Origin of the sequence: Clostridium sp. (assembly GCF_036646415.1) — a bacterium.
GTDB lineage: Bacteria > Bacillota > Clostridia > Clostridiales > Clostridiaceae > Clostridium_J.
Genome location: NZ_JAVXMF010000001.1, coordinates 115,343 through 173,013, shown reverse-complemented (window position 1 = coordinate 173,013; position 57,671 = coordinate 115,343). Strand labels below are relative to the sequence as shown.

Genomic DNA, 57,671 nt, shown 5'->3' with positions numbered 1-57,671 from the left:
GTATAAATTTTTCGGAGATTTTTGAAAGTACCACCAATACCAACTAAAGAAGTTGCGGTAAAGTCTTTAATCCACGGTATGGATGCAAATAACCCATTAAAATAATTTTCATTATAATCGCAACTAACATATTTTCCGCATTTATTTACGCTTATTTTTTCAGTAATGTTAATAGCCCCTAAGGGTAGGCTTGTGTAGTTTTTAAACTTATTATTTTCCACAGAGATTATTTCAGTGCTATTTCCTCCTACATCCATGATTATGCCTTTTTCGATGTTGCAAGCTGTAACCACTCCTAAATATGAAAAGTAAGCTTCTTCCTTTTGTGAAAGTATCTTAATAGTTAGCCCGGTATGTTTTTTTATCAAATCTAAAATGTATACACTATTTTCAGCAACCCTTAGAGCTTCTGTAGCTACTGCTATGATGTCAGAAACTTTATTTATAATACAAGAGCGTAAATATCGCTTTAAGATAGTTATGGTTTCTATAATTTTTTCAGGACTTATATTTTTATTAAAATGCAAGGAGGCACCTAATCGTAGATGTTCCTTATCCTCCTCTAAAATTTTAGTATTATATCTATTATCTATATTAACAATTAATAAATGAATTGTATTTGAGCCTATATCTATTATACCAATATTGTTCATAATACCTCCAATCAAAAATGTCTTTTGTTATTTATACGATGTAAATATTAAAATATAACATATATATATAGATAAATTAACACATATATATAAGACATATATTATAAGAAAATGGGTAATCTAAAATTATGTAAATATGATTAAGATTTATGGGGTGCAAAAGATGAAAAAGAGAGTCGGGACAGAGGTTGATAAATTTTCAAAATACTTCAGCTGGCTAAGTTTCAATGAAAGAATTTTAGAAGAGGCAATGAAAAAAAATAATCCATTATTAGAAAAAGGAAAGTTTTTAGCTATAGTAAGTTCTAATTTAGATGAGTTCTTTGAGGTGAAAATGGATAGGATATTTTCTGAGGAGAAAGTAACTATGAGTGAAACGTATTATGATGAGGAAAAGAAACATAAAAAACAAAGTAAAGTTATAGAAAAGATAGATTGTGAAATTAGAAAGCAAATTGACTATGAATATACATATTACAATAAAGTAATTTTGAACTCATACGAAAATAATAAAATTCAAATTTTGGATTCAAAGCATATCGAAGTTAGAGATATAGATTATGTAAATAAATATTTCAAGAGAAATATTTTTGCCGTATTAACACCTATAGTTATAGATGGAACTAAACCTTTTCCTAATCTAGAAAGTAAAGGGATTAATATAGGTATAATAATCGAAGAGGATAACAGAGAAAGTTTATGTGTTATAACTATTCCTAAAGCTTTAGATAGAATAGTTAAATTACCATCAGTTAATGGAATTTGTAAGTATGTGTTAATTGAAGAGGTTATTAAATTAAATATAAGAAGATTACTTCCTAATTCAAAAATATTATCTATAGCATCTTTTAGAATAACTCAGAGATGTGATATTAATATTAAAAATAAGAGGAATGACAATATTATAAAGTTAATTAATGAATCTCTTAATAGAAAAAATGCAAATCCAATTGTAAGATTAGAAATTGAGGAACAAGGAAAGGGCAAGTTATTAAACTTAATTATGAGTAGTTTAAATTTAAAAAAGAAAAAGGTATATAAGATTAATGGACCACTTGATTTAACCTTTTTAAATAATATATATAAGATTACAGATATGCAAAATTTGAAATTTAAATATCAGAATGGCGTAATTCCGATAACTAGTAATAAAGATATTTTTAAAGCTATATTAGAAAAGGATATATTGCTTCACCTTCCATTTGATTCCTTCTATACAGTGATTAGATTATTAAGATTAGCTGCAAATGATCCTAAAGTAGTAGCTATAAAGCAAACAATATATAGAGTAAGTGAAAATTCACCTATAGTAGAAGCTCTAAAGAGTGCAGCTCAAAACAATAAGGAAGTAACTGTGGTAATAGAAGTGAAAGCAAGGTTTAATGAAGAAAGGAATATACAACTAGTGGATGAACTGAAAAGAGCTGGTTGCAAAGTTATATATGGAGTTTGTGGTCTTAAAACTCATTGTAAATTATTAATGATAGTAAGGAAGGAAGGGGGGAGGCTTAGACGGTACGTAAATATGAGTACAGGAAATTATCATGAGATTACTGCACAAATGTATACCGACTTAAGTATTTTTACTTGTGATCCTTACCTAGTTGAAGATGTGAGCAGAATATTTAACCTTATAACAGGGGTAAATAAAAACATAGATTTATATAAGGTGTCTATTTCTCCATATAATTTTAGAAAGAAAATTATAGAACTTATTGATGAAGAAATAAGGAGTGTAGAGAATAATGGAGAGGGCAAGATTACTTTAAAGGTAAATGGATTTACTGATGAGGAAATAATAAATAAATTATATGAGGCAGGGAAAAAAGGTGTAGAAGTTAATCTAATAGTTAGAGGAATATGCACTTTGAATGAAAAATTGTGTTTTGATGAGAAGTATAATATTAAGATCCGAAGTATAGTAGGAAAATTTTTAGAACATAGTAGAATAATGTATTTCTATGGTGGAGGGAATGAAAAAATTTTCTTATCTAGTGCAGATCTTATGAAAAGAAATTTAGATAGAAGAATTGAAGTAATGTTCCCTGTAGAAGAGTATGAAAATAAAGAGAGAGTAAAAGAAATTTTGAAATTCTATATGGAGGATGAGGTAAATAGTAGGATACTTTTACAAAGTGGAATATATGAAAAGAGTAATGGATTAAAGGAGACTAATGCTTATAATAGATTTATTATGCAAAGTGAGAAGAAAAAAATGCAAATTGATGAAATGGAAGATTCTTATATGTAAAATGATTTGTTTTTTAGTTAAAATAAATTAACAGTAATGATACTTTTTAATTTGTTTTCCGTATTATAGTTTGTAGTTACTATAAATATTAAATTGAAAAGTAAGGGGAGGAACAATTGTGAAAAAGATAGTTAGTATTTTATTAAGTGGAATCATGATTTTAGGATTAGTGGGGTGTTCATCTAGTGGAAGTAAAGATGAAGATGTGAAAAATGTACTAACTGCTGACATAGTTGGCAACATAAAAGAGGGATTAGAGATGAGAGCTACTGGACCAGTAGAGGGAGAACTTGCTGAGACTCAGTATTACTTAAATCTTAATAATATTGAAGAATATTCTATTGAAAATGGTATGATAAACACCGGATTAGAGGCAATAGCTGTTATTAAAGCGAAAGATGGAAAAGTAGATTCAGTTAAAGAGTCACTGAAGAAGGTTATAGAGGATAAGAAAGTTGCAGCATTTTATCCAGGAGAACTAGAAGCAGTTGAATCAGCTAAAATTGAAGTTGTTGGAAATTATGTAGCTTTATTATTAATTCCAGACTATGAAGAAGGTCAAAAGAACACAGAAAAAGCAGTTGAGATTTTTAAAGAAGCTTTAAAATAGTAAATTTTAAAATGCCTTGAGAATGTACAAAAGTATATTTTTAAGGTTCTTTTAATAATAGGCTACTTTTAAGTATATTGTTGAAATTGTGTTCAATATTATATGACGTAATAGTAGATCATAACCAACACTTACTTTAAATAGAGATTGATAATGAAAAATTAAAGAGGAGTTATTATGGTTTTTAGTAGTATTTTATTTATATTGAGATTTTTACCAATATCTCTAGGAATATATTTTCTAACTCCTAAAAAATATAAGAATTTAGCAATCTTAATATTAAGTTTAATTTTCTATTCATGGGGAGAAGGGAAGTATTTTCTTATTATGATTGCTTCTATTGGAATAGATTATTCCGTTGGTAGAGGCATAGAGAAGTATAGGGAAAGTAAAAAGGCACGTGTAGGTCTTTTGTGTGTGTCCATAGTAGGTAATCTAGGAATATTGTTTTTCTTTAAGTATTTTAACTTTTTTATAGATAATATAAATAGGTTATTTAACTTAGCATTAAATCATGTAAATATAACACTTCCTCTAGGAATAAGTTTCTATACATTTCAAACTATGTCTTACAGTATAGATGTGTTTAGAGGTAAAGTTGAATCGGAGAAAAATATAATTGATTTTGGAGCCTTTGTATGTTTATTTCCACAGCTTATTGCAGGTCCTATAGTAAAGTATACGGATATTAGTAAAGAGATTAAGGAGCGAAAGGTAGATAAAAATCAAATTGAAGAGGGTATAGAATTATTTATACTAGGAATTGGGATGAAGGTTCTTATTGCAAATAATATAGGAATGCTTTGGAGTGAAGTGGAAACTTTGGGTTTTGCTAATATTTCTACACCTTTAGCTTGGATGGGGGTTTTAGCCTATGGGTTTCAGATATATTTTGATTTTAGTGGTTATTCTCTAATGGCTATAGGACTTGGTAAAATTTTGGGATTTAATTTCCCGAGAAATTTTAATTACCCGTATATATCAAGAAGTATTACAGAGTTCTGGAGAAGATGGCATATTACATTAGGTTCTTGGTTTAGAGAATATGTATATATACCCTTAGGTGGTAATAGATTGAGTAAACTAAGGGTGACTTTAAATTTATTTGTGGTATGGTTTTTAACAGGATTTTGGCATGGAGCAAGCTACAATTTTATTATATGGGGACTTTTCTTCTTTATCCTTTTATACATTGAAAAGGCAGGACTTTTAAAGTTCTTAGATAGAAATAGAATCCTATCCCATATATATGTGCTTTTCTTTTTACTTATTGGATGGGCACTCTTTGCAGTAACAGACTTAGTTCAGCTAAAAGAGCTTATCATAAGATTATTTGATTTCAAGGGTGGGATAGATTATCTATACTATATAAGGAATTACGGTATTACCTTAATTATTGCAGCAGTATTCTCAACTCCTTTAATAGTAAATCTATACAAGAAAATGATTAAAAATAACACTGTTAACACTGTAATACTACTACTTATTTTCTTTATATCTGTGGCATATTTAGTGGATGCTACCTATAATCCATTTTTATATTTTAGATTTTAGGAGGGATGAAGATGAAAAAGAATCCCTTATTATATAGTTTTTTTATTATAATATTTAGTTTAGCTATTATAGATATGGTGAACACAGACAAAAAGTTTTCAGAACTTGAAAATAAAAAGCTTAAGACTGAGGTGGAGTTTACCCTAAAAGGTTTTTTAGATGGAAGTTTTTCTGGAAATTACGAAGCGTATGTAAATGATCAGTTTGTTTTCAGAGATCAATGGATTAACTTAAAATCAAGAAGTGAATGCATTCTAGGAAAAATAGAAAATAATAATATTATATACGGAGAAGAAAATTATTTATTTGATAAACTTACTATAATTGATGAAGAAAGAATGGTAGGCAATGTTAAAGCAGTAAATAAGTTTATGGAGAATACAGAGAAAGATGTTTCTTTTATGATAGTTCCAAATTCCTATGAAATATATAGGGAAAAGTTACCTACAGGTGCACCTTTAATTAATCAACAGGTTGAGATTAATAAAATTTATGAAAGTACAGAATCTAGTAATAACATTGATTTATTAAAAGTCATGAGTTCAAATAAGGAAGATTATATCTATTATAAAACAGACCATCACTGGACCACTTATGGTGCTTATATAGCCTATAAAGAATTTGTAGAAAGCATAGGAGAAACATCGGTGAATCTTGAGGATTTAGAAGAAGTGAGAGTGAATAATTTTTATGGAACTTATTTTTCAAAAGCAAAGCCATTTAATGCTATTTCTGATGTATTAACTTACTATAAGTTTGAAAACATTGAAATGGATATACAAGGAGACAAGTATAATGATTTATATAATTATTCTTATTTGGATTCTAGAGATAAGTATTCTATGTTTCTAAGGGGAAATAATGCTATAACAATTATAAGAAATAAGAATTTAACTAATGGGAAAAGACTATTGGTGTTCAAAGATTCCTTTGGAAATTCCATGATTCCATTTTTAACACAAAACTTTGAAGAGATTCATGTTGTAGATTTAAGATCATTTATGTTGAAGGTAAATGATTATGTTAAAGAAAATGATTTTGATAACATATTAATAATTTATAATCTAACAAACTTTTCTCGAGATATAAACATTATAAAATTAAAGTACTAATTATAGAAAAATAAGAGACTATCTCAAGTTGAAAATGTTTCAATGGTTAGGTAAAACATAAGTCGGCTTTCGAGATGTCTCTTTTTCTTTTGAAATAACAATGATAAAAAATAGGTAAAATGGTAAAATTAGTACATGGCGATAAATAAACGTTATTTATATTATCTATGGGAGGTATCTATGTTAATTAATGACGAAATTGTTATGAAATATTTTGATAAAGTTGATTATAAGGGGGCGAAAATAGATATTTATAAAAAGTGTCCAGTGTACACTGAAGATATTCTTACATTAAAATTGACAGCTTCAGAAGATGCATCAGAACTATTAAAATGTTATTCTGATGAAAAGTCAGTACCCCTATTTAATTCTGATAATTGTAATGGAGATGACTTCCACTATACAACTATTGATAGAATGAAGAAGGCTATTGATTTTTGGCAATTTTCCTATAAAAATAGATATTTTATAAGATTTACAGTTGTTTTAAATAAAACCGGAGAGAAAATTGGTACAGTAGAAATGTTTAAACGTGAAGCAAATGACGAATTTAACCACTTTGGTGTATTGAGGATAGATTTGCAAAGTAAATATGAAGAGCAAAAGTATATTGATGAAATACTAGAAATAGCTAATAAAAATTTTTATAAAGATTTTGATGTTGAATTTATTCTTACAAAAGCTATTCAAGCTGCATCAGAACGGATTATATCATTAGGAAAGAAAGGTTACAAACCAATAGATGAAAAATTTGTCATATATGATGATTATTTTATAAATGGTAATAAATAATTGTTGGAAATTAAGAAGTAAAAATAATTTATATAATTGGGGGTAGATAATTTGAAATATTCTTATGTAACGAATTATAAGAACAATGATGCACTACGTCATAGTTTCAATGAATTGACTGAAAAAACATTTTATTTTAATTTTGTAGAATGGTTTAATAATGGCTTTTGGAGTGAAAAATACATTCCTTGTTCTTTGGTTGATGGGGAAAAAGTTATAGCAAATATATCTATTAATTTAATGGACTTTAATATGGATGGAACAGAGAAACATTACATTCAAATTGGAACTGTTATGACAGATGAAGAATATCGTGGGCAGGGATTAAGTCGGTATCTTATGGAAAGAGTAATTGCAGAATACAAAGAAAAAGTTGATGGTATCTATTTGTTTGCTAATGATAGTGTTGTTAACTTTTATACTAAATTTGGCTTTATAAGAGGTATGGAATATCAGTATAGCAAAGCGGTAAATGTAGCAAATAATAAAATGCAAATTGAACATGTTAATATGGCTGATAAGACAAAAAGACAAAATTTCCTTGATACAGTAAAAAAAAGTGTTAGTAATGGAAGATTTTCAATGGACAATTTTGGTTTGACTGCATTTTGGACAACAGGACCTATGAGTGACTTAGTTTATTATTGTGCCGATGAATATGCATACGTAATTGCTTATAAAGAGAGGGAAAATCTTTGGATTTATCAGATTATATCTACACACAAAGTTAATCTAGAAAAAATAATAAGTTCATTTGACGGTACCATAAAGAAAGTATCACTCGGATTTACACCATATGATACTAATGGATATGATGTCAGGCAATTTCACAAAGAAGATTGTACACTTTTTTATTTGGGAAAAGATTTAGAAAATATAGAAAAGGAAAAACTAATATTTCAAACTTTATCGCATGCATAAAAAAATAATAGCAATGTAATAATCAAATTAAACCTTGTTTAAAGTAGGTTCACAATCTTCTTATATTTAATACTAAAAACTCAGTAACATCATTTTGTAGCTATTACTGAGTTTTGGTTATAAGTTGTAAGAATTCATATCACTTATAGCTATTTTATATTATGCAGGTTTCAATTAGAAGTAAGTCGCTGGGAATATAAGCCAATATTTCAAAGTTTTCATTAGTTATGTGTAAGGTATCAACTCCCGTTAAAGTAACCTTATTTTCTAAATTATTTGTAGTAAATATGCTTTGGCCATAGCTTTGAAATAGAAATCCTTGTCTATTTTTACCAATAGTAAAGTCTACTTTTTCATCTGATAGTAAAGATAATGAATATATATTTATATCGTAGATGGATTTAATAAGAGCAAGTCCATTGGTTGAGCTTATACGATAATTCCATTGATTTACTGGAATGTTATCAAAATGTGAATAAGCTACAGTGGTTTTGCTAATATTAGTAGGACTACGAGAAGAAGAACTTAGGTGGCTAGAATCAATAAATAAGTTTATTTCAACTATATCTAGAAGATCCAGACCATTGTTAAATATATCATAAGTAATTCCATTTCCTGAAGGAATATAAATAATATTACCTTTATAAAAATTTTCATTATTGCCTAGACTATCACTATAAAGTAGTTCACCATTGATTACGTAGATAATAACTTCCTCTTTAACTTTGAAATTGTTATGTGTTCCACTTCTAGGAACTAAGGTAATATTTTTAATTTCTTTTATACAACTATCATAGTTAGAATTATAGTTAGCCAGATTATAAGTGGTTTTAAGAAAAGATAAATTTTCTTCAAAATCATCTGAAATAAATCTTCTATTAATCAAAACATTACCTCCTATACTTTAAGTGATACTCCAAATTTCAATTTGGTTAAGTAGAACTTACTCCTTAGAATGAATATGAAAAGGAGTTACTTTATATATGATTTCCTATGCCATAAAAATATAAAATTACAATATAAAGTAGCAAGTATGATATTAGTATACACAGTTTTTATAAAAAAATAGTAGGTATGTTTTTCAGAGTTTATGAAATACATAGATAAATTTCAATTAATACTAATTATAAAGAAAATAAGATAATATGGAATTTATTAATTTAAATATGTTAATATAAGAATAGTAAACTTGATAATCAAACATATTAGGGGGAATAAATGGTGATAAAATTTCTTAAAGAATGGGCTGCACCAGTTGTAATAGCAGTGGTTTTAGCTATGGTGATAAATAAATTTCTTTTTTTCAATGTGGATGTTCCTACAAAATCAATGTATCCTGCAATTAAACCTGGAGATAAAATATTTTCATTGAGAATATATAATCAATCCTCTATTGAGAGAGGAGATATACTTGTATTTCATTCAAGTGAACTTGGAAAAGATTTAATAAAAAGAGTTATAGGCTTACCGGGAGAGAGCGTTGAAGTTCAATCTGATGGAAGTGTATATGTGAATGGAGAATATTTAAAGGAAGAGTATGTAAAAAATTCGAGTGATATTACTGGAACTTTTAACATACCAGAAGATTGTTACTTGTTTTTTGGCGATAATCGTAATGATTCTGTAGATGCCAGGATATGGGAAAATCCTTATATATCTTTTGAAGACATAAAAGGGGAGGGTAAATTCACCATATATCCATTCAACAGATTTGGAAAGTTAGAATAATAAATTAAAAACAAATTATTATATCTAGATAACTAATAAAATAATTATTAGTTATCTAGATATTTTTTTGAAATAAAATATTTTAATAATTATTCTAAATTAAGGGCAATATAACTTTAGAGTTTTGGTGCAAATATATTTAAATTTAAAAAAAATAAAAATAATGGTATAATTTTAATTTAAAACAGTGGAAAAATTAATTATCAATGTATAAAATTTCATATATTCATAATATGTCGAAATATGCTACAATGGCAAAGAGATTTTTAAATTTTAATTTTTACGAAGGAGGAAGTTTACATGGATAATAGCAAAAAGTTATCGCATACAGCTTATGGTGGAGTTGCAGGGGAAGATTATGTTCCATTTATTGCAACCACAACAGCTATGCCAGAATTAAGTATTTATTCTATTCTAATGGGAGTGCTATTTTCAATGATATTTGCAGCTGCCAACACTTATCTTGGATTAAAAGTTGGTCTTACAATTGCAGCAGGTATTCCCGGAGCTATACTTGCCACTGGTATTTTAAAAGGGGCATTTAAGAGAAATAATATATTAGAGGCTAATATGGTGGCTTCAATTGCTGCTGTAGGAGAATCTATAGCAGGTGGAATTATATATATTCTTCCAGCAATTATTTTATGGGGTTTCGATTTAAAGGTTTCAACTATAGTTATAGTTACATTACTAGGTGGACTTGTGGGTATATTCTTTGTTACACCACTTAGAAAGTTCTTAATAGTTGAAGAACATGGAAATTTAGTTTATCCTGAATCAATGGCTGCAGCAGAAGTTTTGGTTAACGGAAGCGAAGGCGGAAGTGGATTTAGGATGGTATTAATGGGTCTTGGAATTGGAGGAGGATATAAATTAGCTTCTGGTGGATTTGCTCTTTGGAGTGAAAGACCAGAGTGGGTTATAACTCAATATCAAGGCGCTGTATTTGGTATAGATACATTAGCATCACTTTTAGGAGTTGGATTTATAGTAGGTACAAAAGCATCAGCCTTCATGTTTGGTGGAGCAGTTGTAGCATGGCTTGGATTAATTCCACTTATAAAATATATAGGTAGTGGTCTTACTCAGCCTCTATTCCCATCAACTGAATTAATTTCAGAAATGGGAGCTTCAGCTATTTGGAGTAAATATATAAGATATATAGGTGCTGGAGCAGTTGCGGCAGGTGGATTTATTTCATTAGGTAAATCTGCACCAACTATAATTAAATCATTTAAATCAGCTATGGCTGGTATTGGTAAAAAAGATGGTGGAACAGTAACTAGAATAAATGAAGAACCACCGATAACTTGGGTAATTGCATCAGCAATTATAGTATTTATTCTTTCATGGATATTACCACAAATAAGAGCTGGAGTTATAGGATCACTAATGGCTGTAGTATTCTCATTCTTCTTTGGTGTTGTTTCTGCGAGAATGGTTGGAATAATTGGAGCATCAAATAACCCAGTTTCAGGTATGACCATTGCAACATTATTATTTGTTACTGCAACTTTAAAGGTAACAGGACAAATTGGCGATAGTGGTATGATTCTTGCTGTTATGATAGGGGGAATTGTATGTGTAGCTATAGCTGTTGCTGGTGGTACAGCACAAAGTCTAAAAACTACATTTGTAATAGGTGGATCACCAAAGAAAGTACAGATAGGAATGTATATAGGACTCGTATTTGGAGCAGTAGTTTCTGGATATGTATTATTAATGCTTCACAATACTTATGGAATAGGTTCAGAGGCAGTTCCTGCACCACAAGCGACTCTTATGTCAATGGTTATTCAAGGAGTTATGACAGGTGAGTTACCATGGGCGCTTGTATTTGTAGGAGTTTCAATAGCAGTATTTACAGAGATATGTGGACTTCCAGTACTTCCAGTTGCTCTTGGATTATATCTTCCAATACACTTAAGTGCAGGTATACTATCGGGTGGTATAATTAGAATATTCGTTGAGAAAAGATTCAAGAAAGATGAATCAGTTATGAAAGATAAAGTTGAGAGAGGAATACTTATATCTTCTGGTTTAGTTGCTGGAGATGCTTTAATGGGTATAGTAGTTGCTGGATTTGCAACATTCGGACTTGATGTTGCTTTCGGACTTAACTTTGCTGGATTAACTCAAAACTCTATATTCTCCACAGCAATATTTATAGCCCTTGGAGTTGTTATTTACTTACTTGCTTGTGGCGGAGATAAACAGAGTTCTTAGAATCAATGATGATTAGAAATCCTTATAGTAAAAAGGCATGCGTTCAGGGGTGTAGCTACAGTTATCTCTCGATTTAGTAAAAAACGGGAGATAACGGTAGGTAGCCATGAGATAAAGAAAAAGATTAGTTAAAAATATTTTAATAAGTAGTTCGTTATATCACAGTGTTATATGGGTATAATAAAAACTAAAATCAATGTTAAGAGCCTTTAGGGCTCTTAACTAATTTGTAGGTGATTTATATGAAAAAAAATAATAATAATGACGAGAAAAATTTTCTTCTTTATGTTCCTGAAATAAAACATAAAGATTATAAAGTGGATGAAAAGAATATAGTTACAATGTATTTCCAACATAATAAGGTTAGCGAAAAATTTGCTAGATGGCTTGTGAAAAAAAGTAATATAAGTGCTACAACATTAGATGAAAAATGTTCAGCAGTGTGGCTTCTTATAGATGGAAAAAGAAATATATATGAGATTGCCCTTGAAATGGCAGATGAGTTTGACGATACTAAGGAAATTGCTATAGAGAGACTGGTTACCTATATGAGATATGTATCTAAAAAAGGATGGATAAAGTTTACAGAGGTAAAAACTTTGGAAAAATAATATTAGGACATCATATCCTTTGTAAGGTATATAAAAACTTATGAATTTTATGGCTATACATAATTGATAGTAAAAATCTATGATTTTGCACCTAGAATTTACTCATTAGAATGAATATGAGAATGAGTTTTCATTAAATATAAAAACAAGGTACATTAATAGCTTGACTCATTTACTCATTGGTGTATAATTATTAATTAGACTATATAGGATTTTTTGTGGAGATTTCATGGAAATATATAATATTCTGGAATAAATCAAGAGAAGTCTTAGTAGTATTAAAATAATAAATTTATAATAGTAGAGGTATGAAGATGATTATAGAAGATATTAAAGTTGGTAGAATTACGGTGCCTTTGAAAAAACCATTTAGAACTAAAAATGGTATATATAATTATTCTAATGAAGTGGTTGTAAAAATATTTACAGATAGTGGCATTATAGGTATTGGAAGTGCAGCTCCAGCCCCAAGGGTTACAGGTGAAACTGAAAGTTCTATTGTGGGAGCTATTAAACATATATCGGATTTTATTAAGGGTATGGATCTTAGCTGTATTCAATGCATATTTAAAGTTATGGAAGAATGCATTAAAGAAAACAACAGTGCAAAGGCTGCTGTAGAGATGGCTATATACGACTTATGGAGTAAAGGGGTAAATACACCATTATACAAACTTTTAGGTGGATTTAACTCTACAATACTTACAGATATAACTATACAAGATGATGAAAAAATGGAAAATATGGTAAATGCGGCTTATGAGGCTATTAGAGAAGGATATACTAATATTAAGATAAAGCTAGGTAACAATGTAGATACAGACTTTGAAAAAGTAAAATTTATAAGACGAGCTATTCGTAAGGGGATTAAGGTGAGGGTTGATGGAAATCAAGGATGGACCCCTAAAGAAGCAATAAAGATAATTAAAAAGATAGAACAATTAGATCTTGATATAGAATTTATAGAACAACCTGTTAAAGCATGGGATATTGAAGGTTTAAAGTTCATAAAGGATAATGTGGAGACCATGATTTTAGCAGATGAATCTATTATTGGTTCACCGGAAGCCTTTAAGGTAATTCAAAATAGAGCATGTGATTTAATTAATATAAAGCTTATGAAGAGTGGTGGTATACAAAATGCCACAAAAATATATAGTATGGCAGACACAATGGGAATTAAGTGTATGGTTGGATGTATGTTAGAAAGCAAGATTGGCATTACTGCAGCAGCTAGCTTTGCAGCATCTAGAGGCAATATGATAACTTCCGATTTAGATACAATGATATATTTTGCAGAAGATCCTATTGTAGGTGGAGCTATTTTTGAAGGAAATAAAATTATATTATCTGATGAACCAGGCCTTGGAATAACTGATATAAAAGGATGGGAAGAAATCCACTAAGTAACAGCGCAAAACAGTGATTTGTTGGCTGTAACTTATTCATAGGAATGAAAATAAGAATGAGTTTTCATAATTCACAGTGAAGGATCTTAGTTTTATTACTGAAGATTATTGATTGTAATTCATATGAGAATATGAAGTGGAATACCTAATAAAGGAAGTGGTTTTATGTCTAATAACCTTAAGGATGAACTAGAAAAGGAACTTGAATTTGCAATAGAAGAAGAAAGATTAAAAAACACTATTGAAACTATTAATGAAGAAATTCTTAAATGCATTGATAAAAGAAAAGATATAACCAATGCCATATTAGATTATAGAAAAAACATTTTAGAAGAATTTAAAGATGATGAAGATAAGATAATTGAGTATTTTGACCATGAGAACTATGTAAAAGAGGAAAGCTTTAAAAATACTGATAAGAAACTAAGAGAGTTAACAGTGTTAAAGTCATCTCCTTATTTTGGAAAAGTTACATTTAGAGAAGAGGACTATGGTATAGAAGATATTTATATTGGCAGATTTGGAGTTACCTTAGAAGATACCTTTGAACCTTTAATTGTAGATTGGAGAGCACCAATATCAGGCTTATTCTATAATAGCACAGGAGATAATGGTCATTATACTTCACCTATGGGAGAAGTAAAAGCATCCATCCTTGGGAGAGTACAGTATATAATTAAAAAGGGTAAACTTGAAGGTGTATTTAATTCTAAGGTTGATATTAAGGATGACATACTTCAAATGGTCCTTAGTAAGAATGCTTCAGATAAACTTAAAGATATAGTTATGACCATTCAACAAGAACAGGACAATATCATAAGACAAGATAAGAATAAAATTATAGTTGTAGATGGAATAGCAGGAAGTGGAAAAACCACAATTGCTCTGCACAGAGTTGCATATCTTATCTATAATTACAGAAAACTTTTGGATGATAAAGTTTTAATATTGGGGCCAAATAGAATATTTATTGACTATATTTCCAATGTGCTTCCAACATTGGGAGAAACAGGGATATTCCAAACTACATTTTTAGATTTAGCTTTTGATCTTGTAGATATTGATGATGTTATAGATATTAAAGATGTTATGGAAAGAATCCTTAATAATGATAGCGACTTTGAATCAAAGATTATTTATAAAAGGTCTATGGAATTTAAAGAAGATTTAGATCAGTTAATTAAAACAATGGAAAATGAAAGTTATAGTTGTGCTGATTTAACCTTTAATAATAAAGTCATTGTAACTAAAGAAGCAATAAAAAAGATGTTTACAGAAGAACTTACCTCATTACCTCTTTTTAGAAGAAGTAAGAAGATAAAAAGAATCTTATTTTCTAAAATAAATGACGCAAGAGATGAAGCATTTAGAAACATTGAAAAATTATTTAAGGAAGAAAAAGAATCCTATGATCCGGATGAAGTAATATTCCATATAAATGATATGGACTTTAAGAGAAAGTTAAAGATTAGAGAGTTAATAAATCATGTAATGGAAGTAAGAGCTACTCTTACTTATTTAGATGAGAAAAATATAGAAGAGATTTATTCTGAATTTAATGGAAGTAAAGAGTATACAGAAGAAGACTTAGTTGGAATCTTATACTTAAAAATTAAGCTTCAAGGATTAAAACTAGGTAAAGAAGTAAAGCATCTAGTAATTGATGAGGCTCAAGATTATTCACCACTTCAATTTATGGTATTAAAAGAGTTAATTAATACAAAGTCTATGACAATAGTTGGAGACAGTAATCAACAGCTTATATCTAATGGGGGAGATTCTTCATTAACCACTCTTGAAGGAATTTTCAGTGATGATTTAGTTGAAGTATTTAACTTAAATAAAAGCTACCGTTCAACTAAAGAAATAATGGAATATAGTAATAAATATATTAATGATGTATCTATAGTTCCAATGGTTAGAACAGGTGCAGCTGTAAGAGAAACTGAGTCATTAAATGATGCACAGCTTAGAGATAAAATAGTTGAAGCTGTAAATTCTTTGAAAGAAAAAGAACTTAATAACATAGCGATTATAACAAAGAATTTAGCATCTTCAAAAGAAATATGGAACCTTATAAATAGCCAGATTTCTTCAAGGTTTATCGAAAAAGAAAATCTTCATATTGGTGAAGGTGTTATGGTAATGCCTAGTTATTATGCTAAAGGTCTAGAATTCGATGGTGCTATAGTGATAGAAGAATCCATGGAAGAAGATTATAAAGATAACTTAATGTATATAATGTGCACTAGAGCACTTCATAATTTGGAAGTTATTAAAAGAAAATAAAATGTAATGGGAAAAACACAATATGTGCAAACCTATTGGTTGTTTAATTAATTTAAAGGGACTATCTTAAAATGAAAATTTTGAGATAGTCCCTTTTTCATTGGTTTAATTTACTTATCTAAATATTGGAATTCATAGCCATTTATTTTAGCTAGAACTTCTTCATAAATTTCATCAGCTTTAGTGAAATTCATATTAGGAACATAGAAACGTTCTAAATTATCGTGAAGATGCTTAGCATCAGTTATACAGTCCAGTCCTTTTTGAAGAAGGATATAGAATATAGAGCTAACATCATCTATTGAAGTCTGTTTTGAATTAATATAATCCTGATTTAATAAGCTATCCATATTGTATTGTTTACCTTCAAAGGTCATCTTGTTTATTTCATTTGAAGTAACTATGGCAATGTTTAGTTCAGGAATTATTACATGCTCTATTTTTTCAGGAGTTAGAGGAGTGTGTAAAATTTCTACATCAAGGCCTCTACGGATAGCTTCATCTGCAATGTATTGAAGTACACGAGTCTTACCAGTCCCAGGTGCACCATTAAGTACATAAACATTCGATATATCTTTTATAATATTACTAATATAAGTTACAACACCTATAGGAGTAAAGGCTGTAGAAAATAAGTGACGCTGTTTTCCAAGAGCAGCAAAGGTGTCAGGTAAAATTTCGTTTTTAAGATTCTCTTTTAGAATATTAAGTTCATATAAGTTAAGAGCATTATTATTAAATGTATACCAATCATCATATATAGATTTAGCAGCTCCAAAGAATCTATAGGCTCTTCTAAAGGAATCACCAATTTCTTTATTTACAGCTAAAACATTTGATTTTGTACTCCTAAAGTTTTCTTCAATTAGACATACGCCCATATTTACTATGTCATCTACAGCCCCAGGATTTACTGGGTCTATCATATGAGGTGCTGTACCATCAAGCATAGCTACATTTAGTTCTTTAATTAAAATTCCATCTAGGGAATCGCTATCAGAAGAACAGTGATGAAATTCCACATTATATCCTTTGTCTACATAATATTTACCCACTTTTTTCATAAGAGAAGATTTTCCAGTTCCAGGGCCACCTTTTAAGCAAATAATTCTGGTTGCATCTTGTTGAGAAATAATATAATTAAAGTGAGAATAAAATCCTTTTCCAGTGTTGCCTCCTAGGAAATAATGAGTAGATTTTCCAGTCATAATTAAACCCTCCAATGATTTTTATACTATACTATATTATTTAACCAATGAAAAAGTGTTACAGAAATAGTGAAAATTTAATTGAAAGATGCGTCTACAGTAATAATAGCATTATGATTTGGAGAAACTTTCTTAATCTCCTGGTTTATTAGCTTTTGAAGTTTAAGTTCAGATTCTTTATTTATTGCAAAATCTTGGGTTACTACTACATCAAATATAAGATTCTTATAATCTCCTTCTCCTATAACTCTAAAGTCGTGGAAAGAATCTACAGTAGGAATATTTTTAAGAATTTCTTCAACCTCTCTCTTAGCACTAAGGATTTCTTCATCGTTAGTGGTTACGGGGTCCATGTGTATAAGTAGAAAAATATCAAGTTTTGATGAGATTTCTTTTTCTGCTCTATCTATGACTTCATGGGCAGCTACAACGGATATATCTAATGGTATTTCAGCATGAATAGATGCAATTATCCTTCCAGGACCATAGTTGTGAACCAATAAGTCATGAGTGCCATCTATATAATCATAGGAAAGTAAAAGCCTATGAATGTCTGAGACTAACTCTTCATCAGGAACCATACCAAGCAGTGGGTCCAAGGTATCTTTAATTAGATTATAGCCTGCGTAAAGAATTACTAAGGATACAGCTACACCGATATATCCATCAATAGGAAAGTCAGTGAATCTTGATATTAAAAGAGATACAACTACAGTTGAGGATGATACCACATCACTTAATGAATCCACCGAAGATGCTTTAAGTGCAGAGGAATTTATTTTAGTTCCCACTATTTTATAAAATCTACTAAGCCATACTTTAAATAGAATGGATACAAGTAGTAATATAAATGGAATTAAAGCAAATTCAACAGTTGCTGGATTTTTAATTCTATCGAAGGAACTTTTAATAAATTCAACTCCTACAATTAACACTAGGAAAGCTACTATAAGCCCAGATATGTATTCAATCCTACCATGTCCAAAAGGATGTTCCTTATCCGCAGGCTTACTTGAAAGTTTAAAACCAAATATAGTCACTAAAGAAGCACCCACATCTGAAAGGTTATTAAAGGCATCAGCAATGACAGCAATACTATTTACTAAAATCCCTGCAGAAAGCTTTACTCCAAATAAAATAAAGTTTACCAGAATACCTACAATTCCACCGAGGTAACCGTATCCTTCTCTTACATTTTTATTTTTAATATCTTCGTTGTTTTTTATGAATTTTTTAATAAGAAATTCAGAAATCAATTATTACACCCTCAATCAAAATATTTTTTAATTATAATAATATTATATCATGTTATATAGTGTGGATTAATGAATATAATAAAATTCATAGGAAATATAGTAAAAGTTTGGTATAATAATTATATTATTTTGTTTTAAGGAGGGGTTTAATTATGTCTAGGGAATTAGAATTTGCAAATGAACTTATTGATTTTCTATATGATAGTCCAACTGCTTTTCATGCGGTAAAAAATGTTGAAGAGTCACTTAAAAGTAGCGATTTTAAGGAATTAAAAGAAGAAGATAAATGGAACTTAGAAAAGGGTGGAAAATATTATACGACTAAAAATGGTTCTGCGCTAATAGCATTTACAGTGGGTGAAGGTGAAGTTGAAGAGCATGGTTTTAAAATTGTTGGAGCTCACACAGATTCTCCTACATTTAGAATAAAGCCAAACTCTGAGATAATATCAGAAAATAATTATGTAAAATTGAATACAGAGGTATATGGTGGATTAATAAGAAGCACATGGATGGATAGACCGTTATCAGTTGCTGGTAGAGTTGTTTTAAAAGGGGAAAATCCACTAAATCCAGTATCAAGATTAGTTAATATTAAAAAACCAATATTAATAATACCTAGCCTTGCAATACATATGAATAGAGAAGCTAATACAGGTGGGGAATTAAATCTTCAAAAGGATACTCTTCCACTATTAGCTATGGTTAGTGAAGAACTTGAAAAAGGAAATGCTCTATTAAATGCTGTAGCTAAGGAATTAAATGTTTCTAAAGAAGAGATTGTAGATTTTGATTTATTTCTTTATGAATTTGAAAAAGGATGTATAGTAGGACTAAATGATGAATTTATATCATCAGGAAGACTAGATGATCTTCAAATGGTTCATGCAGGTATTGTAGCTATTAAAGAGGCTCCAATTACTAAAGGTGTCAATGTGATGGTATGCTTTGATAATGAAGAAGTTGGAAGTTCTACAAAGCAAGGTGCTGACTCAGACATGTTAGCAAATGTATTGGAGCGAATAGTCCTTTGCCTTGGAAAAGGAAGAGAAGATTTCTTTAGAGCCCTTGGAAAATCATTTGTAATATCAGGAGATAATGCACATGCAGTACATCCGAATAGCCCAGAAAAGGCTGATCCTACTAACAGACCTATAATAAATAAGGGACCTGTTATAAAGATTAATGCTAACTGTGCATATACAAGTGATGCAGATTCATCAGCTGTTTATAAGAGTATTTGTGAAAATGCAGGAGTGCCAGTGCAAGAGTTTGTTAACCGTTCTGATACAAAAGGTGGTTCAACAATAGGACCTATATCTTCTACACATTTAAACATAAGATCTGTAGATATTGGAAATCCAACCCTTGCTATGCACTCTATAAGAGAGTTTGCAGGAGTTATGGATCATACTTATGTAACTAAATCATTTTTAGAGTTCTTCAAATTATAGGTTTAAGTGTAAAGTTTACATTGTAAATCTGAAAGTATAAATTTGAGCTTTAAATTAATAAACAAATGGGGATGTCTCAAAGGTTAGTATGTTTTAGATCAGTGTTAAAATTGGATTTATATTATTTTCAATTTTATTATCTAGGTAAAACATAACTAAATTATTTTGAGGCATCTCCCTTTGTAGTTTTAAGGGGTTTGGAAAATATATCTAGATACTAATGACATAATTTTAAGGAGACAGTAAACTAATGAGTATTAAGAAAAGACCAAGTAACAAGTTGATTGAAGTAATAATAATCCTTTCTATAATATTTATGATAGGAGGATTTATTGGAAGTATAGTAGAAGATAGAGTAAATGGTGATAAAAGTAATATACCATCATCACAGGTCATAACTTCTGATAAAGAAAATTCAACTGAAGGTAATAAAGATAAGATATCTGAAATTAATAATAAAGCAGAAGAAATTGGAGAAGTACCTAAACTCAATGAAGAAGTATCTAAGGAAACTAAGGTAACATCAGGGGAACTAAAGATTCACTTCATTGATGTTGGACAGGCTGATAGTATTTTAATTGAAAATAATGGGGAAGCCATGTTAATAGATGCAGGGAATAATGCTGATAGTGATTTAGTAGTAAATTATATTAAAGATAATAATATAAAGAATATTAAGTATGCCATCGGAACTCACCCTCATGAGGACCATATTGGAGGACTTGATAAGGTGATAGATAACTTTCATATAGAAACTCTATATATGCCTAAAGCTACAGCTACAACAAAAACCTTTAAGGATGTAGTAACTTCAGCTAAAAATAAAGGCTTAAGTTTTACAGTACCAAAGATAGGAGAAATGTTTAACCTAGGGGGAACAACTTGTACAATATTAGCTCCTAACAGTGAATCTTATGAAGAGGTAAATGATAATTCTATAGTTATAAGACTTCAGTATGGTGATACATCATTTCTATTTACTGGAGATGCTGAGGAGTTATCAGAAGATGAAATTTTAAATCGAGGATTTGACGTGAAGTCAACAGTATTAAAGGTAGGTCATCATGGAAGTGACAGCTCTACCAGTGACAAATTCTTAGCGGCTGTAAATCCAGATTATGCAGTAATTGAAGTAGGTAAAGATAATGACTATGGACATCCAAGGCAAAGTATAATGGACAAACTTAAAAGTAAGGGTATTAAAGTTTATAGAACTGATGAGCAGGGAAGTATTATAGCTACAAGTGATGGAACTACAGTTAAGTTTAATGTGGAGCCTGGTAGTTATAAGGGGTTAACAAAAGGAAAATAGAAGAATTTAACAAAGAATAATATTGCAATAAGATATACATTGTAGAAACTAACTGATACTAGTTGGTGGTGGATGTATATCTTTTTTATTTGAGTTCATTTCAATATGTTTTGGATAAACACTATAAATTTGGCAATAATAAAAGCTGAGTATGTTTGAAAGGAGAGGACTTTATGGATTACTTATTCATCTTAGTAAACTTAATGCTTATACTCAGTATTGTTATTCTTATGTTTTTTATTAAAAATAGAAATAAAATTGCAAATGTTAAGTTGAAGGATATGGATTTTTTAGAAGGAAGTAAAGAAGATATAGATGACATCATTCAGAGTATAGCTAGAGATCACAAAGAGGTTAGGAAGAAGAAAAATAAAGAAAATATAATTTCTAGTTTAGATAAATATTATGATGATATTATATACTGTCATAATTTATTCAAATCTGATGACAGAGGTGACTACAATAAAGTTAAGGGAGTTCAGTGGATATTAGATAACATTTATGTGGTGGAAAAAGAGTATAAGCACGTAAAAAAATGTTTACCTAAAAAATATCTAAAGGCACTTCCAATATTGAAAAGTGGAGTATTAAAGGGTTATCCAAGAATTTATGCATTAGCAAGAGAAATTTTAAAGATTTATAGAGAGTCAATTTCAGAAGAAGAGATAAATAGGTTTTTATCAATATATCAAGGAACTACAACATTGACTATGGGAGAGTTATGGGCATTACCATTAATGATTAAAGTAGCTTATATAGAGGTGATTTGTAAAAGTTCCTTAAGTGTAGTAAGCAAAGCTAAGGAAGGATTTAATGGGGAAAAATTAGCGGATAGAATTATAATGTACTACAATAATGACAATATGGATGAAGCCATGAATTTTATAAGAGAAAATCGCATTGAATTTACAACTTATTTTGCAGATGCTTTAGTGAAAACTTTGAAGGATAATGGTGTTAATTACAATGAACTTAATTTATGGATAGAGAATAAGCTGTATGAAAATGAAATTAACTTAGAAAAGCTTTCTATGAATTCACACAAAATGGATGGAATATACTCATCAAGTATAAGTAATAGTATTAATGGAATAAGAAATGTGGAGGGTATAAACTGGCAAAGTATCTTTACGGACAGTAGCAAGGTAGAGGAAATTTTAAATAATGATCCCTTGGGAATTTATGAATCCATGGATTTTTATTCTAAGGACTATTATAGGCATACACTAGAGCGAATTGCCAAAGAGAATAATCTTTCAGAGACTTTTTTAGCAAGAAAAGTCCTTCAATGTGCTCAAGGTGAAAAAGAGTATGATTTTGAAAGTCATATAGGATATTACATTATAGATAAAGGTAGAAAAGATCTTAACTCTATTCTTAATATTAATTTCAAAGGCTTTGATAAATTTAAGAATAGAGTTAAGGGAAGAGCCGTTGGCATATATATTAGCACAATAATAATTCTTACATTGGCGTTAGTGGGCATATTTGTATCATGGAGTTATTTTAATGATACTGATATATCTATTATAAAATATATATTAGCAGGTATTGTTACAATAATACCCCTTAGTGAAGTAACTATAGCTATACTAAACTGGAGTATTACTCATCTAAGTATACCTAATTTGCTTCCTAAAATTAATCTATCAACAGGAATTACAAAGGATGATTTGACTTGTGTAGTGGTTCCTACTATGGTGGAAAGTATTGACAGAGCTGAACAATTAATCAATAATCTAGAAAAATACTATTTAGGAAATAAAGATGATAACTTATATTTTATATTACTAGGCGATTTTAAAGATAGTGATAGCGAAATAGATGAAAATGATGAATGTATTTCAAAATTTTGTATAGATAAGATTAAAAATTTAAATGAGAAATATCATAAGGCTGAATCAATATTTTTCTTTTTATGTAGGGAGAGAACATTTAATGACAAGGAAAATAGATGGATAGGATGGGAAAGAAAACGAGGAAAGCTAGAAGAATTTAATAGATTAATTAAAGGGGATAAGAATACATCGTATACTAGATTCAGCAGCGACATAACAAGGCTTCAGGAAGTGAAATACGTAATAACCTTAGATGGAGATACAATATTACCTAGAGACACTGCAAGGGTACTCGTAGGAACTATGGTTCACCCATTAAATAAAGCTTATCTAAAAGATGATTGCACAATTTGGCGTGGATATGGAGTTATGCAGCCTAGAATTTCCATAGACTTAGAAAGCGCAAATAAAACATATTTTTCTAAGGTTTTCTCAGGAGAAGTAGGAACGGATATGTATACTACAGCGGTTTCAGATGTGTATCAGGATTTATTTGGTGAAGGTATTTTTACAGGTAAGGCTATATATAATGTAGATATTTTTAATAAAGTATTAGGTAACGTTATTGAAGAAAATACTGTATTAAGTCATGATTTACTAGAGGGGTCCCTAGGTCGAACTGCCCTTCTTACTGATGTTGAATTAATTGACGGATATCCATCTAACTTTATTTCAAGCTGCAAGAGGCTTCATAGATGGGTGAGGGGTGATTGGCAACTATTACCTTATATATTTAAGAAAAATAATTTGAACAGATTATCAAAATGGAAGATGATAGATAACCTAAGAAGAAGCTTGCTTGCGCCTTCTATGGTAATTCTTTTAGTTTGCTCACTTTTAGGGATTCTTCCAGATGGAATTAATAAGTGGTACATGGCAGCTTTTATAGCAATTGCAACACCTATATTATTCGATATATCTGAAAATGCAGTTAGTCCAATGTCAAATATTAGTCTTAGTGGTAAGATTCAAAACTTTGAAATGGCGCTAAAACAAGTATTTTTTATTTATGCATTCCTTCCATTTAAAGCTTATTTAATGATTGATGCTATTTTTAGAACTTTATATAGATTAGTTATTAGTAAAAAAAATCTATTACAATGGCAAACTTCAGAGGAAGTTGAGAGATCTTCAGGAAAAAATATTCTTAGCTATTGGAGATATATGTGGATTGAAACTCTAATTTCCATAGTCATATCAATTATTTCTTTATACAACGGAATAGAAACTTTTTATGTAATGATTCCAAGTTGTATTATTTGGGGAATTAGTCCTTTAATAGCTCACATTATAGGGAGTCCAATTCATAACGAAGAAGTGAAATTAAATGAATCACAGACTCATATTTTAAGAGGATTATCTAGAAAAACATGGGCTTATTTTGAAGATTTTGTTTGTGAGGAAACTAATTATTTAGGTGGAGATAATTATCAAGAAGAGCCATATAGGGGCCTTGCCATGAGAACATCTCCAACGAATATAGGAATGACTTTGATATCTAATATTGTTGCAGTAGATATGGGATATATTGGAGTAATAAAAGCTATAGAAAATTTAGAAGAAACAATAAAAACTTTAGATAAATTAGAAACATACCAAGGACATTTTTATAATTGGTACGATGTTAAAACTTTGAATCCTCTTCCACCTAGATATGTATCTACTGTAGATAGTGGGAATTTGATTTCATACTTATACACAATAAATGAGGCTATAGAAGATTTTGTGGAAATACCATATTATAACCATAGAATTAATGGAATTGAAGACACTATAAATCTTGCTATGGATGAACTTAGTGATGATAGAAAAAAATATATGTATTTAGCTATGGGAGAAAGGATTAAAGGTGAAGTGAAAAATCTTCTAGAGTTCTATAACATGTTAAATAATTTCAAACCAATGATTGTAGAAACTATAAAAGAGATAAATGACACGAAAAATGAAAAAAATACAAAACATATTAAAATAGATTATTGGAATGAAAAGTTATTAAATAATGTTATTGACTATATTAGCGAGATAGAGTTTTTATTTCCATTCATATCAAAATTAAAGCTTTTACCTAGAGAGGTATCAAGGGAAGTAGCTGAAACAATAAGTACAAATAGCATAAATAATTTGTTTGAAATGGATGGAAAATTTAATGTTAATCTAGAAACCTTAGATGAAGTTCAAGCTAAGACTATTTGTGAAGATATAAAGGAATCTGAAGAGAATATACAAGTATTATTACAAAGAGCTGCCTTTATTAAAATAAAATTAAACACAATAATAGATAGAACAGATTTTCAGTGTTTATACAGTAAAGATAGAAATTTATTCCATATAGGTTATGATGTGGATAGTAACACTAAGAGTGGTAATTATTATGATCTACTTGCATCAGAAGCTAGAACTACTAGCTTTTTAGCTATTGCTAAGGGAACTGTACCTACATCTCACTGGTTTAAATTAAATAGAGGGTTAACTTTAATGGATGGGAATAAGGGGTTAGTCAGCTGGAGTGGAACTATGTTTGAGTACTTTATGCCAAGGTTGCTTATGAAAAACTTTAGGAATTCTCTTTTAGATGAAGCTTATAGATCTGTTATAGAAGCACAGATAAAGTATGGAAAGAAAAAATCCGTGCCTTTTGGTATTTCAGAAAGTGCATATTTTAAGTTCGATATAGATTTAAATTATCAATATAAAGCATTTGGAGTACCAAAGGTAGGACTTAAAAGAGGATTAGATGAAGACCTAGTAATTTCACCTTACTCAACAATTATGGGTCTCATGGAAAATATACCAAAATCCATGGATAATATAATTAAATTAAAGAAGCTTAACATAGAAGGTCAATACGGATTCTATGAAGCTATTGATTATACAGGGAAAAGAATGAAAAATAAGGATTTTGAAATAGTAAAATGTTATATGATTCACCATTTAGGTATGAGTTTTTTAGCCCTTGATAATGTAATTAATAAAAATATTATACAAGAGAGATTTCATAGAATACCAATGGTAAAGGCTACTGAATTATTACTTCAAGAAAAAATAAGTAAAAATGTAGTTTACGATAGAAAAGAAGATGCAGAAGGTGACAGCAAAGTATTAGATAGAGAATTTTCTATAAAAAGAGACTTTACAACGGGGTGTTTTAAGTATCCAGAAACCCTTCTATTGGGAAACAAATCATATAACTTATTAATTGAAAATGGTGGAGGAGGATATTCAAAATTAAATAATGTAATGGTATATAGATGGAGAGAGGATTTACTTCATAGAAACTTTGGTATGTTTTTTTATATTAAAGATATAGAAGAAAATAAATATACTTCATCTACCTACGAGCCTTGCAAGGATAATGGTAGTAAGTATGAGGCAAATTTCTATTTGTATAAAGGTGAATTTATAAAACTTTGGAATGAACTAGATATTACTACTAGAGTTCATGTAATTCCAAGTGAAAATTGTGAAATAAGAAAGGTTACAATTAAGAATAATAGTGATAGAGATAAAACAATTGAGGTTACTAGTTATTGTGAGGCTGTACTACAAAGATATGATGGAGATATAGCACATCCTGCCTTTGGAAACTTATTTATTACTACAGAGTATGTAGAATCACTAAGAGGCGTAATAGCTAAAAGGCGAGTAAGGAGTGAAAAGGATAAGGATGCATTTGTAATACAGACTAGTTTCTGTGATAAAGAGGTTTTAGGTGAACCACAGTATGAAACAGCACGGTTAAATTTTATAGGTAGAAATCATTCAAAAGCAAATCCTATAGCCTTGGAAAATAATGAGAACCTAGGGAATTTTGTTGGAAATGTACTTGACCCTATAATAGCAATAAGAAACCAAGTAAATGTGAAAAAAGGGGACACTATATCTCTAACCTATGTTACTGTTACAGGAAATTCTAAGGAGGAAATTTTGACGGTGGCTTCAAATTATCAAGATACACTTCTGGTTGAAGAAAGTCTTGATAAAGAGGCTTTTAAAATAGAAGAATCTCTAATAGCTAGAGGAATAAAACCTACTCAAGTTAATATTTATGAAAAAGTAGCAAGTAGTTTAATATTCTCAAATGCTAGTTATGGCCAAAGGAATGGAGAAATTAAAGAATTAAAGAGAAGTCAAAGAAACCTATGGGCTTATGGAATTTCAGGTGATTTGCCAATAGTTTTGATAACTATACAAGAAGAAAAAGAGAGTGATATCCTAAGGCAAGTTATAGATTGCCACAGTTACTTAGAAGATAAAGGTGTTAACTTTGATATAGTTGTAATTAATGGAGAAGGGGCAAGTTATGATAAGCCTACAGATAATGCTATAAGACAAATAATATTAAACAGTGAGTTAAATGGTAGAGAAAATACATCTGGGGGAATATTTGTCCTAAGTGCTTTAAATGTACCTTTAGAAGATATTAATCTATTTAAGGCTATAGCTTCTTTGATTATACACGGAAAAGATAGTTCACTATGGGAACAAATAGATAAGGCTATGGATAATAAATATTATAATTTACTTTTAAATAGTGTAAATGTAGCTAAAAAACCAAATAAGTATTTAAAAGACGTAACATCTAAAGAAAAGTATAAAAGCTTAAGTGCAGAAAATCAGGATTTAAATAAATCATTGAATTTGAATTTCTTTAATGGTTACGGAGGCTTTAATGAAGATGGAGAGTATACCATAGTATTAAACAGTGGTGAAGTTACTCCAGCACCGTGGATAAATGTCATATCAAATGGTAACTTTGGTTTTAATGTTAGTGAATCAGGTAGTAGTTACACTTGGTATAAAAACAGTAGAGAGTTTAAAATAACACCTTGGAACAATGACTTCATTGAAGATACTTTAAATGAAGCTCTATATATTCAAGATGAAAGAAGTAAGAGTCTTTGGTCTATAACTCCACAGCCAATAAGAGATAAGGGTCAGTATTTAATAAATCATGGTTTTGGTTACTCTAAGTTTATACATGAGAGTAATGGTGTTTTAGGTGAAGTTACTATGTTTGCTACCATAGAAGATAATGTAAAGCTACTTAAAATTAAGTTGAAGAATCTTGAGAATGAGCCAAGGAAGCTAAGCTTAGCATATCTTACAAGATTATGCTTAGGAGCTTCTAGGGAACATACTTATAAAAAGATTTATACAGAAATAAATAAAGAAACAAAATATATTTATGGAAGAAATCCTTATAGTAGTGAGTTCTCATCTAGCTATGCTTATCTAAAAATATTTGGAGGAGAAGATGAAAGTTTTAGTGGTGATGGTACTGAGTTCCTTGTAAATGGAAGAAGTATAGATAACTTAGAAAAATTAAATACATTATCCAATATATCGGGAGAAGGATTAGAACCAATACTTAGTGAAAAAGTTTGTTTTGACATAGATTCACTGGAAGAAAAAACTATAGTCATAGCTTTAGGGGTAGAAGAGAGTATTGAGGCTGTAGAAAATATCCTTAACAAATTCAATGATATAGACATTGTAGAAAAAGAATTTATTAAGGTGAAGGAATATTGGAGGAATCTTTTAGGGTCAGTTAAGATAACCACTGAAGATAAGGCTTTAGATTTAATGGTTAATGGTTGGCTACCTTATGAAACTATAAGTTGCAGATTGTTTTCTAGAACTGCTTTTTATCAATGTGGTGGAGCCTATGGATTTAGAGATCAACTTCAAGATTCAATTCCAATGATTTATCTAAATCCCGCAGTTACTAGAGATCAAATTCTTTATAGTGCTTCAAGACAATTTGAAGAAGGGGATGTTCAGCATTGGTGGCATCCAGTAGTTGATAGTGGAATCAGAACTAGATTCAGTGATGATTTGTTATGGCTACCATATGTAACATCTATTTACGTTAAGGCTACAGGGGATTATGATATTTTAGATGAATTAGTAGGATATCTTAAGGATGAGCCTTTAAGAGAAGGAGAAGATGAGAGATATAATGTATCTCAAAAATCAGAATTAAAGGAATCACTGTATAACCATTGTATAAGAGCCATTGATAAAGGTCTTAATTTTGGTCCACACAATATACCTTTAATGGGCAGTGGTGACTGGAATGATGGTATGAGTACTGTGGGTAATAAGGGAACTGGAGAAAGTGTATGGCTTGGATGGTTTATATATACTATATTAAAGGATTTTAAGGATTTATGTACTCACAAAGAAGATATAGCATACCATGATAAAGCTCTTAAGATGATGGATTTCTTAAAGGAAAATTTAGAGAAAAATGCATGGGATGGAAATTGGTATAAACGTGCATATTTTGATGATGGAACTCCTCTTGGGTCCCATGAAAATGAAGAATGTAAAATAGATGCACTTTCACAATGTTGGGCAGTTATATCAGAGGCAGGAGAAGAAGAACGAGTAAATATAGCCATGGATCATTTGGAAAAATATCTAGTAAAAGAAGAAGATAAAATGGTTTTACTATTAACACCACCATTTGATAAGTCATCTTTAGAACCAGGATATATAAAGGGATATGTACCCGGTGTTAGAGAGAACGGTGGACAGTATACCCATGGAGTTACATGGGTAGCTTTAGCTCTTGCTAAGATGGGAAGAGGAGATGAAGCTTACAAAGTTTACTCTATGCTAAATCCTATAAATCACGGCTTAACAAAAGCTGAGGAGGATATATTTAAGACAGAGCCTTATGTTATGGCAGCTGATGTATACTCTGTTGAACCTCATGTGGGAAGAGGTGGATGGAGCTGGTACACTGGCAGTTCTGGCTGGATGTACACCGTAGCAATTAAGTATATATTGGGGTTAGATCTTATAGAAGGAAAAGGATTTACAATTAAACCTTGTGTACCTAAAAGCTTTAACAAGTACACCATAGATTACAAATATAAAAATGCAACATATCATATAATTGCAACTAGAGGAGAAGAGTATGGTGTAATTTTAGATGATGAAGTTATAGAAGGTGAAGTGATTCCAATGATGGATGAAGGAGTATATGAAGTTAAAGTTATCTTCAAATAAGACTCTGTTTAAATCAGCGTTGAGAATATGAAATTTTTAAGGAACCTATGTACTTTAAGTAAGGTACATAGGTTCCTTAATTTTCATAGTTTCTCCTATTTATAAAATAAAAATAGAGATATAAATTATTAGTGTTACTTCTTAATAGTATAAAAATAAGTAAAGATAATTCTTCCAATGCCCATGCATAGCATGGCTATCATATTGAAAATAATGAGATATATTCTCCAGGAATAAAGAGACATTGATATTAGGTACACCAAACATACTAAACCTAAGCATCCAATTAAAAAACAAGGAATTCTAAGCTTACTGTTATATTTAGCTATTGATTTCATGTCACTAGCTAAAAAAATATTGCTTATTGTTAAATAACTTATAGCTTCTGAAAAATGTAATGTAGCAAAGTAAAATAAAAAAAGAAAAACTAAATTATCCTTTACTCCAATTAATAAGATAATAAACATACTTATAAATGCAAATGTTAAATTAACTATTATTCCAGCCATAGAAGTGTTGAATTTTTGTTTCTCAGACATTAATTTTTCTTTTTCTAAATCTATTGGCAAAGGGGTAGAAAAAAATATATATGGTTTTACGCTTACCAATAAAGGATTTTTTTTAGTACCGTATTTCCAATAACAAAAGGCATGCCCAACTTCATGTAACCAAATTACAAAATATAATGTTAAATATCCAATTAGAATATTCTTTAAGATTTCCATATAAATAACCCTCCAATAATATCTTTAATGGTTAAAGATATCTCCAAATTGCTCATTAACTTAATTATACTTAAAATAACCAATTATTTCAAATATATGGAAAAATAATTGAAGTTTAAAGCAATATACCCTATTCGTATACTAATACAAATGATTTTAAAGAAAGACAACCAATATTCACTAATAACATACATTTTATTGAAAATATGTTATGATTAGCGTATAAAATCGATATAATTAACTGAATAACTGTTAGATAATAAGAATAGGGGAGAGGTATGTAATGGATGTTTTTAAATCTGCAACCGAGTTAATGAAAGAACAATTAGGTTATGATGTGATAATATCACTTGCTACTTGTACAGAGAATGGTGTAAATGTTCGGAATGTAGATGGGTATTATAAAGATGGTTCCGTTTACGTGGTGACACATAGTTGTTCACAGAAAATGAAAGATATTGACAGAAAATCAAATGTAGCAATTTGTAAAGATTTAATGTGTGCACAAGGTATAGGTGAAAATCTTGGTAATCCTAAAGCAAAATCAAACAGAGAGTTGCGAGAAGAATTAAAAAAAGTATTTGTTGCATTTTATGACCGTCATGTTAATGAAGATGATCCTGAAACATGTATTTTAAAAATTACCTTAACAAATGCTATTGTATTTAGTAAAGATACAAAATACATTACTGATTATAAAAATGAAACAGCCACTGCAATACCGTTTGTAAATGATATTATTTGAAAATACTTCCATATGTGAATATTTTGTGGTTTAGAGTACCTTGATACAGTAATATGGTGTTTTCCTAAGGAAAATCCAAATAGATAAGAGCAAAAAATACCGAATATTCACTTTGAACTGCCTCCTGTCAAGTAGACAGGAGAAATAATAAAAATTGACTTAAGCGGCTAAAGCCCGATATTCCATTGGGCTAAGGCCGTTTAATCATTTAGTTTTATAGTTGTTACCATTAATATGAAGAATGTGTAATAAAGCTACTATAAATTATCCTCATAATAGGAAGTTCAATAGGTATATTACAGATCATTCTTTGTCTTAATGGGAATGAGTAAATCAACCTGCTTAAAGTCTGCATTTTCTTTATCTGTTTGATAAAAAGTATATGCATTTAGGTGTTCTTCTAAAGAACCTCCCATACCTAAAGGTTCCCTGTGGTCAAAAGTATATTCATCGCTATTATCTACCCAATCATGAATCAGTTGCCACTCGTTAAAATCTCCCATTTTAATACAGTGAGCTGCATATAATCCACCATGAAAATGCTTTTTTTCAAGAGGTTCAGGAACATCCATATCATCGGGAATAGTTATCCAAAACTCATATCCATATATTTCATGACTATCTTTAGGGCAAGGATTATTAAAACCATATAGCCTCAAATCAGGTTTGCTTTTGTGTAAATTGCAATTTCTAATAAAATCATTTAATAAATTACTTGAAACATCTTCTGGGTTTTCGCCTATAAAGTGACTTGACGCAACAGTTGATGGAGGCAGATATATAATCCTAACATTTTTTAACCTTGATAATTTCTCATTTGCTTTATTTAATTCTTCCATTGACCTTTCCTCCTTAAAATTAATTTTAGAAAGGGTTAATGAATCTATGATTTTCATAACGGAGTCATCGTTAAATAAATCAGAATTAATATTAAAGTTTATATTTTCACTTAAACCAGTGATAAAAGTTTGCAGAATTGACTTAATAGTAGTCAAAGATATTATCTCATTATTGACTTCTTTTAAGTTTTCGCGAAACACTTCAATTGCTGTAACCGCATCATCATTTTGTAAGATTATTGAAATTTCTTTCAGCTTTATTCTTAATTTCCGTAAAATAATGATTTGTTGTAGACGTCTTACAGCAGAATCATCATAGGTACGGTAGGCGTAATCGTTTTTTTTAATACTTTGTAAAAGCCCTATCTGCTCATAATAGCGAAGTGTTCTTGTGGAAATATTAAACCCTTTTGCAACTTGGCTTATTGTTACTGACTTCATTATTTTATTCCCCTTTCTGATTAAATTGTAAATGTTAACGTCGCGTCAAAGTCAATAATTATTTGTAACTTTTATGATTCAAATAAAAATAATCTTTATTTCTCAATATAATACAATTACATTTCTATAGAAATAGCTCTTACTGGTGAACCATCAGCATTTTTAGTTTTCAGTGGCATAATACTTAAAGTAAAATATTCACTGTTGATGGAACCTAGATTTGTTAGGTTCTCAATGATTATGATATTCTTTGGCATTAGTGTTTTATGGACTGCAAATGTTGTGGATTTCATATCATCAATTGAAATTGCGTCAATACCAATTCCTTTTAAATTAAATTCTGATAACCATTTGGCTGCCTCTTCACTTAAAGAAGGGAAATCTTCATAATACTTTTTATCACCCCAGTATTTACTCCAGCCTGTTTTTATTATAATAAACTCAACATTTTTTATTTTTTCCTCATAGGGTTTTAATCTATCAACATCTATAAATCCCATATTTATATTTGAAAAATCTATAATAGTAGCATTCCCAATGAACTGTTCTATATTAAAATCATCTAAATAAAGTCCATCACTCAACATATGGGCAGGTGCATCTATATGTGTACCAGTATGTGAGTACATAGTGATTTTCATCTCTCGAAATCCATCTTTTTCTAAGGTATTTGCCTTTTTTAAAATTGGTTGCTCAGTTCCTGGGAAAACTGGCATACTCGAATGAATAATATGTGTTAAATCAGTAACTTTCATAATGAATACCCCTCCAATAATATCTTTAATGGTTAAAGATATCTCTAAATTGCTCATTAACTTAATTATACTTAAAATAACCAATTGTTTCAAATATATGGGAAATATTTAATTGGAGTTCAAAGCAATATACTATATTTTTGGACTAATATAACTGACTTTAAAGAAAGACAATAGATATCTGCTATCAACATACATTTTATTTAAAATATGTTATAATTAGTGTAAAATGTTACTGTAATTAAATGAATAATTATATAATAAGACGTGTTTATTGCTAACCTTGAATATAATAGGGGGAGATTTTAGTGGGGGAAAAATTAATGATAATAGTTACAGGAGCATCTGCTACTGGTAAAACAACTTTAAGTAAACATTTGGCTAATAAATTTAAATTACCTATAATTAATAAAGATGAAATTAAAGAACTACTATTTGATTATTTAGGAACCAAAGATGAAGAATGGGCAATTAAGCTTGGCATGACAAGCTTTGAACTTTTATATCTATTTGGTGAAAAATTATGCCAAACTGGAAATACATTTATTGTTGAAGGCAACTTTGAAAACAAATATGCAACCAAAACTTTCTTTGACATAAAATCAAGGTACAATTATAGAGTATTACAAATATATTGCCATGCACAAGTTGAAGTTTTATATGATAGATATATAAAGCGTGACAATTCAGGAGAGAGACATCCTGGACACATTATGCTGATAAGCGGACTTGAGGAATTTAAGATTAGGATTAATAATAAGGAGTTTAAATTAGATATAGATGACAGTATTAATATAGATATTGATACAACAAAGTTTGAAGAAATTAAGCTACAACAAATTTATGATGAAGTAATAAAAAATATTAATTTATAAATTGAGTAATAGTGATAACTTTCGTAGGATTTGCAATAGTTACCTTTTGTTAATTATTTTATAATAAAACTCGGTATCTTCTAAATGTACATCATTAATATGTAAAGAGTTAAAGTATAACAATTGAAAAATGCCTCAATGGTAAAAAAAGTCTTAGTAGTGGATGAAGATTTTTTAAAAGATTGTAATAATTAAGGTTTTGTAATTACTATAACCTTGTAGAAAAGTGCGAATTAAATTAGGAAAGGATAAGAGTCATCATGATTGATATAAGTTTAATTGAATTATGTCATATGGAGGATAGTAAATTTTTGTGTGCAGTAATTGTTCCTCAATATAAAGGAAAGTGGGTATTTGTTCGGCAGAAAGGTAAGGAAACATGGGAACTTCCTGGTGGAACACATGAAATTTATGAAAGCATAACTAAAACTGCTGAAAGAGAATTGTTTGAAGAAACTGGAGCAAAAAAGTTTAGTCTAACACCAATAAGTATTTCCACTGTGAATGTAGATGGTCGCCATTCTTATGGATTATTGTTCTATTCTGAAATAAGTGAACTTGGAGAGTTGCCAAACTCAGAGATTGAAGAAGTTAAACTGTTTGATAGTTTACCAGTAAACTTGACCTATCCATCAATTCATAATGTATTATTCAATAAAGCAGTTGAATTTTGTGGTAATTTCAAAGTAGTTAAGACGCATTTTTCATAAAATACGATTTGGAAGATGATAAAAATCACTTTCTAAATTTATACAAAGTTTCAATAGTGTATTAAACCATATACTATAATTTAAATAAAAATGAATGTAATAAATCATTGTATTATTATGTAAATAAAGATTAATAAGTAGTGAGGGAGTGATATAAATGATAATGCCAACACATATTGTTACAGCAGCAGGTGTAGTGGAAAATGGTCAAGAAGAGATTTTGTTGGTTAAAGCTCATCACGGAGGATGGGTTTTCCCTGGTGGTCAGGTTGAGGTTGGAGAAAATATTATTGATGCAGCTATTAGAGAAATAAAAGAAGAAAGTGGAATTAATGTCACAGTAAAAGAACTATTTGCAATTTCATCAAACACTGCAACATATAAGGGGTATAATGGAGTTGAAAAAGTTCCAACAAAGGTAATGATGGATTTTATTTGCACTTTTATTGATGGTACTCTGTGCATTTCAGATGAAAATTCAGAATCATGCTGGGTGAAGAAGGATAAAGTCCTTGATATGATTACATCACCAGCAATTCGTCAGCGCTTTCAAGCATATTTGGATTATGACGGTAATGTGCAATATTTAGAGTATGTAACAAAGCCGGAATTTGATTTGAAGGTTAATAGAAAGATATAAAACCTCATGAAAATGGTGGAGTACAAGCTTTAAGAATCTAATGTAAATAGTTTAAAAGAGACAAAACATAACCAAAGAAATTATTTCTCTGGTTATGTTTTTGTTAATTAGTTTGGAGTGTTTTTATTTATTGAGGCTAAGGGTTGATCTCCAGAGTTTAAAAGATCCGAATCCTCGTTATAAGTGTAATCAAATTCTGCGTTGGAAATATTATTTGCCACTATTGGATCTACAACATGATTAGGAATTAGAGTGTAATCCTCAAGGGAAAATGCTTTAACTGGCTCTAAACTTGCTTCCAAATAATCTCTTTCATTAGGTCCATAGGGTTTTGATTCATTGGGTTTTTTAGAATTATTTTTTGAATCCATAGAAAATACCTCCTTCAGTTTAAGCAGATGGCTTTTTACATTAAAAGCTTTATTAAATACAATTTAAATAATATAAGGTATTTAATGAATTTAGTTTGTGCTAATGAACTAAATAAATACTAGAAATATATGGTTTTAATATAAAATAAATAAAGAATATATGCAATGAATTAAATTACTTTGTAGTTTTATAACTTTTTTTAAAATATGTTAACATAAAAAATTTTAATAATTAAAAGTGAGTACAGTGTATATACATAAACTGCATAATTGTTATGATATAATTAAATTATAAAAATATGTAAAAAGGTGAGTAAAATATGCTAAGGAAATGATAATAACCAACGACTTAAAATGATTTATACAGATGATCCAACAAGGTAGTCTTATCATATTATAAGAGTAAAGTTATTATTTATTAAATAGGAGGTATTGCAAATGACAGGTTTCAATATGAATATGTTTCAAAAATACAAAGAGACAGAAGCAGGTGAAAAGAAGAGTATAAATGAACATAGGAAAATAAGTGGTAACTGGAAAATAATTGATAGTTTTAAAGTAACTTTAATTTCAGGTGCAATAATTCTAGTAGTCTTTTTACTTTTAGCATTGTCTTAAAATTAAGTATGGTAAGGGCAATAAAAAAACAACATATTGACATATTATATTTTAAGAATTATAATAATTCTAATATATTTATAAAATAATCGTTGAGGCGAAGTAAGTAGTATTAAAAACAGATTTAAAGAGAGTGGTAGATGGTGAGATTACCATAATGATGTTTAATATGAATGGGTCGCTGAGATGCTAGATGAACAGTTTTAAGTAGTTTAGCACGAATGCTCACGTTATAGAGCTAGGATATATTTGTATCTGAAAAAGATGAGATTTTTATCTCAAGATAGGTGGTACCGCGTATTTTATGCCCTATGGAATTTTTTCCATAGGGCTTTTTTTAACTAATACTCCAAATTTAATATTTGGTCAGTAGAAGTTACTTCTTCGAAAGAGGAGAGAAGGAGTTTCATTATAGAAAGGGGAATTATTATGGAAGATAAAAAGAAAGTTATATTTAGTGGAATTAAGCCTTCAGGGGATTTAACCCTGGGGAATTATTTAGGAGCTATAAAGAACTGGGTGAATTTACAGGAGGAGTATGAATGTTATTTTTGTATTGTAGATTTACATGCAATTACTGTAAGACAGGTTCCAGCAGAGCTTAGAAAAAGAACTTTAGAAGTTTTAGCTATATACATTGGAGCTGGAATTGACCCAGCGAAGAATACTCTATTTATCCAATCACATGTGCCTGCACATGCAGAAGCTTCTTGGATTTTAACTTGCAATAGCTACATGGGTGAGCTAAGTAGAATGACTCAGTATAAAGATAAGTCTAAAAATAGTGGTGAGAGTATAGGTGCAGGATTATTTAACTATCCAGTGCTTATGGCAGCTGATATATTAATTTATCAAACTAATGTAGTACCAGTGGGAGTAGACCAAGTACAACATTTAGAGCTTGCAAGAGATATAGGGGAAAGATTTAACAACTCATATAGCCCAACCTTTGCAATTCCTGAAGCTTATGTAGGAAAAGCTGGATCTAAAATAATGGATTTACAAAACCCGTCTAAAAAGATGTCTAAATCAGAAGAAAATCCTAATGGATATATATTAATATTAGACCCACCAGAAGTAATTAGAAGAAAAATTGCAAGAGCTGTTACTGATAGTGTTGGAGAAGTTAAGTACTGTGATGAGCAACCAGGCGTTAAAAACTTAATGACAATTTTAAGTACAATTACTGGTATGTCTATGGAAGAGATAGAAGAGAAGTATAAAGGTCTAGGATATGCTCAGTTTAAGTTAGATGTAGCTGAAGCTGTAGTTAAAGAATTAGAACCAGTTCAAAATAATGTTAAGGAACTTTTAGCAGATAAGAAGAAGCTAGAAGAAATATATACGGTTGGAGCACAAAAAGCTAATTATGTTGCAACAAAAACTTTAAGAAAGATGCAGAAAAAAATAGGTTTAGTTCAACAGTAGATCATATAATTAAAGTTATAAAAAAGCCCTATATAAACTTTCATAAATTTATGAGTTTATATTAGGGCTTTATAATTTTATTTTGATATAGTATCACTTGCTACCTCAGTATTTATATGTAAAATATCAAGTATTTGTTTTGCTCTTTCCTTTGTAGAACCCGTAAGAGTTGTGTAAGAAATTGCTTCTGTATCAAGGAAAGATAAAATTGCCTTGTCTACTGCTTTAGCAATATCTTCATCTTGCCATCTAACTCCATCCTTAGAATACCCAAATTCTCTACCAACATAGGATATATGATCATAGTTTTGTATATCTACATATAGTTGTTGCATAAGTGTGGTTTTACCGCAACGGGGTCCACCTAAAATAGCTACTCTAACAGTCATAATCACAACCTCCATATTCTAATAGGCTTTAATTATATAAATATGAAAAGCGATTTTCAATAAAATACAAAGGAAAAATCAGATGAAAATAGAAATATACTCATAAATTAAGGAAATATAGGGAAAAAAGCAAGAAAAGTATATGTAAAATTTAATGATTTCGTAATGAATTATTTTCTAATTTGGTTTATAATTATATGTGTTATAATATATTATATATTAAGATATAATAATAAGTTATTTTAAATTTATTGGTGGTGATGATATGGACAAAAAAATTTATGTTGTTTTGAGTCAAACAGGGACATGCTTTTCTAGAGCAATAAAGTTATACACAAAGTATAATTATAATCATACATCCATAGCTTTAGATAAGGATTTAAAGAGACTATATAGTTTTGGTAGAAGAAAGTTGTATTTTCCTCTTAATGCTGGTTTCATAAACGAGAATATTAATGCTGGAATATTTAAAATGTATAAAAGTACAACATGTAGAGTATATGAATTAACTGTTACAGAAGAAGAGTACAAGCAAGTTGAAGACGTTATAGATAAATTTGAAGATGAACATGATAGATATAAGTATAGCTTTATTGGGATTTTAGCTATAATGCTACATATTCCATATCAAAGAAGATATCATTTTGTATGCTCTCAGTTTGTAGCTCATGTACTTAAAGAGGGTAAAGTAGTAGACTTTAGTAAAGATGTATCTTTAGTTAAACCAGAGGATTTCGATTCAATATCTAAGGGACAAGTCGTTTATACTGGATTATTAAGCAATTATGCATGCTAAAATAAAATAGTTTTATACATTGGAATTATAATTTATAAATATTATGATATAAATTAGCGGGTGAAGGGTTCTTACTTTTCCTGCTATTTTTTTATTTAATCAAGGATAAGAATCCTTAATATAGATATCTTACATGGTATGATTAAAGGAATATTGCAATTAAAGCAGTGAAAATAGTGAAAAGTTCTAAAAATCCTTAATATTATTTGTTTTTATAATAAATAATATGTTATTATATAAATTGTGCTAAAAAGAGATACTATATATTAATATAAGTATGAAGTGGTAAGAAGATACATCTATAAATAGTTAACTTCTACAATTAAAGATGATTCTAATCTGCCTTTTATATTATGCTAATTATATGATGCTGAGATACTTTTTAATTAAATAAAAAGTATTTAAATATAGAATAAAGGAGTGAAGGTAATGAGTGATTATATAAAGGAAATACAAAAAAGACGAACCTTTGCTATAATTTCCCACCCAGATGCTGGTAAAACTACCCTTACAGAAAAATTGCTTTTATATGGAGGAGCGATTAGACTTGCAGGTTCTGTTAAAGCTAGAAAAACATCTAAGCATGCAGTTTCTGACTGGATGGAAATTGAAAAGAAGAGGGGAATATCCGTTACATCTTCAGTAATGCAATTTGGATACGATGGCTATTGTATAAACATACTAGATACGCCAGGACACCAAGACTTTAGTGAAGATACATATAGAACACTTATGGCGGCAGATAGTGCTGTAATGGTTATTGACGGAGCAAAAGGGGTAGAGGATCAGACTAGAAAACTATTCCATGTTTGTAGTATGAGAGATATTCCTATATTTACTTTTGTAAATAAGATGGATAGAGAAACTAGAGATCCATTTGAACTTATGGAAGAAATAGAAAATGAGCTTGGAATTAAGTCATATCCTATCAACTGGCCAATAGGTACAGGTATGCACTTTAAAGGTGTTTATGATAGGGAAAAGAAACAGATACAAATGTTTAAAGCTGGTGACCACGGTCAAGTAGAGGTAAGTGAAATTAATATAGATATAAATGATGAAGTTACAGCAAGAGAAGCTATAACTGATAGTTTATATGAAAAATTGCTTGAGGATATAGAACTTTTAGATATAGCTGGAGATGAATTTGATGCAGAAAAAGTTAGAAGAGGAGAACTTACACCAGTATTCTTTGGTAGTGCTTTAACTAACTTTGGTGTAGAACCATTCCTAGCTCATTTCTTAAAATTAACAACTGCGCCACTAGGAAGAAATTCAGATTCAGGAAAAATAGAAGCTACAGATGATAAGTTTTCTGCTTTTATATTTAAGATTCAAGCTAATATGAACAAAGCGCATAGAGATAGAATTGCATTTATGAGAATATGTTCAGGTCAATTTGAAAAGGGTATGGAAGTATTCCACATACAAGGTGGAAATAAAATAAAACTTGCACAACCTCAACAGTTTTTAGCTCAGGATAGAGAAATCGTTGATAGTGCATATGCGGGAGATATAATAGGTGTATTTGATCCAGGCATATTTAGTATTGGAGATACATTATGCTCTCCAAGCAAAAAGTTTAAATTTGAAGGAATTCCAACATTTGCTCCAGAGCATTTTGCAAGAGTAAGAACTGTGGATACTATGAAGAGAAAACAGTTTATAAAAGGAGTAACGCAGATAGCTCAAGAAGGTGCTATTCAAGTATTTAAGGAGCTTCACATAGGTACTGAACAAATCATAGTTGGAGTTGTTGGTGTACTTCAGTTTGAAGTTTTAGAATTCAGATTAAAAAATGAATATAACGTAGATATTAAAATGGATATGTTACCATTTAGAAATATTAGATGGATTGAAGCTATAGAAGGTAAGGTTGATAACTTAAGCTTAACTAGTGATACAAAAGTAGTTAAAGACTTCAAGGATAGAGATCTTTTAATATTCCAAACTGATTGGGGTATTAGCTGGGCACTAGAGCATAATAAAGGCTTAGTTCTTTCTAACATAGGTAAGGTAGAGTAATAAGAGTCATATAATACTTTTAAGTATTATATGACTCTTTTCAATTATTAAATTTATTTTTTGTTACTTTGTACTCCTCTAAATAATCTATGATTATAGTTATTAGGGATACTGCAATTATTAAGTTAATTAGGTTTCCTCCAATTATGAAAAATAAAATAATTGAAGCTATAAGTAGTATAAAACTGCTAAACCAACGAAGATAAAGCATAATATTCTCCTTTCTATAGGAACGAGTACTTATAAGTACATAGATTAATATATACTTATTTTTAGTAACACATGTTAAAATTCAGCATAGGTTTAGTGTATTCGTAAAGTTGAAATTTATACATTTAGGTATATTTAAAAAATAGGGTTGAAATTATTTAGATTTATTGTATAATTGAATTGTATGGATACGTTATTGAATTGTATGGGTACATAACTAGTAAAGGGGGACTTAAGATGGAAAAAAAATTATCAACAAGAACTAAAACCATTAGTATGGCTCAAATAGGAATGATGGCAGCTTTAACTTATATAGCAACTGCAGTTATAGCAATACCGGTAGGAGATAGTGCGGTTTTACATTTAGGAGATTCAGTGCTTTTTTTATGCGCAATTCTTTTAGGTAAGAAAAAAGGGGCGGTAGCAGCTGCTGTAGGTATGACATTCTTCGATTTGTTTTCTCCATATTTTATTTGGGCACCATTTACCTTTGTTATAAAAGGAGTGATGGCATATATAGCAGGATCTATAGCTTATAGAAGCAGCTATAAGGGCGATAATTTTTGGAATAACTTATGTGGGTTTTTAGCAGGTGGAATATTTATGATTGCAGGCTATTTCATAGCAGGGGGAATTTTAAATCACTTTGCTTATGGTATACCAACTCTTGGTCAAGGACTTTTAGTGGCAATTAAAGATATACCAGCTAATATGATTCAAGTAGTAGGTGGAATAGCAATAGCGTTACCTCTATCATTACCATTAAAAAAATATTTAGGTAAATACCTATAATAAAAATCAATATAACATTGTTAAAGCATGGCATTTAGGCCATGCTTTTATTTTTGGCTCTATTTTAGATCAGTGTTGATTAAGACATCATATTATCTTTGATATCAATTTTAACAGTCTATTAAAATTGAGCCTTATTTTTTGATTTTAGGGAAAACTATATTTACATATTTAATATTAAACCATGAGTAAAATAAAAAATATTTATTTTCTTGACAAAATCACATTTGAGGAATAATATAAAAGTATACCCCCACCCGGGGGGAGGGAGGTAAAGCGATGAGCGAAGAGAGAAAAAAGGCATTACAATTATTAAAAACGGCAAGAGGCCAAATTGATGGAATCATTAAGATGATAGAAGATGATAGATATTGTATTGATATTTCAAATCAAATTTTAGCAGCACAGTCTTTAGTGAAGAAATCTAATTTAGCAGTTTTAAAAGGACATTTAAACCATTGTGTTAAAGCAGCCTGCGAGAGTAATAACGTAGACGAAAAAATAGATGAAATCAATAATATTTTAGAGAAAATAATATGTAAATAGGGAGAAGGTGCAAATATGGAGAATAAATCATTTAAAATCCAAGGTATGACTTGCTCTGCTTGTTCAAACAGGGTGGAAAGAGCAATTAATAAGTTAGATGGAGTTGAAAAAGCAAGTGTAAATTTTGCAACAGAAACTCTAAGTGTGGAATTTGATAAAGAAAAATTAAATTCTCAAAACATCGAGGATGCAGTAGTTAAAGCTGGGTATAGTGTAAAGAAGAATACAAAGACCTACGATTTTAAGATTGAAGGTATGACTTGTTCTGCTTGTGCTAATAGAGTAGAAAGAGTTACTAAAAAATTATCTGGTGTGGATAATTCCGTTGTAAACTTTGCTACTGAGAAACTTACTATAAAGATTAATGAAGATGAAATTGGATATGGAGAAATAAAAGCTGCTGTAGAAAAAGCGGGATATAAGCTTATAAAAGAAGAGGGAAAAAAGCCAGGTAAAGAGGGTAAAAAGAAGAATGAGGCGGAGAAACTACTTACTAGATTTATTATTTCTTTAGTATTCACTGTTCCACTCTTAATTATAACTATGGGACATATGGTAGGAATGCAGCTTCCAGATATAATAACTCCAATGATGAATCCACTTAACTTTGCTTTAATTCAAGTGATCTTAACATTACCAGTAATGTTAGTTGGATATAAGTTTTACAAAATTGGACTTAAAAATCTATTTAAACTAAGTCCTAATATGGATTCCTTAATTTCTATTGGAACTTTAGCAGCATTTTTATATGGGCTATTTGCAATATATAAGATAATCCAAGGTAATCATGAATATGCTATGCATTTATACTTTGAATCTGCCGCAGTTATTTTAACACTAATAACTCTAGGAAAGTATTTAGAAGCAGTTTCAAAGGGGAAAACTTCACAAGCTATAAAGGCACTTATGGGTCTAGCTCCTAAGACTGCAACTATAATTAGAGATAATAATGAGATTGTTATCCCAGTAGAGGAAGTAATAGTAGGAGATATAGTTTTAGTTAAACCTGGAGAGAAGTTGCCAGTTGATGGTGAAGTTATAGAAGGAAATACAGCCATTGATGAATCTATGCTTACAGGTGAGAGCATACCCGTTGAGAAGTCAATTGGAAGTAGTGTCATCGGAGCAAGTATTAATAAAACAGGATTTATAAAATATAAAGCAACTAAGGTTGGTAGAGATACAGCCCTTGCACAAATAGTAAAATTAGTTGAGGATGCTCAAGGATCTAAGGCTCCTATAGCAAAACTTGCAGACGTTATATCAGCATATTTTGTACCTATTGTTATAGGACTTGCAATAATGGCAGCAGTAGGTTGGTTAATTGCAGGTGAAACACCAATTTTTGCTCTTACTATATTCATAGCAGTACTAGTAATAGCATGCCCATGTGCATTAGGTCTTGCAACTCCAACAGCTATTATGGTGGGTACAGGAAAAGGTGCAGAAAATGGAGTATTAATTAAAGGTGGAGAGGCGCTAGAAACCACTTATAAATTAAATACCATTGTATTTGATAAAACAGGAACTATCACTGAAGGAAAGCCAAAGGTTACAGATATAATAACTAATGGAGAATCAGAAGAAGAAATTCTTATATTAGCTGCTAGTGGTGAAAAAGGCTCTGAACATCCATTGGGTGAGGCAATTGTTAAAGCCGCTGAAGAAAAAGGGCTAAAGCTTAAAGATATAGACAAATTTAATGCAATACCAGGTCACGGAATAGAGGTATTTATTGATGGTAAAGATATTCTTTTAGGAAATAAAAAGTTAATGGTAGAGAAGAATATTAATATAGAAATATTAGACGAAACCTCAAATAACCTTGCTAATGAAGGTAAAACCCCTATGTATATAGCTATAAATGGAGAACTTTCAGGAATAATTGCCGTTGCAGATACTGTTAAGCCTAGCAGTAAAAAAGCTATAAAAACTCTTCATGAAATGGGAATAAAGGTTGCAATGATCACTGGTGATAATAAAAGAACTGCTGATGCAATTGGAAAACAAGTAGGCATAGATATAATTCTATCAGAGGTATTACCAGAGGATAAAGCTAATGAAGTTAAGAAACTTCAAGAAGGTGGAAACAAGGTAGGAATGGTTGGAGATGGTATAAATGATGCTCCAGCACTAGTGCAAGCAGATATAGGTATAGCTATAGGTTCAGGAACAGATGTAGCTATAGAATCAGCAGACATAGTACTTATGAGAAGTGATTTAATGGATGTTATATCAGCTATAAAGCTAAGTAAAGCAACTATTAAAAATATAAAACAAAATCTATTCTGGGCCTTTGGATATAATGTTCTTGGAATACCAGTTGCCATGGGAGTACTCCACATATTTGGTGGACCATTATTAAATCCAATGATAGCAGCTGGGGCAATGAGTTTAAGTTCAGTATCAGTATTGTTAAACGCATTAAGACTTAGAAAATTTAAAGCATAGATTAAATATGCTATGTTTTAAGCAGGTGTTGGTAATTGCATAATATTATCTTCCATGCACCTTTACAAAAATTCACGTAGATTAAGTAGGGTTAAATACCTACTTGTAAATATATAAATTTTAGGAGGAATAAAATTATGAAAAAGAAAATATTAATCAATGGAATGAGCTGTAAAAATTGTGTAGGTCACGTTAAAACTGCTTTAGAAGGATTAAATGGAGTGACTTCAGTTGAGGTTAACTTAGAAGGTAAATATGCAGTAGTAGAAACTTCTGAAACTGATGCTGTGTTAAAAGAAACAATAGAAGAAGAAGGCTATGACGTAGTAGGAATCGAATAGGTAAGAAAATATATTATTATAAATATGAAGTTGAAGTAAGAGTCAGGAGAAAATCCTGACTCTTTGATTTTATTGTATAAATAGTAATGCAATATAAAGAAGTTTGTAACAACTTATTTTATTATAATGTATAATTTAAATAGATATTTTAAGAATAGAAGGGTAGGGTTTATGATAAGGATGAGAGATGGGAAGGCGCGGTTAATTATTTTCATAGGGAATTGTAAAATTGAAGTTTAGTCTATAGGCAATTCTTTAGCGAGTAGTGATTGAAAGTAAGGGAGAAAGTTTAATATGAAAAAAATCTTTGTTAAAAAGTAGGATTGTTCTTCAATTAGAAGAGAAAATTAAACAGTATGGGGATAGAGCAATAGAAGAATTTTTATGTAATTTAAAGCAGAAGGGTGCTCCAACAATAGAAGAGTTAGAAAATGATACTAAAAACAATTTAGTTACTTTCATATACGAAGGAGATAAAGAATGTAAAAGTGTTTTATTTGTTCCTGATATAGGATTAGATAGATTTAAAGATAATTATAAAGATTTTCAAATCTCTTATTGGAATAAAATAGTACAATAAGAAGATAGGCTAGTTCATGGAAAGTAATATCAACAGAACCTACATCTTTAATTACAATATTTAGCTGAAAAGCCCACATCAACAGTGGACTTTTAGCTAAATTCTGTAATATTTCAACAATCAATAATATTTATATTTATTCTTTATTCTCCTTAGTAATAGGAATCCATATTTCACAGGTATAATCATCAGAATTTGTGTCGCCTGGAGGGTAAACCTCAATTTCATAATCAGCTGCACGTTTATAACCACATGTTGGAAACCATTCAGTTGTTATTCTAGTCCACATTGCATCAATTGGATGATCCTTACCGCTCAAGCTACCTCTTACAGTAAATATTGCCCATTTATTCGCTGGAATAGTATAGGTCTGCAAATCGGTTAAAACATTTGTATCTGCTTCCGCACCTATTGCAAGTAAAGTTTCTCCATCATCCAATGTTTTTGTGAAACCCATCTGCCACATAGGCTCACGATAAAGATTATAAACATCACTAATTTTCTCATTGGTACCACCATTTAAAAACTCATTCCACGTATTCCAAACTTCACCAGCAGCCTCTTTCCAGTCATTTGTTATAGTATTTGCTGATTCCCTTTTGATATGCTTAACCAATCCAACTAGATTTATACCTTGTTTTTCTTCAATACGATATTCCATCTCTACATCTCCTTTAATTGAAATATGAAAAGTGATGCGTGGATAGGCTTTAAGTTTTACTCCCAAAGTGCGCGCTACCTTAGGAGTTACACCATGCATTCCGAAAAAAGCACGAGTAAATGCATCAGGGGAACTATATCCATACTTCATAGCAACATCAATCACTTTTGCATTGCTACTTTGTAAATCTAATGCTGAAAGGGTTAATCGTCTACGACGAATATATTCAGATAGCGATATACCTACAACATAAGAAAAAACACGTCCGAATTGATGCATTGAGCAGCAAGCAATTTTTGCTACTTCATCATACATGATGTCATCAACTAAATGACCTTCAATATAATCCACTGTTGCTGTAATTCTCTCAATCCACTCCATTTTACATCCTCCCTTCACATTTAATTCTAGCAAAGATAATGTTAAACTACCCTGCATTCTAAGTACAAATATGTAGGATAGTTGGATACAGAATATAGGTTATTAATCTTTTTGGTGCCCTCTGTGTCAGTATGTGAGATAACATGACATGCAAAAACACTATCAAAAGAATTGTCTGCATAAGGCAAATCAATCATATCGCCAACATTAATGTCAATATTCAAGTTTTCTTTCTCACTCCACTTTATCCATATTATAACATATTTTAAAATACCATACTATTAAGTTTTCAAAGATCATGTCTTGTACCTTATTAGGATAAGGAGAACCATGCCACGAACTGCTGATACAGATTTTGAGAGGCTTTAAGGACGTATAGATACTGAGTCTATTATTTATAATGACAGGCATAAATCTTATATGGAATTTTCTAAAGACATTGAGGTAGACCATAAAAATGGTATTTATCTAATTCATCTTAAATTATATTAATAAGTGTTATAATATGGTAATATATACTATATAGTGAGTTGTTAATAATAAGAGGTGATTGGATGTATGAGTAAAAAAAGATGTTCTTATTGTGGTAAATTAATAACTAAAGATAAAACTTATTGTAATATTGAGTGTGAAAACAATTACGATAAATTCCAGGAAAATGCAAGTAAACGAACAGGATTGTTTGGAATAATTATGGCTATAATGATAATTATGATGTTCATTGGTATAATACTAATAGCAGTAAATCCACAATTAGGGAAAATAATTATACTTATAGCAGCGGCAGGGACATTTGTAACAATGATTGTGTTTCCATTTGCTACACCAGAAACAGTTAAATTATTAGGAGTCAAAAAATCTGTGATAATTGTCAGGATTATAATGTTAATAATGATACTTTGGATTTTTATACCGGTAATTTTACACGAATTTACTAAATAAGGTAGTTCATGTATGAAGAGAAGTGAACCCCGTTAAGTAGATACAGATTAAATTGCTAGTGTAATAGCTACTTAACGGGGGTGATTGTTCATAAAGAAATTAGGAATCAGGGTACACTATCCTACACTATATTCCTAATATAATTTTAATAATCCTTACTTAACAATAATCTACAAAGTTGCATATATGGTATTTACACAATATATAAGAAAGTTGCTAACTACTTAAACTTTTCTGGGTTTGTTACTCTCGTAGATAAAATGTAACCACACTTTGTACAAATCTCTGCAATTATTTGTGAACCCGAAGAAAATATTTTATCTATTTTTTACATCCTATAATTCATACTATTTGCTATAACACAAATTACTTCTGAGGAATTTTAAAAGAATATTATGAATCAATTTTAGGTTTGTGTTATGAAGTATGTTACAACTTATTATTTTTATTTGATAGTAATTACAGTAATCCCATACTAAATATTAATACACCACTAATTCCCAACCTTCTTGTCCATACTAATTCATTATTCTTGTTGTTCTCCAACCTCCAAATATAAATACACATTTATGTTCAAATTTTTCTCACTGAAACACCCCATTTAAACATTATAATGTGATCTATATATATTTATGACTAATTGAAGTATATATCATTGTGTATTAATCATAGAAGTTAAGCGTTCCTTTGTGGTTTGGTTATAATTGTAGATCCTTTAATAATTATGGTGCTAAGCATTGAGTTAAAATTTTTCAAAAGAGTTGCATCATCAACTACTGTGCCTAATTCTATATAGTGTTTAAGGTCTAATCCATTTAAATATACTAAGGGCCTATTGAAGGTGCAATCTTCATGGAGATTAGTAATAAATCTTTTAAGATCATCTACGGTGTAATCCTTATTCTCAATAAATTTTTGTGCAGCTATACCTTTGTCTTTTAAGTAAGAAATAGTGGTCATCCGACATGACTTTGAAATAGTTATATAATCTATTTTTTCTTGTATAACAAAAGCACACTCATTTGCCAAAAATATACTTTTGGCAGTAAATACTACTGTTGCGAAATCAAATAAAGCTCTTTTTTCAATATTCATTATGTCATCAGGAATTAATAAAAATACTAAAGGTTTAGAAAACCTAGAAGAGAAGGTAGTTGAAGTTTTAATGGTGGAGTGTACAAATGCTTTAAAGGATTTTATTATTTCTTCATTATCAAATAATAAAGAATAAAATGGAACATTAGGGTATTGTTTTAAATCAGTTATGGTGTATTCAAAAACGTTTTTGAGATTATTAATTTGCAAGTAAATTTTATTGTTTCTAAACATTAAATAACATCTATTTCTCATAAATTACTTTAGTAAGAAAGTGTATTATAAGTACAATACCTCACTAAATTTATTCCCCCTTTATTTCATACAATTTTTAACATCAATATATTTAGATTATACGACTAATGGTGTTATTTTACAATAAGTGCAACATAAGTTCTTTAAAGGCATGAACAATATTATCTTTCTTAAATATAACAATGCAGAGAGTATTATACATAATTTAAAAAAGGTGATTAATAAAAGTTTTCTAATTAATACTTTAAATAAGTTATCATAAGATATTGATTTTTCATAAGATAAAGTAAGGGCAAACTTATTTATTATATTATTTCAAAACCATAATAATATATAAAATTTCCACATATAAATTAAATAATAAACAATAAAAATTATACGGTTACTATTGATAAAATATTCTGAATATTATATAATGGAACTATTACCATTAATGTATTTTATTATTAAAGTTTGGGGGCGTTTAGAATGATTCAAGTATTTTGTAAGGAAAAAGGCTCTGGAAAAACAAAAGCATTAATAAATTTAGCAAACTCAAAAGTTAGTACAAGTAAGGGAAATTTAGTGTATATTGATGATGACACAAAAGTATTGCTAAGGGTAGACAAAAGCATAAGATTTATATGTTCAAAGGATTTTAATATCCATAATTACAAGGATTTTTACGGGTTTATATGTGGCATAATATCTAAAGATTATGATGTGGAAAGTATATTTGTAGATGGAGTTTTAAGTGATATATGTAAGGATAAACATGACATTAGTGAAATATTGAGTAAGTTAGAGTATTTATCAGAAAAGTTTAAAGTTGATTTCTATACTAACATTAGTTGTGAAGAAAATAATATACCAGATACTATTAAAAAATATGTTGTTTAGAGAAAATTTATATTTACTCTTGAAAAAGTATAATAATAATAGTAATATGTATTTAAAATAAAATATTGTAAGAGACAATGATGAAAAGAAGTAATTAAAAAATTTTTTCAGAGAGCTGATGGGTGGTGTGAATTAGCAAAGGGTTTTAATGAAATACATTTCTAAGTCTTAGGCTGAAATAGTAGTAGGCTGTTACGGTTTCCTGACGTTATTAAGGATAAGAGATTAATTTGAATTATTTAATGGATAATTTGAATTATAAATTTGGGTGGTACCACGAGAAATTTCGTCCCTAGTATATTATTACTAGGGACTTTTATTTTTTTGATAACAAAACTGGGAAGAAACTTTTTAGGAAATCCTTTATTGAGTATTGTATAAATAGAGTGCTTAATTCAAAGATTAGTAAAGATATATATTAATAATAAAAACAATAAAAAACTCAGGACGAGAAATAGGAGGAAGTTATGGAAAACTTAAATGTATATGATGTTCTAAAAGAACGTGGATTTTTAAAACAATTGACTCATGAAGAGGAAATGAGAGAGATTTTTGGTAAAGAGAAGGTTACTTTCTATATAGGATTTGATCCTACAGCAGATAGTCTTCATATTGGACATTTTATTGCAATGATGTTTATGTCACACATGCAAAGAGCGGGTCATAGACCAATAGCTTTAGTTGGTGGTGGAACTGCAATGATAGGAGATCCATCAGGTAGAACTGATATGAGAAAAATGCTAACAAAAGAAGATATCGACCACAATATATCTTGTATTAAAGGTCAATTATCAAGACTTATAGATTTTAGTGATGGAAAAGCAATTCTTGAAAATAATGCAGACTGGCTTTTAGATTTAAATTATGTAGATTTCATAAGAGATATAGGAATGCATTTCTCAGTTAATAGAATGCTTACAGCAGAATGTTTTAAACAAAGATTAGAGAAGGGATTATCATTCTTAGAATTTAACTACATGTTAATGCAAGGATATGATTTCCTAGTTTTAAACAAAAAACACAATTGTACAATGGAGCTTGGTGGAGATGACCAATGGTCTAATATCTTAGCTGGAATGGAGCTTATTAGAAGAAAAGAAAGTAAGTCTGCTTACGGTATGACTTGTTCATTACTTACTAATAGTGAAGGAAATAAGATGGGTAAAACTGCAAATGGTGCAGTTTGGCTTGATCCAGCAAAAACAACTCCTTACGACTTCTACCAATACTGGAGAAACATCGATGATGCTGATGTGGAAAAATGCTTATGCTTATTAACTTTTGTAGAAATGGATGAAGTAAGAAGACTTGCAGCATTAGAAGGTGCAGGAATTAACGAAGCTAAAACAGTACTTGCTTATGAAGTAACAAAGCTTATCCATGGTGAAGAAGAAGCAGCAAATGCTAAAAAAGCATCAGAAGCTCTATTCAGTGGTGGAGCAGATATGAGCAATGTTCCTACAGTTGAAATTGGTTCAGATATGAAGAATGGAGCTATTCTTGATATAATAACTACAACTGGAATAGTACCATCTAAAAAAGAAGGAAGAAGACTTATAGAGCAAGGTGGACTTACTATAAACGATATTAAAATAGAGGATGTTAATGCAACATTTAATGAAAGCTATGTAGAAAAAGATGGTTATGCATTAATAAAAAGAGGTAAGAAAAAGTTCTATAAATTAGTGATTTCTTAGTTTGAAATTAATGAGTATGCCTAGGGTATACTCATTGTTTTTTTGCAATGCACTTCACTAAACTTAAATTGATACGATTAATTTATTAGGGGGTGTAGTCTATGTCAGGGTTATGGAAAATAAATATGGTGCAAAATTACACAACTAAGGATGATTTTAATAAACTCACTTTTAAAAAGGGAGATTCATTTTCAGCAAGAGTTTTAAGACTAGAAGGTAGTGCTACAGATATTGTTATAAAGCTTTTAGATGGAAGGGTGTTCCCAGCAAGAGTGGATGGTATTGTATTAGAAGAACCGCTAAGTGATTACATGTTTAAATTTCAACTTGATGGTTTTGAGAATGGGAAATTTCTCCTTAATGTTTTGGAGTCTAATTTAATAGATAAAGGTATAGGTGATGTAAATTTAAAGGGAATGGATCCACTTATGGAGGAACTCCTTAAAAATTTAGATTTTCCAGTGGTTAAGGACGATGTTCCAATATTAAAGACCATGCTTAAAAATAACATTCCACTTACAGAGGAAAACCTTTTAGATATAAAGGGTCTTAAGGAATTTATAAATAAGGGAAATACTTCATCTAAAGAAATAGATGTATTTATAGATAAGTTTATTGAAGGAAAGGGTATACCAGCAGGAAGCTCAGAGGCAGAAACTGCAAAATCAACTCTATCCAAAGTATTAAATCAAGTGAAAAATTTAAATTTAGATGACATTGTTGTTATGAAGTCTTTAGGTATAAAGCTAAATGAGGATAGTATTAAGTCCTTTACAAGGGTAGTTTCCAATGACTATAATATACTAGAACAGTTGGAGGATACCAATAATGTTATTAAAGATAAGCTTTCTGGCAATATTAATAAAGAATCAGCTGTAGAAGGTAATTCTATAAATAAGGGATTTATGGACAGTTCAAGTTCTTCAAAGGAGTTAAATCAAGTAAACACTAATAAACCAGTTATGGATTTGAAGGAAAATAAAAATTTAGCATATAACGAATCTACCCTTGGAAGTATAGAAAATGATGAACCAGAAATTGATATAAATGAAAAGGAAATAATAAGTAAAAGTGATATAAGTAAAGGCGATATAAGTAAGCTAGTCAGTGAAATTGGGAAAGACAAAGTTAATACCTTAAAGGAAGTTTATTCAGAGGAGATTTTAGGTAAAGATATAACTAGTAATATGGTAAAAGAAGAGTTGAAAGATAAGATGTCTCTTATAAAAACAAATTTGCTGGATATGATGAAGCTATCAGAGAAGAGTACTAGTGTATTCAACAGTATAGCGCAAACTTTAGAATCAAAATTTCAGGATTTTAAGATGCTTAACACTATAAACAATAATTATTACTTTCTTAATGTACCCATAAACACGAAGAATGAAGAATATGGATGTAAGCTAATCATTAAGGATGACAGAGGTAAGGGTAAGAAGTTAGACTCTGAAAATATAAAAATAGCTGCTAGTGTTGCTACTGTTAATATGGACAAAATAGATGCCTATATAACAGTTAATAAAAATGTAGCTACAATTGAAATAGAGAGTGAAGCTATTTATGTGAAGATTTTAAAGAAATTTAAGGGTAAACTACTTGAAGATTTATCTGCAAATAACTATATGTTTAATGTGTCAATAAAAGAGAAAAAACATGAGTTTTCATTTTCTAATTGTAGAAGTTTTTTTGAAGATGAGGATTTTAGAACAATAAATACTAGGGTATAATTAGGAGTGTAATGTTATATGGAAAATTTAAAGAGAAAAAAGGCAGCTGCCCTAAAATATGAATATGGACAAAGTACTCCTAAGGTTACTGCAGCCGGTATGGGGAATATAGCAGAGAAAATACTTATGGAAGCAGAGGAAAATAAGGTACCTATTGTATATAATGATGAGTTAGCGGATATGCTTACAAAGGTAGATATTGATAGTGAAATACCCTATGAACTTTATGATGTGGTAGCAAAGATTATAGCGTATGTAATGGATATTGATGGTAAATACAAGTAATTAGGCATACTATAATAGACCAGAATGATGGCTAGTTATTTATTTTAATATGCCTTAAATGATTCTTAGTTTCAAAGAGTAGAGTATTAGAAAAGCTAGGTATCTGATAAACAAATGAACAAGAGATTATGAAATAGATAGTAGGTGATAGTATGGCATTATATGCAATTTCAGATCCTCATTTAGCTTCAGCAGAAGATAAACCTATGGATATATTTGGTGTGAAGTGGGTGGATCATGTTGAGAAAATAAAAGAGAACTGGATGGAAGTAGTAAAAGAAGAGGACACAGTATTAGTAGCTGGAGATATTTCATGGTCTATGAATATGGAAAGTGGACGAGAAGATTTAGAATTTATAAATAACCTGCCAGGTAGGAAGATTTTTGTTAGGGGAAACCATGACTATTGGTGGAGTAGCATTAAAAAATTAAATGCCATGTTTTCAGGAATGGAGTTTATTCAAAATAATTTCTTTGTCTATGAAGATTATGCTATATGTGGAAGTAGAGGATGGATTTTAGAAAATAGTCCAAAGTTTAATACCCATGATAGAAAAATCTATGATAGAGAAATATTAAGACTTAAATTATCCTTAGATGAGGCTGTAAAGCAAGGATATGAAAAAATAATATGTATGATACATTATCCACCTATATTTCCTAATATGCAGGACAGTGAATTTACTAAGGTGTTTCAGGAATATAATGTGGAAAAAGTTATTTATGGTCATCTTCATGGTGGAGGACTTTCAAATGTTTTTGAAGGGGAAAAGGATGGAGTTGAATATATTTTAACATCCTGTGATTATATTAACTTTAGACCTATAAAAATTTTAGAATAGGATATGCTTTAAACTCATGTTAAAAGTGGACTTATATTATTGAACCTAAGCCCTTTGGGAATCTAAAATTCCTGAAAATGGCTTTTCTATCAATAATATTTAAGTCCACTTTTAATATTTAGATAAAATTGAAGTTATCTCTTTTGAATCCAATTTTATTAGATAATTGTATGGAATATTACTCTAGTTTACTTGAAATATTTACTCTGTTATTACTTAGGTTATACAATTCAACTAAAGTATCCGCATAGTAAGTAGGGTAAATAATATTAGTTTACCATCTGTAACTTCAATGTATTTTTTATCATTATAATTAAGTATAATCACTAAGATACCTCCTGAACCAACATGTAGTATATAGTAATTGTACAATTAGTTAAATGAAGTATAAAGAAAATTTAAAAAAACTAAATATTATGCACTTCTGTTATATATAAGCTTAACATGACGCCTACCTCTATACATTATCAAGATAGCAGCAAAGATACAAATCAAGGATGAAATTAATATTATTGGGCGTATTGGTAGGAATTCTCCAAGGACACCAGCTATGAGCTGACCAAGTATGCCACCTAATGTAAAGATCATTTGAAAGGTTCCATTGAAACGACCACGAAGCTCATTGGGAACATAATTTTGAGTTGATGATATTCTTATGTTATATGAAGTTACGCAGAGCATACCACTTAAGAAATTCATTAACATCATTATTGCTATAGGCATAAATAGATAAGTGCCTTCAATGGCAGCGGCTATTATATACACAAAGAGTGCAATGGCAAATTTTTTATTTGTGGGATATTTAAATTTGTAATGTACAGCTCCACCAATGAGACGTCCAAATATAGCACATCCCATAATATAGGTATACCAAATTACTCCAAGGCTTGGTTCACTTTTGAAATATGGAAGAATGAGAGTTCCGGACACACCACCAATTAATGCAGAAACAAAGAAGTATCCAGTTATTACTAGCAATCCCTTTTCAGCGGATATATAACTTAACCCATTTTTAAAGTCTTCAGCATACTGCCTTAGGTTATATTTATTATTATTATTATTATTAGTATTAGTAGAATCAATATGGGTATCCTTTGCCTTAATTTGTGTTTCAAATATAGCTGCTATAAGGAAGGTTAGCGCATTAAAAATAAAAAGTGGCTCTAATCCAACATTTTCATAGCAGTATGCAGCAACGGGAACCATTATTGCAGCAAGGGGATAAATCATGCTGGAAATAGAGTATGCCTTTGTATAATTACCTTTTCCAATAAGGGTTGGATAGAAACTATCATAGGCAACTTGATATATGCTATCTATGGACCCAATTATTATACAGATTAGGAGAAACAGAGGATAATTAAAACTCCCTGTAGATATTATAAAATAAAACCCTAAATATAGAGCTGCGGATATAAAATCCAGAGTATAGATTATCTTCTTCCGAGAGAATCTGTCAATATAAGGTCCCGCAATAATTGGCATCACTATCTTGGGAAGACTATATACCACAGCAAAAAGTGCATATAAAAATATGGAACCAGTGTAATCTAAGACTAAAAGTCCTATGGCAAAACCAGATATAGCATTTCCAAGCATGGATATTATGGTACCAAGAGTTAATATTGTAAAATCTCTGGTCCACAGTGGCTGAGGAGAATATCCAGGGTCATCGTCGATTTTATTTTCCTTGTTCATGAAATTTTTCACCTCCTGCAAATTTAAAAATTACATAACTTTATTTAATTCCTACATTTTATCCTCCCTTGTTATACTCAAGAACTAACAAGATTTATCCAATAATTAAGAATTAATTTCCAAGAATATTATACCATATTTAAATAGTAAATATTAGAATATTTTACAATTTATCATACATATTTATTTTTATAATTTAAGTAATAAATTCGATGAAATCCGCATAGTTAGAACAACTAACCATCTATTTTCTTAGGGGGATTTTTTAATATTTGTGGGAATCGTTAGTTGATATTTTTATATATTATGTGAGATGTAATGTGATAGTAGATAATAAAAAAATTTACTTGTAACTATTTACTTAGTATATAAGGTTAAAGTTAAATGCGGATATCATAAGAGGGTCTAAAGAAGTTTTTGATTACATAGAAATTAGGTGGTAAAAAATGTATAATACTATTAAGGAGATTTATAAATAGGGGGATAGGGGTATGAAGAAAAGTATAGTAAAAGTATTGGCAGCATTAATGGTTCTGCAAGCTATTTCTACAACTGCATTTGCGGAAGAGAATAGGACTAGCCAGGTTAGGGATTTAATGGAGATAAATCAACTACAAGAGGTTCAAAGTAAAGTCGTGGATGAAGCCAGTCAGGTAGTTAATATACCAGATGAAAACTTGAAAATTGTTTT

Annotated in this window: 46 protein-coding genes and 2 other annotated features (2 of these 48 running past the window's edge); of the genes, 34 read left to right on the top strand and 12 right to left on the bottom strand. The window is 29.9% G+C overall.

Annotated features, from left to right (window positions below):
• On the bottom strand, positions 1 to 653 hold the 5' portion of the coding sequence (locus RSD37_RS00685) for a hypothetical protein (RefSeq protein ID WP_346944770.1). It extends 277 nt beyond the left edge of the window; only the first 653 of its 930 coding nucleotides appear in the window; it begins with the start codon at positions 651 to 653; the stop codon falls past the left edge of the window.
• Positions 654 to 816: 163 nt separating this feature from the next.
• On the opposite strand from RSD37_RS00685, the gene ppk1 reads away from it, so the two are divergent.
• The 6 genes from ppk1 to RSD37_RS00655 all read left to right on the top strand — a co-directional run bounded on the left by ppk1 (position 817) and on the right by RSD37_RS00655 (position 7,893).
• Positions 817 to 2,904, top strand: a complete 2,088-nt coding sequence (gene ppk1 / locus RSD37_RS00680; RefSeq protein WP_346944769.1) for a polyphosphate kinase 1 — start codon at positions 817 to 819, stop codon at positions 2,902 to 2,904.
• 118 nt (positions 2,905 to 3,022) lie between these two features.
• Complete coding sequence (locus RSD37_RS00675) at positions 3,023 to 3,514, top strand: DUF4358 domain-containing protein (RefSeq protein WP_346944768.1); 492 nt, start codon at positions 3,023 to 3,025, stop codon at positions 3,512 to 3,514.
• Between the two features lie 177 nt (positions 3,515 to 3,691).
• Positions 3,692 to 5,068 carry an MBOAT family O-acyltransferase gene (locus RSD37_RS00670; RefSeq protein ID WP_346944767.1) on the top strand — a complete coding sequence of 459 codons (1,377 nt, stop codon included), beginning with the start codon at positions 3,692 to 3,694 and terminating at the stop codon, positions 5,066 to 5,068.
• A gap of 11 nt (positions 5,069 to 5,079) precedes the next feature.
• Positions 5,080 to 6,180 (top strand): DHHW family protein, encoded by a 1,101-nt coding sequence (locus RSD37_RS00665; protein ID WP_346944766.1) that lies wholly within the window; start codon positions 5,080 to 5,082, stop codon positions 6,178 to 6,180.
• A gap of 180 nt (positions 6,181 to 6,360) precedes the next feature.
• Positions 6,361 to 6,972: a GNAT family N-acetyltransferase gene (locus RSD37_RS00660; RefSeq protein ID WP_346944765.1), complete on the top strand. Its 612-nt coding sequence runs from the start codon at positions 6,361 to 6,363 to the stop codon at positions 6,970 to 6,972.
• Between the two features lie 36 nt (positions 6,973 to 7,008).
• Entirely contained in the window at positions 7,009 to 7,893 is an 885-nt protein-coding gene (locus tag RSD37_RS00655; RefSeq protein ID WP_346944764.1) for a GNAT family N-acetyltransferase, read from the top strand.
• Positions 7,894 to 8,047: 154 nt separating this feature from the next.
• On the opposite strand, the gene RSD37_RS00650 is transcribed toward RSD37_RS00655, so the two are convergent.
• Positions 8,048 to 8,779, bottom strand: a complete 732-nt coding sequence (locus RSD37_RS00650; protein WP_346944763.1) for a hypothetical protein — start codon at positions 8,777 to 8,779, stop codon at positions 8,048 to 8,050.
• A 332-nt stretch (positions 8,780 to 9,111) separates the two neighbouring features.
• On the opposite strand from RSD37_RS00650, the gene lepB reads away from it, so the two are divergent.
• From lepB to RSD37_RS00625, 5 genes are all read left to right on the top strand, one after another.
• On the top strand, positions 9,112 to 9,621 hold the full coding sequence (gene lepB, locus RSD37_RS00645; RefSeq protein WP_346944762.1) for a signal peptidase I: 510 nt from the start codon (positions 9,112 to 9,114) through the stop codon (positions 9,619 to 9,621).
• A gap of 300 nt (positions 9,622 to 9,921) precedes the next feature.
• A complete protein-coding gene (locus RSD37_RS00640; RefSeq protein WP_346944761.1) occupies positions 9,922 to 11,847 on the top strand; it encodes an oligopeptide transporter, OPT family in 1,926 nt (641 codons plus the stop codon).
• A gap of 242 nt (positions 11,848 to 12,089) precedes the next feature.
• Positions 12,090 to 12,458 (top strand): PqqD family protein, encoded by a 369-nt coding sequence (locus RSD37_RS00635; protein WP_346944760.1) that lies wholly within the window; start codon positions 12,090 to 12,092, stop codon positions 12,456 to 12,458.
• A gap of 314 nt (positions 12,459 to 12,772) precedes the next feature.
• Positions 12,773 to 13,864, top strand: coding sequence for a dipeptide epimerase (locus tag RSD37_RS00630; RefSeq protein WP_346944759.1), 1,092 nt, complete (start codon positions 12,773 to 12,775; stop codon positions 13,862 to 13,864).
• Between the two features lie 168 nt (positions 13,865 to 14,032).
• On the top strand, positions 14,033 to 16,156 hold the full coding sequence (locus tag RSD37_RS00625; RefSeq protein ID WP_346944758.1) for an AAA family ATPase: 2,124 nt from the start codon (positions 14,033 to 14,035) through the stop codon (positions 16,154 to 16,156).
• A 110-nt stretch (positions 16,157 to 16,266) separates the two neighbouring features.
• Here the strand turns inward: RSD37_RS00625 and RSD37_RS00620 are convergent, their stop codons facing one another.
• The gene (locus RSD37_RS00620) at positions 16,267 to 17,364 is read right to left on the bottom strand and encodes a PRK06851 family protein (RefSeq protein ID WP_346944757.1); all 1,098 of its coding nucleotides are present in this window, start codon (positions 17,362 to 17,364) and stop codon (positions 16,267 to 16,269) included.
• Positions 17,365 to 17,441: 77 nt separating this feature from the next.
• Positions 17,442 to 18,620, bottom strand: coding sequence for a cation diffusion facilitator family transporter (locus tag RSD37_RS00615; RefSeq protein ID WP_346944756.1), 1,179 nt, complete (start codon positions 18,618 to 18,620; stop codon positions 17,442 to 17,444).
• 152 nt (positions 18,621 to 18,772) lie between these two features.
• On the opposite strand from RSD37_RS00615, the gene RSD37_RS00610 reads away from it, so the two are divergent.
• The 3 genes from RSD37_RS00610 to RSD37_RS00600 all read left to right on the top strand — a co-directional run bounded on the left by RSD37_RS00610 (position 18,773) and on the right by RSD37_RS00600 (position 30,241).
• Positions 18,773 to 20,074 (top strand): M18 family aminopeptidase, encoded by a 1,302-nt coding sequence (locus RSD37_RS00610; RefSeq protein ID WP_346944755.1) that lies wholly within the window; start codon positions 18,773 to 18,775, stop codon positions 20,072 to 20,074.
• A gap of 250 nt (positions 20,075 to 20,324) precedes the next feature.
• Complete coding sequence (locus RSD37_RS00605) at positions 20,325 to 21,386, top strand: ComEC/Rec2 family competence protein (protein ID WP_346944754.1); 1,062 nt, start codon at positions 20,325 to 20,327, stop codon at positions 21,384 to 21,386.
• A gap of 173 nt (positions 21,387 to 21,559) precedes the next feature.
• A complete protein-coding gene (locus RSD37_RS00600; protein WP_346944753.1) occupies positions 21,560 to 30,241 on the top strand; it encodes a glucoamylase family protein in 8,682 nt (2,893 codons plus the stop codon).
• A 134-nt stretch (positions 30,242 to 30,375) separates the two neighbouring features.
• Here RSD37_RS00600 and RSD37_RS00595 read toward each other — a convergent pair whose 3' ends face one another.
• Entirely contained in the window at positions 30,376 to 30,966 is a 591-nt protein-coding gene (locus RSD37_RS00595) for a hypothetical protein (protein ID WP_346944752.1), read from the bottom strand.
• Between the two features lie 283 nt (positions 30,967 to 31,249).
• Here RSD37_RS00595 and RSD37_RS00590 point away from each other — a divergent pair, with 283 nt between their 5' ends.
• Positions 31,250 to 31,711, top strand: coding sequence for a pyridoxamine 5'-phosphate oxidase family protein (locus tag RSD37_RS00590; RefSeq protein ID WP_346944751.1), 462 nt, complete (start codon positions 31,250 to 31,252; stop codon positions 31,709 to 31,711).
• Positions 31,712 to 32,007: 296 nt separating this feature from the next.
• On the opposite strand, the gene RSD37_RS00585 is transcribed toward RSD37_RS00590, so the two are convergent.
• Together RSD37_RS00585 and RSD37_RS00580 are read right to left on the bottom strand one after the other, a co-directional pair.
• Positions 32,008 to 32,991 carry an effector binding domain-containing protein gene (locus RSD37_RS00585; RefSeq protein WP_346944750.1) on the bottom strand — a complete coding sequence of 328 codons (984 nt, stop codon included), beginning with the start codon at positions 32,989 to 32,991 and terminating at the stop codon, positions 32,008 to 32,010.
• A 116-nt stretch (positions 32,992 to 33,107) separates the two neighbouring features.
• Positions 33,108 to 33,746: a cyclase family protein gene (locus RSD37_RS00580; RefSeq protein WP_346944749.1), complete on the bottom strand. Its 639-nt coding sequence runs from the start codon at positions 33,744 to 33,746 to the stop codon at positions 33,108 to 33,110.
• Positions 33,747 to 34,054: 308 nt separating this feature from the next.
• On the opposite strand from RSD37_RS00580, the gene RSD37_RS00575 reads away from it, so the two are divergent.
• The 3 genes from RSD37_RS00575 to RSD37_RS00565 all read left to right on the top strand — a co-directional run bounded on the left by RSD37_RS00575 (position 34,055) and on the right by RSD37_RS00565 (position 35,971).
• Positions 34,055 to 34,621, top strand: a complete 567-nt coding sequence (locus RSD37_RS00575) for an AAA family ATPase (protein WP_346944748.1) — start codon at positions 34,055 to 34,057, stop codon at positions 34,619 to 34,621.
• Between the two features lie 260 nt (positions 34,622 to 34,881).
• The gene (locus tag RSD37_RS00570) at positions 34,882 to 35,331 is read left to right on the top strand and encodes an NUDIX domain-containing protein (RefSeq protein WP_346944747.1); all 450 of its coding nucleotides are present in this window, start codon (positions 34,882 to 34,884) and stop codon (positions 35,329 to 35,331) included.
• Positions 35,332 to 35,488: 157 nt separating this feature from the next.
• Positions 35,489 to 35,971: an NUDIX hydrolase gene (locus RSD37_RS00565; RefSeq protein ID WP_346944746.1), complete on the top strand. Its 483-nt coding sequence runs from the start codon at positions 35,489 to 35,491 to the stop codon at positions 35,969 to 35,971.
• Positions 35,972 to 36,078: 107 nt separating this feature from the next.
• On the opposite strand, the gene RSD37_RS00560 is transcribed toward RSD37_RS00565, so the two are convergent.
• Positions 36,079 to 36,342: a hypothetical protein gene (locus RSD37_RS00560; RefSeq protein ID WP_346944745.1), complete on the bottom strand. Its 264-nt coding sequence runs from the start codon at positions 36,340 to 36,342 to the stop codon at positions 36,079 to 36,081.
• 438 nt (positions 36,343 to 36,780) lie between these two features.
• Here RSD37_RS00560 and RSD37_RS00555 point away from each other — a divergent pair, with 438 nt between their 5' ends.
• Both RSD37_RS00555 and trpS read left to right on the top strand, forming a co-directional pair.
• Entirely contained in the window at positions 36,781 to 36,960 is a 180-nt protein-coding gene (locus RSD37_RS00555) for a hypothetical protein (protein ID WP_346944744.1), read from the top strand.
• An 83-nt stretch (positions 36,961 to 37,043) separates the two neighbouring features.
• Positions 37,044 to 37,275 (top strand) — a binding site (T-box leader).
• Positions 37,276 to 37,389: 114 nt separating this feature from the next.
• Positions 37,390 to 38,388, top strand: coding sequence for a tryptophan--tRNA ligase (trpS, locus tag RSD37_RS00550; RefSeq protein ID WP_346944743.1), 999 nt, complete (start codon positions 37,390 to 37,392; stop codon positions 38,386 to 38,388).
• Positions 38,389 to 38,465: 77 nt separating this feature from the next.
• On the opposite strand, the gene RSD37_RS00545 is transcribed toward trpS, so the two are convergent.
• Positions 38,466 to 38,777 (bottom strand): hypothetical protein, encoded by a 312-nt coding sequence (locus tag RSD37_RS00545; RefSeq protein WP_346944742.1) that lies wholly within the window; start codon positions 38,775 to 38,777, stop codon positions 38,466 to 38,468.
• A gap of 265 nt (positions 38,778 to 39,042) precedes the next feature.
• Between RSD37_RS00545 and RSD37_RS00540 the strand changes: the two genes are divergently transcribed.
• From RSD37_RS00540 to RSD37_RS00510, 7 genes are all read left to right on the top strand, one after another.
• Entirely contained in the window at positions 39,043 to 39,573 is a 531-nt protein-coding gene (locus RSD37_RS00540) for a hypothetical protein (protein WP_346944741.1), read from the top strand.
• Positions 39,574 to 40,002: 429 nt separating this feature from the next.
• Positions 40,003 to 41,598, top strand: a complete 1,596-nt coding sequence (locus tag RSD37_RS00535) for a peptide chain release factor 3 (RefSeq protein ID WP_346944740.1) — start codon at positions 40,003 to 40,005, stop codon at positions 41,596 to 41,598.
• 447 nt (positions 41,599 to 42,045) lie between these two features.
• Positions 42,046 to 42,600, top strand: coding sequence for an ECF transporter S component (locus RSD37_RS00530; protein WP_346944739.1), 555 nt, complete (start codon positions 42,046 to 42,048; stop codon positions 42,598 to 42,600).
• 279 nt (positions 42,601 to 42,879) lie between these two features.
• A complete protein-coding gene (locus tag RSD37_RS00525) occupies positions 42,880 to 43,146 on the top strand; it encodes a metal-sensing transcriptional repressor (protein WP_346944738.1) in 267 nt (88 codons plus the stop codon).
• Positions 43,147 to 43,161: 15 nt separating this feature from the next.
• A complete protein-coding gene (locus RSD37_RS00520) occupies positions 43,162 to 45,597 on the top strand; it encodes a heavy metal translocating P-type ATPase (RefSeq protein ID WP_346944737.1) in 2,436 nt (811 codons plus the stop codon).
• Positions 45,598 to 45,734: 137 nt separating this feature from the next.
• Entirely contained in the window at positions 45,735 to 45,938 is a 204-nt protein-coding gene (locus tag RSD37_RS00515; protein ID WP_346944736.1) for a cation transporter, read from the top strand.
• Between the two features lie 307 nt (positions 45,939 to 46,245).
• On the top strand, positions 46,246 to 46,518 hold the full coding sequence (locus RSD37_RS00510) for a hypothetical protein (protein ID WP_346944735.1): 273 nt from the start codon (positions 46,246 to 46,248) through the stop codon (positions 46,516 to 46,518).
• 136 nt (positions 46,519 to 46,654) lie between these two features.
• Here the strand turns inward: RSD37_RS00510 and RSD37_RS00505 are convergent, their stop codons facing one another.
• Positions 46,655 to 47,578, bottom strand: coding sequence for a GyrI-like domain-containing protein (locus tag RSD37_RS00505; RefSeq protein WP_346944734.1), 924 nt, complete (start codon positions 47,576 to 47,578; stop codon positions 46,655 to 46,657).
• 540 nt (positions 47,579 to 48,118) lie between these two features.
• Here RSD37_RS00505 and RSD37_RS00500 point away from each other — a divergent pair.
• The gene (locus RSD37_RS00500) at positions 48,119 to 48,502 is read left to right on the top strand and encodes a DUF2116 family Zn-ribbon domain-containing protein (protein WP_346944733.1); all 384 of its coding nucleotides are present in this window, start codon (positions 48,119 to 48,121) and stop codon (positions 48,500 to 48,502) included.
• Positions 48,503 to 49,177: 675 nt separating this feature from the next.
• On the opposite strand, the gene RSD37_RS00495 is transcribed toward RSD37_RS00500, so the two are convergent.
• Positions 49,178 to 49,831 carry a hypothetical protein gene (locus RSD37_RS00495; protein ID WP_346944732.1) on the bottom strand — a complete coding sequence of 218 codons (654 nt, stop codon included), beginning with the start codon at positions 49,829 to 49,831 and terminating at the stop codon, positions 49,178 to 49,180.
• Between the two features lie 489 nt (positions 49,832 to 50,320).
• Here RSD37_RS00495 and RSD37_RS00490 point away from each other — a divergent pair, with 489 nt between their 5' ends.
• The 5 genes from RSD37_RS00490 (at position 50,321) to RSD37_RS00470 (ending at position 55,282) form a co-directional block, all read left to right on the top strand.
• The gene (locus RSD37_RS00490; protein WP_346944731.1) at positions 50,321 to 50,731 is read left to right on the top strand and encodes a hypothetical protein; all 411 of its coding nucleotides are present in this window, start codon (positions 50,321 to 50,323) and stop codon (positions 50,729 to 50,731) included.
• Between the two features lie 68 nt (positions 50,732 to 50,799).
• Positions 50,800 to 51,028: a binding site (T-box leader), on the top strand.
• 170 nt (positions 51,029 to 51,198) lie between these two features.
• A complete protein-coding gene (gene tyrS / locus RSD37_RS00485; RefSeq protein ID WP_346944730.1) occupies positions 51,199 to 52,428 on the top strand; it encodes a tyrosine--tRNA ligase in 1,230 nt (409 codons plus the stop codon).
• 101 nt (positions 52,429 to 52,529) lie between these two features.
• Positions 52,530 to 54,155 carry a hypothetical protein gene (locus RSD37_RS00480; RefSeq protein ID WP_346944729.1) on the top strand — a complete coding sequence of 542 codons (1,626 nt, stop codon included), beginning with the start codon at positions 52,530 to 52,532 and terminating at the stop codon, positions 54,153 to 54,155.
• An 18-nt stretch (positions 54,156 to 54,173) separates the two neighbouring features.
• A complete protein-coding gene (locus RSD37_RS00475) occupies positions 54,174 to 54,440 on the top strand; it encodes an EscU/YscU/HrcU family type III secretion system export apparatus switch protein (protein ID WP_346944728.1) in 267 nt (88 codons plus the stop codon).
• A gap of 152 nt (positions 54,441 to 54,592) precedes the next feature.
• Positions 54,593 to 55,282: a metallophosphoesterase gene (locus RSD37_RS00470; RefSeq protein WP_346944727.1), complete on the top strand. Its 690-nt coding sequence runs from the start codon at positions 54,593 to 54,595 to the stop codon at positions 55,280 to 55,282.
• A 414-nt stretch (positions 55,283 to 55,696) separates the two neighbouring features.
• Here the strand turns inward: RSD37_RS00470 and RSD37_RS00465 are convergent, their stop codons facing one another.
• Entirely contained in the window at positions 55,697 to 56,980 is a 1,284-nt protein-coding gene (locus tag RSD37_RS00465) for an MFS transporter (RefSeq protein ID WP_346944726.1), read from the bottom strand.
• A gap of 491 nt (positions 56,981 to 57,471) precedes the next feature.
• Here RSD37_RS00465 and RSD37_RS00460 point away from each other — a divergent pair, with 491 nt between their 5' ends.
• A protein-coding gene (locus RSD37_RS00460; RefSeq protein ID WP_346944725.1) for a cell wall-binding repeat-containing protein crosses the window boundary here: on the top strand, positions 57,472 to 57,671 show its 5' portion. Its footprint extends 2,176 nt past the window's final position; only the first 200 of its 2,376 coding nucleotides appear in the window; it begins with the start codon at positions 57,472 to 57,474; its stop codon lies beyond the right edge, outside the window.

Bases quoted from the DNA above. Each gene is read 5' to 3' on its own strand.
- RSD37_RS00560 (WP_346944745.1), bottom strand. From the start codon at position 36,342: ATGGATTCAAAAAATAATTCTAAAAAACCCAATGAATCAAAACCCTAT.
- RSD37_RS00595 (WP_346944752.1), bottom strand. From the start codon at position 30,966: ATGGAAATCTTAAAGAATATTCTAATTGGATATTTAACATTATATTTT.
- RSD37_RS00585 (WP_346944750.1), bottom strand. From the start codon at position 32,991: ATGAAGTCAGTAACAATAAGCCAAGTTGCAAAAGGGTTTAATATTTCC.
- RSD37_RS00620 (WP_346944757.1), bottom strand. From the start codon at position 17,364: ATGACTGGAAAATCTACTCATTATTTCCTAGGAGGCAACACTGGAAAA.
- lepB (WP_346944762.1), top strand. From the start codon at position 9,112: ATGGTGATAAAATTTCTTAAAGAATGGGCTGCACCAGTTGTAATAGCA.
- RSD37_RS00470 (WP_346944727.1), top strand. From the start codon at position 54,593: ATGGCATTATATGCAATTTCAGATCCTCATTTAGCTTCAGCAGAAGAT.
- RSD37_RS00670 (WP_346944767.1), top strand. From the start codon at position 3,692: ATGGTTTTTAGTAGTATTTTATTTATATTGAGATTTTTACCAATATCT.
- RSD37_RS00610 (WP_346944755.1), top strand. From the start codon at position 18,773: ATGTCTAGGGAATTAGAATTTGCAAATGAACTTATTGATTTTCTATAT.
- RSD37_RS00660 (WP_346944765.1), top strand. From the start codon at position 6,361: ATGTTAATTAATGACGAAATTGTTATGAAATATTTTGATAAAGTTGAT.
- RSD37_RS00490 (WP_346944731.1), top strand. From the start codon at position 50,321: ATGATTCAAGTATTTTGTAAGGAAAAAGGCTCTGGAAAAACAAAAGCA.
- RSD37_RS00590 (WP_346944751.1), top strand. From the start codon at position 31,250: ATGGATGTTTTTAAATCTGCAACCGAGTTAATGAAAGAACAATTAGGT.
- RSD37_RS00520 (WP_346944737.1), top strand. From the start codon at position 43,162: ATGGAGAATAAATCATTTAAAATCCAAGGTATGACTTGCTCTGCTTGT.
- trpS (WP_346944743.1), top strand. From the start codon at position 37,390: ATGGAAGATAAAAAGAAAGTTATATTTAGTGGAATTAAGCCTTCAGGG.
- RSD37_RS00565 (WP_346944746.1), top strand. From the start codon at position 35,489: ATGATAATGCCAACACATATTGTTACAGCAGCAGGTGTAGTGGAAAAT.
- RSD37_RS00555 (WP_346944744.1), top strand. From the start codon at position 36,781: ATGACAGGTTTCAATATGAATATGTTTCAAAAATACAAAGAGACAGAA.
- ppk1 (WP_346944769.1), top strand. From the start codon at position 817: ATGAAAAAGAGAGTCGGGACAGAGGTTGATAAATTTTCAAAATACTTC.
- RSD37_RS00500 (WP_346944733.1), top strand. From the start codon at position 48,119: ATGAGTAAAAAAAGATGTTCTTATTGTGGTAAATTAATAACTAAAGAT.
- RSD37_RS00495 (WP_346944732.1), bottom strand. From the start codon at position 49,831: ATGTTTAGAAACAATAAAATTTACTTGCAAATTAATAATCTCAAAAAC.
- RSD37_RS00665 (WP_346944766.1), top strand. From the start codon at position 5,080: ATGAAAAAGAATCCCTTATTATATAGTTTTTTTATTATAATATTTAGT.
- RSD37_RS00605 (WP_346944754.1), top strand. From the start codon at position 20,325: ATGAGTATTAAGAAAAGACCAAGTAACAAGTTGATTGAAGTAATAATA.
- RSD37_RS00540 (WP_346944741.1), top strand. From the start codon at position 39,043: ATGGACAAAAAAATTTATGTTGTTTTGAGTCAAACAGGGACATGCTTT.
- RSD37_RS00630 (WP_346944759.1), top strand. From the start codon at position 12,773: ATGATTATAGAAGATATTAAAGTTGGTAGAATTACGGTGCCTTTGAAA.
- RSD37_RS00530 (WP_346944739.1), top strand. From the start codon at position 42,046: ATGGAAAAAAAATTATCAACAAGAACTAAAACCATTAGTATGGCTCAA.
- RSD37_RS00515 (WP_346944736.1), top strand. From the start codon at position 45,735: ATGAAAAAGAAAATATTAATCAATGGAATGAGCTGTAAAAATTGTGTA.
- RSD37_RS00525 (WP_346944738.1), top strand. From the start codon at position 42,880: ATGAGCGAAGAGAGAAAAAAGGCATTACAATTATTAAAAACGGCAAGA.
- RSD37_RS00545 (WP_346944742.1), bottom strand. From the start codon at position 38,777: ATGACTGTTAGAGTAGCTATTTTAGGTGGACCCCGTTGCGGTAAAACC.
- RSD37_RS00465 (WP_346944726.1), bottom strand. From the start codon at position 56,980: ATGAACAAGGAAAATAAAATCGACGATGACCCTGGATATTCTCCTCAG.
- RSD37_RS00475 (WP_346944728.1), top strand. From the start codon at position 54,174: ATGGAAAATTTAAAGAGAAAAAAGGCAGCTGCCCTAAAATATGAATAT.
- RSD37_RS00600 (WP_346944753.1), top strand. From the start codon at position 21,560: ATGGATTACTTATTCATCTTAGTAAACTTAATGCTTATACTCAGTATT.
- RSD37_RS00635 (WP_346944760.1), top strand. From the start codon at position 12,090: ATGAAAAAAAATAATAATAATGACGAGAAAAATTTTCTTCTTTATGTT.
- RSD37_RS00535 (WP_346944740.1), top strand. From the start codon at position 40,003: ATGAGTGATTATATAAAGGAAATACAAAAAAGACGAACCTTTGCTATA.
- RSD37_RS00480 (WP_346944729.1), top strand. From the start codon at position 52,530: ATGTCAGGGTTATGGAAAATAAATATGGTGCAAAATTACACAACTAAG.
- RSD37_RS00640 (WP_346944761.1), top strand. From the start codon at position 9,922: ATGGATAATAGCAAAAAGTTATCGCATACAGCTTATGGTGGAGTTGCA.
- tyrS (WP_346944730.1), top strand. From the start codon at position 51,199: ATGGAAAACTTAAATGTATATGATGTTCTAAAAGAACGTGGATTTTTA.
- RSD37_RS00625 (WP_346944758.1), top strand. From the start codon at position 14,033: ATGTCTAATAACCTTAAGGATGAACTAGAAAAGGAACTTGAATTTGCA.
- RSD37_RS00570 (WP_346944747.1), top strand. From the start codon at position 34,882: ATGATTGATATAAGTTTAATTGAATTATGTCATATGGAGGATAGTAAA.
- RSD37_RS00580 (WP_346944749.1), bottom strand. From the start codon at position 33,746: ATGAAAGTTACTGATTTAACACATATTATTCATTCGAGTATGCCAGTT.